The sequence below is a fragment of the Rothia sp. HMSC072B04 genome (assembly GCF_001813725.1).
Taxonomy (GTDB): Bacteria; Actinomycetota; Actinomycetes; order Actinomycetales; family Micrococcaceae; genus Rothia; species Rothia mucilaginosa.
Window position 1 is genome coordinate 97011 of sequence record NZ_KV813815.1, and the last position, 47458, is coordinate 144468.

Consider the following 47458-nt stretch of genomic DNA (forward strand, 5'->3'; position numbering starts at 1 on the left):
CCCCCCCCCTGAGTTCGATTGATTCGACGCTCAGGGGGAGCTTTCGTTTCCCCCGCATTCTTTTCCCACGCACCATTGCAGGATGCGCGGGGCTACAAGCTAGAGCAGCGCTACAGGTGAGCCTCGTAAAAGCGCATGCGGAGAAGGCAAAAGGGCAAAAAGAAACACGCGACACCTCCGACATCGCATACCTTCGTATGCAGCGAATGTATCGCGCGTTCATTTCTACCCTGGACTAGTTTAGCGCCATAAACGGTTTCCCGTGTGGATTGAAGAAGGTTTAATCTGCAACCACTCCGGCGCAAGCAGGCGAACAGCCTTCGCACACCCCGACAAAGCAGTAATAATCGACTCGCAACGCTGATTAAACTCGCTCTGATGACGCTTATCCACAATCTGCCCCGGAAAATGGCGATGCATCTTCGACACAGAGTCGCTACTCTCCTGCAAACCGTGGCCCGTATGGCCCGGAACATGCTTCACCAGCACACGCTTCTCGCGGATAGCCTCCGTCAAAGCACGCATCTGAGACACCACACGCTCATCCTGAATACCCTCAGAAACCCACGCCTCAAAAGCCCAACGGCTATGCGCCAAACGCAACACAAACGTCAACGCACCCAAAGAATCCGTATGAATAATCAGGCGGCGCGAACCGCTATGGAACACCGTATAAGCCGCCAACATTGCAGACAGCTCACCGGTCATAATGTTCACGCCATCATAGTGGGCATGAAAATAGAAGCCGTCCTCACTCACGCCGGCGATACCCATACGGCCGCCACGCTGATACTTCTTATTGTGAGTCGAACGGAACGAACAATCCGTGAAAACGCTATAGTCCTGCAGCTGATCCAGCGGACGAGGGGTCAGTGCCTCCTCCACCATCTCATCCACAGCGGTACGTGCCGCACACACCTCAGCCTGCATCCGCTCATACGCGGGCGTGCCAGCAAGCTTCACATGCACTTCACCCAAAGAATGGTTATCGTACGGGTCCAGCACCTTCTCAAAGGCGCGGTACTCCATAATCCCCTTCAACTGGTCGCAATCACGGAAAAGATGCTTCAAATTCTTACGGTCAGCAGCAATCGTCACCAGGTTCTGACGGTACTGCTCAGGAACCACATCCCACGCAGAAAGCACGGCACGACCCAGCAGACGCGGATGCACCTCATCACAACAATCCATGAGGGAATGAACGTGAGTGAAAAGCATCGGCTCCTCATTCACCACAGTGCGGGTGCCGTCCTGCTTAGAAATAAAAACCACCGTCGACAACGCCGAATAACAAAAACCTTGCGCCTTACGATGCTCCTGAGCCACCGCAATCACAGCAACGCCCTGATCCGTGTACCCGGCAGGGTACGAGGCGCTATAGTCGGGCGCCTCCCAGGTCAGGGTGCATCGTTTGATATGCGCCGGTGAAAATCCCATGAGTGTCACCCCCCATGTGTGCCATACCGCGTCTCCTTCCATTCATGCGGTGTATCGTCCTCATTCTTTTATAGGTCGAAAAGAAAGGGGCACGCAAATATAAAACACCTTTTTTACAGTTAGCGAATGGATCACCCGCAACTCCTCTCTCACACCGGCACAGCACAAAACACAGCGTGAGAACACAGCGCGAGAAACCCCCGCGCATACCTCACCGAGGCGCGGGGAAAGGTGTACGGTAAAAGAGTCATATACGACGCGGCAACCGCCGCACCACCCCACAAGGAGAGCCCCATGATTGGTGTCTACGCCGGAGTATCCGTCAAGCCCGAGCACGTCGAAGAATTTCTCAAGACCATCGAACCGCTCGTGACCGCAAGCCGCCAGGACGAAGGCAACGTCAGCTACGACTTCGGTGCCGTCTCCGACACCGACTTCGCATTCATCGAGCGTTGGGAATCCCAGGAACTGCTCGAAAAGCACATGGGCACCGAACACTTCCAGAAGGCTGTCGCCGCATGGGAGCCGCTGCTCTCCTCCGAGCTGGACGTTCGCATCGTCAACTTCCGCTAAGCAACGTTAAAGACCGAGGTGCCCGGCACCCCCTACGTGAGGGGTGCCGGGCACCTTCGTATGTCAGTTATGGAGGCGAGCGCGGCAACTCGTAGCACGCCTCGCCTTCATTCTCGGTTTAGCAGCGCTCTCGGTTTAACGGCGTTCTACGCCAACCTCCATCGAATCAAGTGTGAAACCATTCGTCGCGCTCACGCAATGCACCTTACCGCTATTCACCGACTTGCAGGTGTAACCATACGCGGTCACCACCTGACCGGTCGGCAGTGCAGTAATACCCTCGGTATTCACCGGCTCCGGGGTGGCGGTCTGACCGACCAGGCTCACCGCAGGAGCCTGGCCCTGCCCCATGTGCACGCGCTGCTGCGCCTTACCGGAGGCGGCATCCCACCCCTCCAGGGTCACGCCCACCAGCGCCTGGCAATCCACGCCCGACGGGGTCACCGAGCACGCAACCTTAGAGTCCGGGCTGGTGAAACGCAGCGCCTCAACAGTCTTCACCGAATCGCCCTGACCGAAAGTACCGCCGCCGTACGCTTCAGCGAAAGTCAGCGTACCCGACAGCATGCGGGTCTGCGCCGGAATCAACGCCAGGCGAGGCTTCTCAACGCTACCGCCCTGCGTGAAGCAGGCACCCGTAATGTAGTCGCGGCCCTGCACCTTCGTAGCGCACTGGTACCACTCAACACTCGCCGCGCCGTCCTGGTTCTTGCGGCTGTTGAAGAGGCGCACCGCCTCCTGAGCCTTCGCGCAATCCGAACCGTCATACACGTAAATACCGGCGGAACCACCCAGCTGGCTGGTCATGCCGCAGCGGGTGCCCGCATCGATAGTGTTCGCGGAGCCGCTCGCCGTGGCGTATGCAGCCTCGAACTCGGCATCGGTGCTCGGCTCATCCGTGGGGGTCGCTACCGAGTCGTAGGTTGCCGGGGAGTCCAGGCCGGCAGAAATCTGGACAGTATTCGGCTTCCAGGAGCCATCCGCCGCGTGGAACAGGGTCTTTGCATCAACGGGCGCGGAAGAAGTCGCCACCATCATCGGGGCGGTTTCAGAATCATCAGCCTGCGGCTGAGCGGAGCAAGAGCTCAAAGCGAGCGCACCGATGCAGGCAAGAGCCGTCAGGGCACGACGAGTAAAAGCACGCTGTGCGCGCGCGGGCAGGGTAACCATGAATGCGTCCTCGTGAGGGTTGCGAATTGCGTTGTGTCGAGTGGTTGTGCTGAGTCGGTGAATCGGGTACCTAAAATACCTTCTTACACCCTACTGCAACACCACTGACAAGGCAATACGCCGCACCGGGTATCCCACGACGGTGGACAAAGATACGAACAAAGACGCGGACAAAGAACAGCGCCCCGCCCGCAGAAAAACCGCGGAACGGGGCGCCAGCCCATAGGGCAAGTATTAAATTCTCACACGATGCGTGAAGGGCTTATGCGTCCTCGGGCAGGATGCGCACGCCGCCCTTATCAGCCGAAGCAGCCAGCATGCCGTACACCTTCAGGGCGTTCGATACGTGACGCTCACGCGGCTTGGTCGGACGCCACGGTGCAGCGCCCTTCGCCTCACGGCGAGCAGCAAGCTCCTCATCCGAAACGTTCACACGCAGGATACGGTTGTTCACGTCAATCTCAATCTCGTCGCCGGTCTGTACCAGGCCGATCGCGCCGCCAGCAGCCGCCTCCGGGGAGACGTGACCGATAGAAATACCCGAGGTACCACCGGAGAAACGACCGTCAGTAATCAGCGCACACTTCTTGCCAAGGCCCAGACCCTTCAGGTAGGAGGTCGGGTACAGCATTTCCTGCATGCCGGGGCCACCCTTCGGACCCTCGTACTGGATGACAACAATGTCGCCTTCCTTCACGTTCTTCGACAGAATCTCGTGCACAGCCTCGTCCTGCGACTCGACCACGAAGGCGCGGCCCTTGAAGTGGAACAGCTCCTCATCAATACCAGCAGACTTGATGATCGCGCCGTTCTGGGCAATGTTGCCGTACAGGACCGCCAGACCGCCGTCCTTGGTGTACGCGTGCTCCACGGCGCGGATGCAACCGTTCTCGGCGTCGGTCTCGTGGGATTCGTACTTGTTCGCGGTGGAGAACGCCTGAGTGGTGCGCACGCCGCCGGGAGCAGCGAGGAACAGTTCCTTCGCCTTCTCGCTCGCCTTGCCGCTGCGGATATCCCACTCGTCCAGCCACTCGTCCAGCGAGTCAGCGTGAACAGAATGAACGTTCTTGTGCAGCAGGCCGGCACGGTTCAACTCACCCAGCAGGGCAGGAATACCGCCGGCACGGTGCACGTGCTCAATGTGGTACTTAGTGGAGTTCGGGGCAACCTTCGCCAGGCAGGGAACCTGACGCGAAATACGGTCAATATCCTTCAGGGTGAAGTCAGCACCCGCCTCATGAGCAATCGCCAGGGTGTGCAGCACAGTGTTGGTCGAACCGCCCATCGCCACATCCAGCGCCATAGCGTTCTCGAACGCCTCCTTGGTCGCAATGGAGCGCGGCAGAACCGACTCGTCATCCTGCTCGTAGTAGCGCTTGGACAGTTCAACGATGCGGCGGCCAGCATCCAGGAACAGCTCCTTACGAGCAACCTGAGTAGCCAGGGTGGTGCCGTTACCGGGCAGCGCCAGGCCAATCGCCTCATTCAGGCAGTTCATGGAGTTCGCGGTGAACATACCCGCGCACGAACCGCAGGTCGGGCACGCATTCTTCTCAATCTGGGCGAGCGCAGCGTCGCTGACGCTGTCATCAACAGCCATCACCATGGCGTCCACCAGGTCAAGGCGGTGCTCAACAATACCCTCAATGCCCTCACCGGACTCCATGGGGCCGCCGGACACAAAGATGGTGGGGATGTTCAGGCGCATAGCCGCCAGAAGCATACCGGGGGTGATCTTGTCACAGTTAGAGATGCAGACCAGCGCGTCGGCACGGTGCGCGTTGACCATGTACTCGACCGAGTCAGCAATCAGATCGCGGGAAGGCAGCGAGTAGAGCATACCGTCGTGACCCATCGCAATACCGTCATCAACAGCGATGGTGTTAAATTCCTTGGCGACGCCGCCAGCCTCACGGATAGCGCCGGCGACCAGTTCACCCATGTTCTTCAGGTGCACGTGGCCGGGTACGAACTGGGTGAAAGAGTTCGCGATAGCAATAATGGGCTTGCCGAAATCGTCATCGCCCATGCCGGTGGCACGCCACAGGGCGCGGGCACCAGCCATGTTACGGCCGTGAGTTGAAGTACGTGAACGCAGTTCTGGCATTGTTTTACCTTCCGTAGTGATGCAAGTACTGATTTTACGCGCGGCGTCCAACGCTCTTCAGCTCAGGGTCACTTTGGTTTCATGCATCGAAACGCGCACGAGCCTGCAACCGCCTATCGGTGGGAGGGTTGAGGCCACGGGGGTTGTGCCGGATCTGCGGCAGAATTGCCCCCTTTGGGGTAGATGGGGACATCACCCCATTATGCCCCCTAATCTGGAATGAGCCCAGGTTGCGGGCGTCGATATTCAGTCGGCGAACGCACCGGGAGGCGGCGGGCTGCCGTGCCTGCCGCGTACGGGCCTCGCTGCGCATACGTAGCACCACACGTAGCACCGGTGCGGTTCGTTTCCAACACACTGATTTATACACGCTGAACCCTGCTTACATTTCAGAAGGTTTCCATGACACAGGCACCCACCGCATCGCTCACCCTCACCCCGGCAACCAGCCCTGCAACCACCCCGGCAGGTGGCAAGGATTTCGCGTCCTCCGTCATCTACCAGGTGTACCCCAAGTCCTTCTACTCCTCGGCGGGTGGCGCCTACGGCGACCTGCGCGGCGTCATCGAGAAGGTGCCCTACATTGCTTCCCTGGGCGTGGACATGGTGTGGTTCAACCCGTTCTTCGCCTCCCCGCAGAACGACAACGGCTACGACATCTCCGACTACTACGCCATCAACCCCGACCTGGGCACCATGAAGGACGTCGAAGAGATGATTGCCGCCCTCGCCGAGCACGGTGTGGGCGTCATGTTCGACATGGTGCTCAACCATGTTTCGACCGAGCACGAGTGGTTCCAGCGTGCGCTCGCCGGTGAGCGCGAGTACTGGGATTATTTCTATATTCGCCCCGGCAAATACACCGAGGACGGTCAGCTGCGCGAACCGACCAACTGGGAGTCGAAGTTCGGCGGCTCCTGCTGGTCCCGCTTTGGCGAGTACACGGATGAGCACGGCACTCCCCTGTTCTATATGCACCTGTACGACCGCACCCAGGCGGACGTGAACTGGTACAACCCGACTGTGCGCGACGAACTGTTTAAGGTCGTGAATTTCTGGTACGAGAAGGGTGTGCGCGGTTTCCGTTTTGACGTCATTAACGTCATCGGTAAGGACGAAGAGCTGCTCGACGCCCCCGAAGGCACCGTGGACAAGGCACAATACACCGACACCCCGATTGTGCACACCCGCATTCAGCAGCTGAACCGCGCCTCGTTCGGTCAGTATGATGGCACCGTGACCGTGGGCGAAATGTCCTCGACCAGCATCGAAAACTGCGTGGGCTACTCCAACCCGGCAAACCACGAGCTAGACATGGTGTTCAGCTTCCACCATCTGAAGGTGGACTACGAGAACGGCGAGAAGTGGTCGAAGGTGCCGTTCCGTTTTGCCGAGTTGAAGCAGATTCTGAACGATTGGGCACTGGGTATGCAGGCCGGCGGCGGCTGGAACGCGCTGTTCTGGAATAACCACGACCAGCCGCGCGCGCTGAACCGTTTTGGTGACGTTGAGCGTTACCGTGCCGAGTCGGCGACCATGCTGGCGACCGTGATTCACCTGCTGCGCGGCACCCCGTACGTGTACCAGGGCGAGGAAATCGGCATGGTTGACCCGGTCTACTCCTCGATCGAGCAGTACGCGGATGTGGAGGCGCACAACGCCTACGCGATGCTGCGTGAGCGCGGTCTGAGCGAGCAGCAGGCGCTGGAGATTGTGGCGTCGAAGGCTCGCGATAATTCGCGTGTGCCGATGCAGTGGACCGCGGATCCGGCGACTGCCGGTTTCGGTTCGGAGTCGCTGTGGCTGGCTCCCGCCCCGGTGCGTGATGCGGCGACCGGTGCCGGTATTTCGGTGGAGGATGAGGAACGCGACGGCGTGATTCTGCCCTACTACCGCAACCTGATTGCCCTGCGTAAGCAGTACCCGGTCATTTCTGTGGGTTCGTATGCGCCCTACGCGCTGGATCACGAGCGGGTGTTTGCGTACCTGCGTGAGCTGCCCGCTGAGACTAGTGCTGAGAACGGTAGCCCGGCGCAGCGCCTGCTGGTGCTGACGAACTTCTACGGTGAGCCGACCGAGGTTGAGGTTCCGGCTGAGTTTGTTCGTTCCGGTCGCGTGCTGGTGTGTAATTACAAGAATTCTGCGGTCGATTCTGCTGTATCTGATTCGGCTGAGACGGTGACGCTGAGTCTGCGTCCCTACGAGGCTCTGGCGCTGCTGATTGAGGGCTAAAAGCGGTTCCGCGCCTCTCCCCTAGCCTGTGGGGCAGGATGATATAAACCGACCTGGCAATATTCTATTTCTAGAATATTCCCAGGTCGGTCTTGTTTATACCCATTCCTGTAGAGGAATTTATACGGAATTGCAGGCGGATTCTTAGAAGCCGTGCTCGTTCAGCCAGGTAGCAGCCACCTGCGCGGGCTCCTGCTTAGAGGTACCCGAAACACGGTCATTGAGAGTGCGCAAATCAGCGGTAGTGAGCTTCGCCGAGACACGGTTCAGAACCTCCGCCGCAGAGTCGGGAACTCGCGACGTATTGATAATGGGCAGCACCTGCTGAGCCAGAATCATGTTCTTTGGATCCTCCAGCACCACCAGCTGATTCTGCTCAATTGCAGGGGTGGTCGAGTAGAGGTCAACCACCTGCACGGTGTCATCCAGCAGGGCCTTGACGGTCAGCGCGCCACCACCATCCGAGAGGGGCACAAACTCGGCGGGGACGCATCCGTACTTCTCTTTCAGACCCGGGATGCCGTAGGCACGCTCGGCGAACTCCGGGGCGGCACCGAGCTTCAGGTTCGTACAGCGGGAGGCGAGGTCTTCAAGGCTTCGCAGGCCGTACTTCTGGGCGGTCTGGGCGGTAACGACGAGCGAGTCCTTATCCTCCGCCTCGGAGGCGTTCAGGGCGCGGATTTCAGCCCCGGAGCCACCCGTGGTGAGGGTGCCGAGGGCGGCGGGTAGCGCCTGCAGAATCTCCTGCGCAGTGTTAGCTGTAGCCTTCGGGTCCAGGTAGAGCAGTAGGTTTCCGGAGTAGTCCGGGATAACGTCCACCGCACCGGAGGCGAGTGCCCCCAGGTACGCCTCGCGGGCGCCGATGCTCAGCTGGGTGCGGGCATTGAATCCCGCCCGGGCGAGGGCTCCGGCGTAGATTTCGGCGAGGATTTGGGATTCGGCGAAGGCTGCTGAGCCGACGATGATTCCTTCGTGTTCGCCGCTGAAGACTTTGTCGCCGCTGAGCCCGCAGGCGCTGAGAATACCCGCCATGCCGAACGCTCCGGCGGCGGTGAGGGCAGTGCGACGAGATACGGTACGGCGTGCGAAGGTTTGAGGCGTCTGATTCATCGGGTTCATGCCTTCTTCCGGTTGATGGTGAGCCCCGCGGGGGTGAGCGTACGCTGCACGAGGCCCATGAGCGCGTCCACGGCGAAGGCGAGAAGCGCCACGAGCAGGGTTGCGACGAGCATGCGCGGGTAGTCGCGCACGGCGAGCCCGTCGAAGAGGTACCTGCCGAGGGTTCCGCCGCTCAGGTAGGCGACGATGGTCGCGGTTGCGATGACCTGCACGAGTGCGGAGCGGAGCCCGCCGAGCATCATGTTTGCGGCGAGCGGGATTTCGAGGCGGGTCAGAATCTGCCATTCGGTCAGGCCTTGGGCGCGGGCTGCGTCCACGAGGTCTTCCGGCACGGCGGCGAGGCCTTCAAGAACTCCGGCGAGCAGGGGCGCCGCCGCAATAATAATGAGCACGATGAGGGAGGGCAGGGTCGAGACGCCCAGCCAGAGTGCCAGGATAGTGAGCAGACCGAGTGCGGGCAGCGCACGGGTGGCAGCAACGGTGCTCATGAGCAGGTTGCTACGGCCGCGGTTGGTGCCGTAACCCGGGCGGTGGTGCCCAGCCCAGAGGCCGAGGGGCACGACGATGAGTGCCGCGCAGGCGGTGGCGAGGGCGGTGACGCTCAGATGTTCGAGCAGGCGCACGAGGATTCCGCCGTTTCCCTGCCAGTTGGCGCCGTCCATGAAGTAGGCGAAGGTTCGTTCTATGACGTTCACGGGTTATGCCTTCCTTTCGGGACTGCGGCGGTTCGCAATCGTAGCCGCTTGCCAGGGCGTAAATGCCCTCGTCAGAAGGATAAGGAACAGGTCGAGGACCAACGCGAGCAGCAGGCTAAGGATTACGCCAGCCAGGATTTCCGAAGGGATATTGCGCGCGAGTCCGTCGGTGAAGAGCGTGCCGAGCGAGGGCACACCGATAAGGGCACCCACGGATACCATCGCAATATTTGCCACGGTTGCCACGCGGATTCCCGCCATAATGACGGGCGTAGCGAGGGGCAGGTAGAGCTCCATCAGTGCCTGTCGAGGCGTGTATCCGAGGGCGCGTGCAGATTCATGCACGCTATCGGGTACGGAGTCGAAGGCATCCACACCGGAGCGCACCATGAGCGAGAAGGAGTAGACACTCAAGGCGACGAGCACGTTCAGCGGGGAAATAATGGAGGTGCCCAGAATGAGCGGCATCAGTACGAACAGCGCGATCGATGGGATGGTGTACAGCAGCGAGGAGAGGTGGATGAGGGTTCGCGCACCGATGCGGCGTTCGGAACCGCGGTCACGGCGACGGCTCGCGTAGTAGGCGACCGGCAGCGCGACGAGAGCGCCAATCGCGACGGGTACGACGCCCTGGTAGAGGTGGCTGAGGGTCAGCTCGAGGATGCGCTGGCTGTTGGTGGCGACCCATTCCCAGTGCATGTCGCTTGCGGCGAGGGGTGATGCCACTAGGGGATGCGCGGTGAGAGGTGGTGCCGCGAGCACACCATTTCCTAGAAGACTCATTCGCTTTTCTCGCCTTCTGCCGCACCATTCTGCGCTTCTCGGGAGGCGGCAAGTCGGCGTGCACGCGCCTGGCGCACCGTCTGCTCATCCAGCAGGCCGGCAACGGAGCGACTCACGAAGGAGCGCACAAAATCATCGGCGGGGCTGTAGAGAATCTCTTCGGGAGTACCGAACTGTGCGAGGCGACCACCCTCCGCGAAGACGGCAATTGTATCGCCGAGCAGAAGCGCCTCGTCAATGTCGTGGGTGACGAACACAATCGTCTTGGCGAGTTGCCCCTGTAGGCGCAGCAGCTCTTTCTGCAGGTCGGTGCGCACTACCGGATCCACTGCGGAGAACGGCTCGTCCATCAGCAGGACGGGCGCATCGGCGGCGAGAGCACGCGCCACACCAACGCGCTGCACCTGACCGCCCGAAAGCTGGGAGGGGTACCGCTTGGCGTACGAAGAATCCAGACCGACCACGTCGAGCAGTTCGAGGGCGCGCGCCTGTGCCTCCTTGCGGGAGGCGCCGAGCAGGCGCGGTACGGTGGCAATATTCTGCGCGACGGTGCGGTGCGGCATGAGCCCGCCCTGCTGCATCACGTAGCCAATGCCGCGGCGCAGCTCGTAGGGGTTCTTCTCGTGCACGTTCACGCCGTCAATGGTGATGGTGCCGCTATTGGGCTCCACCATGCGGTTAATCATGCGTAGACTAGTGGTTTTACCGCAGCCGGAGGGGCCGACGAACACGGTAATCTGCCCGGCGGGAATATGCAGGTTCAGGTTCTGCAGCACCGTGGTGGGTTCACCGGTACGGCTCGGGTAGCTCTTGGTGATGTTCTCGAAGCGAATTCCGCCCGCCTGCACGCTACCAGTGGCAGCATTTTTTGCCCACGGAATTTGAGGTGAGTCCTCTAGGCGTTGGTGGGTTGAATTTTGGGCGGCTGAATTTTGGGCAGTCATGGGTGCGTTGGTGCTTTCTGCAGTGGCTATAGGGCAGGTGCCTCTGTATACAATCTATATACAAAAAGGCGGCATCTGAGGGTTTTATTCCCAAGATGCCGCCTTTTCGACGGTTTTTCAGTATCTGCAACCGCAAAGTTTTTTAAAAACAAAACCCGCCCCACTGTAGAAGCCTGGAGGCGGATTTCGTGGCTCCGACCGGCGTCGATCCGGTGACCTTACGATTTTCAGTCGTACGCTCTACCAACTGAGCTACAGAGCCTTGCGTATTTACTTTTAGATACGCAATGACCGCGTCTTCGGATGAATAATCATCTGAAATTACGCGGCCAGAGCGACCCCGACGGGACTTGAACCCGCGACCTCCGCCGTGACAGGGCGGCGCGCTAACCAACTGCGCTACGGGGCCTTGTTGGAATCAACAGAAGTAAATTCTATATCATCTAACTTGGCTTTGCAAATCGTGAGATTTGCAAGTACCCCCAACGGGATTTGAACCCGTGCTACCGCCGTGAAAGGGCGGCGTCCTAGGCCGCTAGACGATGGGGGCCTAGTCGATCGAACAGGTTCCGTTTTCTTCATCCCGTCGTTCGAACCTCCACTAGTCTATGACAGGTTTGCGGAGGCGCGCAAACCGTTTTGTTCGATTTTGCCCGATTTTGACCCCCATTTTCGACCATTTATAGCCTGGCACATATGTATTTAAGCTAGTCAATGACGATTCAGAAAAACTTCAAAAAATTTTAAAATTTCTTCACAACACCCCATATCAGGAGCTTTTGGAGGGATTTTAGCGACTTTTGGGCGCCTACAGAGGCCTCAAAGAAGCCCTATTTCCCGCTCTGATTTCTACAGATTTTCTTCAGAATCTTCCAAAATTTTGTTCCGAAGATGCCGGCATCAGTCCCGCAAGAATTCCAAAAACCCACCTTCACATCTCTTATACACCCCTCTTATGCGCATCGCAGCGGCCAAAAAACTCCACAATATCTCCAAAAAATTTTCGACAACTTTCTACGCGCTTATATAGGACATGCAGGCAAGACGCTACCCTGGGCGCAAATATCTGCAAGAGAGTGCACAGCAACACCTCTCTAGAGGGTTCACCCCAGCACCCCCCGGAACCCTCAAAAATGTGCCGCGCAAAGCAACTACAGGCCAGAATGCACGTAGATGCAAATATTCACTCTTGGGAATACAATAAACCGGCTTGTCAGACGCTTATTTTTCTCTCAGTGCAGATATCTATGCAATTATGACGACGCAGAAATATAAAGATTTGATAAACCTCTAGCGATTGACAAGGAGAGATGAAAGCCAGCTGAAAATACCCCCTGAAATAGCTTGAAGCCCCCTCTTTGAGCACCGTACTATAGAGGGCGTGAGGTCACTTCCGGACCTTGCACGGGGCCACTTCCGGAGCCCCAGACGTAAAGTCACCGCACATTACAGCACCGATAAACCGCATAGAGATCCAAAGGGGGATCCAGTGTCCGCAACGATGAATCGCCGCACGGCATTCCGTGCACTCGGCGTAGGCACCGCAACCATCGCTCTCGGCTGTGCAGCTGCACCCGCAGCGCAGGCACAGCAGATGGCGCACCCGCAGAAGGCAATGACTGCCGACCAGCAGCTCAAGCTGATTCTGCGCCGCCTAGAGCAGGTACCCGCCCGTTTGAAGTATGCGAAGCCTGGATCCTCCAACCGCGTTAATAGCGGCATTGAGAGCGCACTGGGCAACCTGACCACCGTCCAGGGCACTGACGCAGGCCGTCAGATTGCAAGCGCTAAGGCCGCTGTTCGTAAGTCTGATGGACGCGCCCACGCAGCGCTCTCCCCCGTTGGTGTTATTGCCTGCGTTGTCAGTATTGCAAAGTTTGTCATTCAGCTGGGCATCGCCATTTACAAGCTTATTAAGGCACTCGTTAACGCCTTCAAGCAGTGGAAGACCTTCAAGAACATCGTGAAGGCCGTCATTTCTGGTGAAACCCGCAAGAAGCTGGGTACTTAAACTGAAACCGTACTCAAGGCCATTTTGGGCATTGAAGACGTCCTCAAAAAGTGTGCATAGTCTACACACCGTACGGCTATGCGCTTGTTTAGAGAGCTAATCTTGGTGTTTCTTTAGCTTTCTAGACCCCGTTAAGGGATGCGCCGCACGTGGAGTCACTGCATGGGCTCGCTGCGCGTCCGGGTAGCCGGAGGGTATGTCCTCGAGTGTCTTCGGCACCTACCCAGCCCACCCCGCATGACCTCATGGTGCGGGGTGGGTTTCTTTAACCGCTCTTTCGATAACTCTTCCGGGCGAGCACTTTCCGAGAGCCCCCTACTCCCCCGCTTCCTTATATATAGACAAAAATCGACCCCGCACCGGTTCACGGTACGGGGTCGATTTCTATGCTCTACGTGCTAGAGGTAAGGATTACTCGCCGCGGGAGATGTTGACCATCTCGTCGCGGTCCACAACCTTCACGCGGGCGCGAGGCTCACCGGCTGCATCCTTGGATGCGGCGCCCAGTGCCTTCTCGTGGTCGTCCAGGCGGTGCCAGCCTTCCCAGGTGGTGTACTTGATGCCCTTGGAGTCCAGGTAGGCGCTGAATGCCTCTGCCTCCGGCTCGGGTGCGGTGTAGAGGTTCTCGCGGTCCTCGAGCAGGTGGGTGATGGTTTCGAGCGCGTCAGACTTGGTGGAGCCGATCAGGCCGACAGGGCCGCGCTTAATCCAACCGGATGCGTACAGGCCGGGAACGACCTCGCCGTTCTCGTCCACGACGCGACCCTCAACGTTGGTGATGACGCCGCGCTTGTCGTCGTAACCGATTTCGGGCAGTTCGGAACCGAAGTAGCCGATTGCGCGGTAGACAGCCTGTACGGGGTAGTCCACGTACTCGCCGGTGCCGATGATGCCGCCGTTGCCGTCGAGCTTGTTGCGTTCCATGCGCAGGCCCACGACCTTGCCGTCTTCGCCGAGAATCTCGTGCGGGGACTGCAGGAAGTGTAGGTGCAGGCGGCGGGATGCGGTCTGCTCGTTGGTCTTCTGGTCTTCCAGCCAGCCGCGCAGGGTCTTCATCATGACCTTGGTCTGTGCGTTCTTCTCCATTGCTTCTTCGGAAGCAGCGTCGAACTGGAAGTCCTCTTCGTACAGGACGATGTCCACGTCGCGGGAGTGTGCGAGTTCGCGCAGCTCGAGCGGGGTGAACTTCATCTGTGCGGGGCCGCGGCGACCGAAGACGTGCACGTCGGTCACGGGGGAAGCCTTCAGACCCTCGTAGACGTTGTCGGGGATTTCGGTGACGAGCAGGTCGTCAGCGTGCTTGGAGAGGATGCGGGAGACGTCCAGAGCGACGTTGCCGTTACCGAGCACTGCAACCTGCTCAGCTTCGAGCGGCCAGGTGCGGGGGTAGTCGGGGTGGCCGTCGTACCAGGAGACGAAGTCTGCTGCGCCGTAGGAGCCGTCCAGGTCGATGCCCTTAATGTTCAGGGGTGCATCAAAAATCGCGCCGGTTGCGAAGATGATGGCGTCGTAGTGTTCGCGCAGGTCGGCGAGGGTCAGGTCCTTGCCGTATTCAACGTTGCCGAAGAAACGGATGTCGCCGCGGTCCAGGACCTTGTGCAGTGCGGTGATGATGCCCTTGATGCGGGGGTGATCCGGTGCCACACCGTAGCGGATCAGGCCGAAGGGGGCGGGGTAGCGGTCGAAGATGTCGATGGCGACCTCGACGGCGCCGGTGCGGACCTCTTCAGACTTGGTGAGGATGTCGGCGGTGTAAATACCGGCGGGACCTGCACCAATAACGGCGACGCGCAGGGGGCGTGCTGCTTCAGACACGAAAATCTTCCTTTCGAAGTTCACCGTCCGGCGCCCGGTGCGGCGCGAACAGGCGGTGAGCTTAGTGTTCACTTCTTGCCTATTTTACCGGGGATTGACGGGTGTTCGGTGGCTTATATGTCTTCGCCCACTAAATAGGATAATTTTCTGTCACCTAATCCGGGCGGGGTCACCTAATTCAGGAGGGGTCGCCTAATCCGGGCAGGGCGGCGCATCCGACCCCGGGCACCTCCGCACGCAGCGGGCATAGAACTGCCCCACCCTCCGAGGTGCAGGAGGGCGGGGCAGGGTAACGAAGACTAGAAAGCAGGGGCTAGGAGGTGGGTACCGCCTCGAAGGTTACGACCAGTTCGTCACGCTCACCGAAGCGGACCAGGTGGCGGTCCAGCACATCCGCCAGACCAGCAGCCAACTCGTCGCTTTCGGCGCGCACCTCCATGACGAGGGCACCCTCGATTTCGCGCAGGTCACCGTAGCCACGGAAAATACCGTCGCGGTTGAAGGTGAGGCGCAGACCGTCGGGCAGTTCTGCGGTGCCGAGCTTGCGGCCCATGTGCGAGCCGAGCTGCTTGATGTATCGGGCGGGGCGGTCGGTTGCTACGACGGCGCGCTGGCGTACCGGCAGGGATTCTGCGGCGGGGTAATTCTCAGCGGTGTTTTCCTGGGGAGTTTCAGTCACGGTGGGTTCCTTCTCATCTATGCCGAATTCTCATCTATGCCGGAAAAGGCTCACCACACAGAACCTGGCATCCGGCGACGCATGTTTCACCTCGAATATAGCAGGAACTTAGGGTTCGCTAACCTAGTATGTCATCATTGTTCGCGCAGGGGCGATAAACAACCGTTCTTTACACACCTACCTCTTGAGCTTAATCTCAGCAGCAGCACCCAAATGTGCCGAAGTCACCGCATCATTCAAACGCTTAAAATCCGACCGGTCAGTATACGTAATCGTCAAAACAGCCTTCTGCCCATCACACAGAAGAGTCTGGGAGAATTCAACATTCTTCGCAGCCGAACGAATAGCGTTAAGCTCTTCGGTCCGCGCAAGAGCTTGCTGCACATCCTCCGGTGAAGAAGCTGTTGCACAAGCTGGTGTACTGGTCGAATACTCATTCAGCCATGGCTCAAAAGCTCCGCCCCAGTACAGGCCCAGAAGAGCGCCAACAAACACCACGCAAGATACTAGAACGCCCACCACTTTTCGCGGCAGGTGCCGCAATCCATTCTTTTGAGGGGCATCGCTTCCTGAATTTTCCGGCGCACGATCATACTCATCACGAGCTAGAGGGCTCCTTGTCGTCATGATCCGTTCTCCTTCCGATGAGAATTTACATTTACATCCACTAATCCCGAATCGGGAATTCTGGTAGGGGCTTCAAGACGGCATACCCTATCGCAGGCGGTCATCATATCTGCATCATGAGTCGCCACGATAACTGTGGCTCCACGCCGAGCAGCAGAGCTCAACAGCTCAACAACCAATGCCCGGTTCTCAGCATCAAGACTTGCCGTCGGCTCATCCGCAAAAATGTAGCGCACACCCTTATGGATTGCCCGAGCGATACCCACCCTCTGCTTCTCACCACCACTCAGCAGGGCAGCCGAAGTACGTTCCTTCCCTTCAAGACCAATGACGTTCAAAAGCTCGCGGCTCTCATCCGTAATACGAGCACGACCAAAGGTCTTACGATCAAGCAGAATATTCTCGATAACGCTCCATTCCTCAATAATTCCGTAATCCTGAAAAACGAAGGAAGCTTCATCAGCCCAGAACGCAAGACGCTCCTTCTCACGAGCACGTTCCATATGCCGACCCCCGATAACCACCTCACCCTCATGAGGCGGCATCAGCAGACCCAACACATTCAAAAGCGTCGTTTTACCGCATCCGCTCGGACCCACAATGCCAGTTACTTCCCCCGCATATGCCTCAAAGTGAGGACTCTGGAGAATGGGCTGCCCCTGCGCATACACCACAATGTCGCGGGAGGCGATAGTTACCTCAGGATGTTCCACGTTGCCAGAGGGATAAACAGTATTCCTCATCATTCACTCCTATACGTGACGACGGTGAACCGTCGCGGTGAAGATACGGCTAAAACTCAGTCTCAGCACCAGCGCCAGAATAGTGCCGTACAACAGCGGTGCTGCCAACGCTGAAAAAGCGTACTCTGCTCCCTGCACCAGAAGAAGTACCAACCCAGCAGCAGAGCAAAGGCCCACAATGCAGGCTTCCTTCAGAAGGTACCCACTAAAAATTGTTCTGAGAGGCAGACCAGCAGTACGTAAAACAAAATCATTACGAGCACGAGCCGCAAGGGTAATGTACGTGTTAATTGCTGTGCCAATAATGAGTGCCGCACAGAGAATTGCTAGGCCCACTAGATGCGCAACATACCGGTTACGTTCCAGCTGCGCGATGTAAAGGTGTTCCTCTCCCGCGCGGTCCACAGAAAGTAGGGTCTGCCCAATTTCCTCAGCGTTGTAGGCAGCCCGTACAGACGCAGGCTGAGAGACCATGACGTTACCGGTAGTCAAGGCCGCAGAAATAAAGGAAGGTTGTAGATTCTGCGTCGCCGATTCGGTTACCACAAGAACGGGCTTTTTATAGTTCAGAAGCCGTGAATCCTGAGAGCTCAAAGCAGGTACCTTTACCCCCGACGAGTTGGTTTTATCCTCCACAGTGAGCAGAGTAAATCCGCGATCTTCCCGGTCTTTCTGGTGGAAAGAATACTCTGCACGCAAAGACTGAGATCCAGGGAAGTTGCTATCCTCAACATTCTTGAACGACAATCCAAGACGTTGCTGAAGAAGATCCACATAGGCGCGGTTCACCATAAGGGCACCATCGTATCCGCTGCCCTCCAAACCCTTAACGTTTTCCAACGCATAGGACAGGAGGACACCGTTCCGTGATTCAAGAGAACCTAAAGCACGCACTGTGGCCTGGTCGTAGGAGGCGAGCGCTTGTTCATCCCGGATCGTCGCTTCAGGCACGTTCACCCGTAAGGTGTACTGGTCAGAAAGAAGAGACCAGCCAGCCGCCGAATCGCTCCTACCCAAACTCACTTGAGCGCTTGAGACCAGACCCGGAATAGTGCACGCCACTAAAACCACCACAGCATACTTAGCGATTGCACTCGGAACTGTAAAACGTCGATACGCCGGTTCCCTACGTCCCACAGCAGTAATACTCGGCCAAGTCATGAGGTTGATCAGCAGTAGAGCAACCAGCATGAGAACGGTAAACACGGCAAAAATCAGCGCTGTAACCCCCAACAGTTGAGGAAGATGCGCCACACCGTACACGAACCCCTCTACGCATCCCATGCACAATGCTGTTACCGCTGCAGGAGGTAGCGCCAGGAGCAGGAGGTCTTGTGCATCCCTTAGCTGCAGGCGCTGCGGGGAGTATCCGTTCAGAAGCAGAATATTCTGAGTTCGCGAACGGACCGACAACCACCCCATGATTGCGGTACAGAAGAGCACAGCCAGGCAGATAAGGCTCGTCAGAGAGCCCGAAGAAGTAACTGCCCCGTAGACAACACGCACCGGGTTAACGGAGGTAACTTTAACATCCATGCCTTGTTCACGGGCAAGGTTTTCAAAAGCACGCACAAATTCTTGGCTACCCGCTAGCGCGTATTGGCCGTCAAGCGAAGAATCCCCAAGTGCTCGTGACGGATATTTTTTCCCGTGCTTATCCGGGTCGAACCAATCAATAGTTTCACCGTCAGAGCTCAGTGAATTTGCCCCAAAAACGTAGATGGATTTTCCGTGCCAGAAATCTTCGGGGTCGGCGACCACCTTGAGTAGCTGGGCACCATCGGCAGCGTAGCGATCCACCAGAGTATCAAAGTTCTGAATCAGCTCAGACTTAGACTGTTGCGAAGCACGCAGAGAAAGCTGTGCCTGCGCATTGGTACCCATAGGAGTCTGCGTCTCCAGGACAGAGATGAGGGCGCTACCCAGCAGAAAGGTCAGAACTGTGCACAATACTGCGCACACTCTCAGAGCATTTTTCATCGTTGAATCCCCGTCTGTAGCGGGCGGGTATAAAACTTCACCGCCCCAGGCCTGGTGCTAGAAGACTACCACCTTCATAACCTAAATGGTATAGATTTTCGAATTATTTAGATTCATGACATATATTTTTTTACTAGTCAGCGGATTTTAAGAATTTTTACCCTGCCTTATCAGGGTTCCTGAACGAAAGCTGGGAATTTCCTGGATTAACGCTTAGAGAAACTTTAACCGTAGAATATTTCGGTACAACAGTGTCACCTCCCCAACACACCGGGAAGTGGCACTTTTTTATGCGGGCTCGGAACCCCGAGTCACGCCCCGACTATGAGTATCTACGGATTTTCACGAATGTCTTCTGAGAACACCGCGGCTCCCCAGAACCCCAAGGCAGAAGCCAAGGGCGCACTGGACCGTTACTTCAAGATCACTGAGCGAGGCTCCACCATCGCCGCCGAATTCCGCGGCGGCCTCGCCACCTTCTTCGCGATGAGCTACATCGTCGTGCTGAACCCCCTCATCATCGGCCTCGGCAAGGACGCATCCGGCAACGCGCTCGGCGTACCGCAGGTCGCAGCAATGACCGCACTGGTCGCAGGCGTCATGACCATCCTCATGGGCGTCGTCGCCAAGCAGCCCTTCGCCATGGCGGCAGGCCTCGGCGTGAACGCACTGCTGGCAACCACCATCGCCTCCACCCCCGGACTGACCTGGCCCGCCATCATGGGCCTCGTCGTATGGGCTGGTGTGCTGATGACCATCCTCGTGCTGACCGGCTTCCGCACCGCAGTGTTCAACGCGGTCCCCGAATCGCTTAAGGTCGCAATCGTCGTCGGTATCGGCTTCTTCATCGCCTTCATCGGCCTCGTCAACGCAGGTATCATCCGCCGCATGCCCGACGCAGCAGGCACCACCGTGCCCGTCTCCTTCGGCGTCAGCGGTCACCTGCTCGGCTGGCCCACCCTCGTCTTCCTCTTCGGCCTGTTCCTCACCATTGCGCTGTTCATCCGCAACGTGAAGGGTGCAATCCTCTACGGCGTGCTCGCCTCCACCGCCCTCTCCATCATCCTGGAGAAGGTCGTGCCCTCCGGCAGCTCGGTTAAGTCCCCCACCGGCTGGTCCCTGAACGTCCCCGTCTGGGACTCCAACACCAGCAAGCTGCCCAACTTCTCCCTGTTCGGCTCCGCTGACCTGTTCGGTGCCTTCGGCACCCTCGGCGGCATGGCAGCTGTTCTGCTGATCTTCACCATCCTCATCTCCGCGTTCTTCGACGCAATGGGCACCTCCGTCGGTCTCGCAACCGAAGCAGGCACCATCAAGGACGGCCAGATCGAGAACGTCGACAAGGTCCTGCTCGTGGACGCCCTCGGCTCCGTAGCCGGCGGTGGCACCTCCTCCTCCGCAAGCCAGATCTTCGTGGAGTCCGCAACCGGTATCGGCGCGGGCGCACGCACCGGCTTCGCGAACGTCGTCACCGGCGCACTGTTCCTCGTCGCGATCTTCCTGTCCCCGCTGGTCACCATCGTGCCCTTCGAAGCTGTTGCACCCGCAATGGTGTTCGTTGGCTTCCTGATGATCCGCCAGGCAGTGAACATCGACTGGAACGACTGGGGTCTGGGTATCCCCGCGTTCATGACCATCATCTTCATGCCGCTGGCATACTCCATCGCGGACGGTATCGGCGCAGGCTTCCTGTCCTACGTCTTCATCCGCCTGGTGCAGGGTCGCGGCAAGGAAGTTCACTGGCTCATGTACGTGGTTTCCGCAGTGTTCCTCATCTTCTTCGCTAACGGCCTGATTACCGGCTGGATGCACTAAATACATCGGGTGCTTCACCCTCCCACGTGGAGGCGCGGGCGCCATCAGGGCGGGGTATCGGCACCTTTGGGGTGCCGGTACCCCGCCCTGCGCTATTCTTCCCTCTACCCTAGCTACCCAATTCTGGTTGCAGGGGTCGGGGAAACACCACATCGCCGATTGAACCGCCGCACACAACGCGTTTCAACGGCACAAGCTAAGCGGCGGCGCCTACAATGGTTGAACCATTGTGGCGCCCAACCCGGGACTTACCCGCGAGCTTCACCCGTGAAACCGGCGGCGCAACACAGTACACACCGAACAACATCAACGGATCCTCACATGTCTGAACCCCAGAAGGCGGCAGCGCCCACCAGCGCACTCGACCGCTACTTCAAGATTTCCGAACGCGGCTCCTCCATCGCCGCAGAATTCCGCGGCGGCCTCGCCGCATTCTTCGCCATGAGCTACATCGTGGTGCTGAACCCCCTCGTCATCGGTACCGGTGCTGACGCATCCGAACGCACCCTCGGTATCGCACCCGTCGCGGCTGTGACCGCGCTGGTTGCCGGCGTGATGACCATCCTCATGGGTGTTATCGCTAAGCAGCCCTTCGCCATGGCGGCTGGCCTGGGCGTGAACGCGCTGCTCGCCTCCACCATTGCCACCACCCCGAACCTGACCTGGGCAGACATCATGGGTCTGGTCGTTCTTGCCGGTCTGATCATGACCGTTCTGGTGCTCACCGGCTTCCGTACCGCGGTGTTTGAGGCGGTCCCCGAGTCGCTCAAGACCGCGATTGTGGTCGGTATCGGCTTCTTCATTTCTTTTATCGGTCTGGTCGACTCCGGCATTATCCGCCGCATGCCTGACGCAGCCGGCACCACCGTTCCGGTGAGCCTCGGCGCGGGCGGTCACCTGCTCGGCTGGCCCACCCTCGTCTTCCTCTTCGGCCTGTTCTTCACCATCGCCCTGTTCATCCGTAACGTGAAGGGTGCGATCCTGTGGGGCGTGCTTGCCTCCACTGCGCTGTCCCTGATTCTGGAGGCGGTTGTCCCCTCCGGTTCCGTGAAGGAGGCGGCGACCGGCTGGTCCCTGAACGTGCCTTCCCTGGCGGACATGAAGTTCACCACCCCGAACTTCTCCCTCATCGGTTCCGCTGACCTGTTCGGCGCATTCACCCACATCGGTCCGCTGGCTGCTTCGCTGCTGGTGTTCACCATTCTGCTGTCCGTGTTCTTCGACGCGATGGGCGTTTCGGTTGGTCTTGCCGCCGAGGCTGGCACCATGAAGGACGGCAAGGTTGAGGACATCGACAAGGTCCTGCTCGTGGACGCTTTCGGTTCCGTTGTCGGTGGTGGCGCATCCGGTTCCGCCAACCAGATTTTCGTTGAGTCCGCTACCGGTATTGGTGCGGGCGCACGCACCGGTTTCGCAAACATTGTGACCGGTGTGCTGTTCCTGCTGGCGATTTTCATCTCGCCGCTGGTCACCATCGTTCCTTTCGAGGCGGTTGCTCCGGCGCTGGTCGTGGTCGGCTTCCTGATGATTCGCCAGGCCGTGAATATTGACTGGACCGACTGGGGTCTGGGTATTCCGGCGTTCTTGACCATTATTTTCATGCCGCTGTCGTACTCGATTGCGAACGGTATTGGTGCCGGCTTCGTGGCGTACACTTTCATTCGCTTGGTGCAGGGCCGCGGTAAGGACGTGCACTGGCTGATGTACCTGGTGTCCGCGGTGTTCGTGATCTACTTCGGTATGGGCATCATTAACGGCTGGACTAGCTAAGTCCAACAGTCTACATATTTGCTGAAGGCAGGTTCCTGATGCGGCTGAGAATGTAAGTTTTCAAGCTGCCGAAGGGCCTGCCTTTGGCGTATCTGGTTCGCTCTTGCATGTTCCTTATCGCTTCCGGGTGCGAGAAAATCATGGCAGAATCATTCCGTTTTCGGTATGATTCTGCCATGATGTCCGTTCAAGAGTATGCTCAAAAAGCTAAGGTTTCAGAGCGAAGCGTGCGCGCCCGCTTAGAACGTGGAATGCTTCAAGGTCGTAAATTGGGAAGCCGCTGGGTTGTCGACGCTCTTCCCGCTGCGCACCGCAGTAATGCTGGCCGTCCTATTTCCTTCGATGCATTCAACGCTTTGGCGCGTTACTGCGATGGTCAGTCATCTGTTCTATCTGCTGAGGAACGCCGCAGGGCAAAAGAACGCGCCTCAGCAATTCAGGTGCAAGGACCTGCGTCTGTTGAGCGATACCGAGCTCGCCGCGGTCTGAAAGTGCATCATCTGCAGGCTCCTCCCGCTGAAATTCCTGCAATTTTGGAAGACTCTGCATTGTCGCTTACCGGCATTAGTAGCGATATTTCTCAGGTGTACGGCTCAATGGTTGATGCATATATCTCGCATCAGGATTTAGAGAACATTATTTTTCTGTACAATCTGGTTCCGGCGTCCGCAGGTTCAGCGAATGTTATCTTGCGTGAATGCGATGAGCCGCCCCATATTCTGCCCCTGCATGTGGCGGTAGATCTTCTAGATTTGGGGGATCCGCGAAGTTCTGCTGAGGCAGAGCGCATTCTTCAAAATTCTGTTTTCAAGAAAGCGTCTTAGTCATGACCGCATCCCCTATTTTGATTCCTGCTATTGGGGCAGAGCGTGCCTCTTGGCTTGGTCTGGCTGATATCTCAGACTGACTTTAAAAATCTTCTAAAAGACAGAAGCTAACTAAAACAAAGAATGGCAGAATCGTTCCGGTTTCGGAATGATTCTGCCATTTCTTTATCTGCCCACCCGCACTCAGCATGTACGAGAGGCAAGGAAAGTGACGAGACTTAGCGGACGTCTCCATCCACGTAGAACCAGGCGCCGCCCACCTTCTCAAAGCGCGACAGCTCATGCATGCTGCCCTTCACCCGCTCCTCCGCAGGGACACCCGGCACCGAACGGTAATACGCAACGAACTCCACCGTACCGGACGCATCAAACGGGCCACCCGAAGCACCCAGAATATCCAGGCGATACCAGCGGATATCATCCTCCAACTCCAAGGCGGGCGGGCGAGTACTCGGATGCCAGCTCGCCAGCAGATACGCCGCATCCCCAGTCGCAAACGCGGTAAAACGCGAGCGCATCAGCTGCTCCGGCGCGGGAGCAGTCAACGTGCCGGAGGCGGCAAACTCGCCCAGGAACCTGCCGCAGCAGGCGCCGTACACCTCGCCGCTCGAGCAGGGGCAGCGGTCATCATGGTTCAGTTCAGTCATGCCACCCAGTATAAAGAACGCGCCGCATCAAAAAAGCACCGCATGAAGAAACGCCCGCTCTGCCGAGGATACAAATCCTCCAGCAGAACGGGCGTTCTTGTTTTCAATCGTTAAGTTTGAGCGAACCTACACGGTACGCATCAGCGGCAACGCTTATTCAGCGATTGCGCGAGCCGGGGTGTCAGCAGCCGAAGGCTTGCCCACGTATGCGCCGCGGTACTTAGCAGCCGGGTGGGAGTCAGCAACCTTGGTGTGGCCCTTACCGAAGATGTTCTCACGCAGGGTGTTGCCTTCGTACTCGGTGCGGTAGCGGCCGCGCTTCTGCAGCTCGGGAACAACGTACTCGATGAAGTCCTCGAACGAACCCGGGGAGACGTGGTAAGCCAGGTTGATGCCGTCCAGGCCACCCTCGTCGATCCAACGCTCCAGCTCGTCAGCAACCTGAACCGGGTCACCAACAATGACCTCGCCCATGCCGCCGAGGGTGGTGTGCTCAGCGATGTCCTTGCGGGTCCACTTCTTGTCCTTCGCCTGCAGGGTGAAGGGGGTCAGGAAGGACTGAATCGACTCGGTCTGCACGTAGTTCAGGACCTCGTCCTCGTCGAACTGGGACAGGTCAACACCGGACCATCCGCCGACAATAGCCTGTGCAGAGTCGAGGTTCACGTACTTCTTGTACTCCTCGTACTTTGCCTTTGCCTTCTCCTCGGTCTCATCCACGATGACGGAGAGCATTGCGAGGATCTTGACGTCGTCGCGGCTACGGCCCTGCTCCTCGGCAGCGGCGCGAATACGGTCGGTCACAACGCGGGTCAGGTCCGGGCGCAGGGCGCTGATGAACACAGCCTCAGCGTGCTTACCGGAGAACTTCTGACCGCGGCTGGATGCGCCAGCCTGGAAGATCACGGGGGTGCGCTGCGGGCTCGGCTCGGTCAGGGAGATGCCGGGCACGGAGAAGTACTTGCCCTTGTGGCCAATCGGGTGGACCTTGGAGGGGTCGGCGTAGATGCCGCGCTCGCGGTCCTTGACGACTGCGCCGTCTTCCCAGGAGCCTTCCCACAGCTTGTAGCAGACATCCAGGAACTCGTCAGCGATCTCGTAGCGCTCGTCGTGCGGGATCTGGGTGGGCAGACCCTGGTTCTCAGCAGCCGAAGGCAGGTAAGAGGTCACAACGTTGAAGCCGACGCGGCCCTCAGTGAGGTGGTCGAGGGAGGCGTAGCGGCGAGCCAGAGTGTAGGGCTGCTCGAAAGTAGCGGCAGCAGTCACACCGAAGCCGAGGTGCTCGGTCACTGCAGCCATTGCAGAAATCTGGGTTGCGGGGTCATTCACGGGAACCTGAGCGGCACCCTCAATGGCGGGAGCGGCAGAGTTCTTGTACACGTCGTAGATGCCGACAACATCAGCGATGAACACGGCGTCGAACAGGCCGCGCTCAAGGGTCTTAGCCAGGTCAGTCCAGTACTTGATGGTGTTGTACTCGGTTGCGCGGGAGCGCGGGTGACGCCAGAGGTCGAAGCTCTGGTGACCGATGCAGGTCATTTCGAATGCGTTAACTACGATGCGCTTCTTCTGCTCAGCCATCGATTTTCCTTTCGCGAATGATCGGGGACGATCGGGTTTGTACCCTGCACCCCGCGCGCCGCCTCCTTCTTGCCTTCTGCGTTCGGTGGTGGCCTTCGTGCAGGTGGCGCGTTCGCGCCGTACTTGCCTCTTTTCGTTGAGGCCAGATCATCATCTGGGGCACCCCGCTACGGGAGAGGGTTGCCGCCCGGCTAGCCAGAGCTTAGCGCCGGGACTCATGATCTCGTGGTTTGAGTGTACGGGGCGCGCGGGAGGGAGGTCACGTTTGTGACGAAAAAATCTTTTTGTGACGTGGAACCGAAATATTTCGTGATAAATGCGAAATATACGGTCATAGAAATTCATACGCGCCCGCCGGGTTGATTGAGGCACGCCACAGCCCATAGGGTGGGAGAAGCAAACCATCCAGAGCGACTGAGAGACCTGGCTCCACGACGTCGCAGCAACCGACACGGATTCTTCCGCCCCCGGTGCTAACGCCAGGAACGATGGAAGTGACATGACACTCAACAGTGCAGTAACTGACGTACCCACCAGTGAAAAGAACGGCCGCCGTGCCGTATCCACCGCCGCCGTCCCCTTGAGCTTTGAAGACGTCGGACAGTCTTTCCCCGTGCCCGGCGGAACCCACGAAGTTCTTCGCGGAGTCTCCTTCACCGCAGCCCCCGGCGAGATTATCTCCGTCATCGGATCCTCCGGATGCGGCAAATCCACCCTCCTGCGTGCAGCAGCAGGCCTGAACCGCATCACCGCAGGTACCGTACGTATCGGCGAGAAGGCAGTGACCGGCCTCGACCCCCGCGTAGCTATCGGCTTTCAGGAACCGCGTCTGCTCCCCTGGCGCACCGTCGCCGACAACGTGGCGCTCGGACTGCCGCAGGGCACCAAAAAATCTGAAGGCACAGCATCCGTAGCGCGCCTGCTCGACCTGGTCGGCCTGGGCGAATACGCAACCCACCGTCCTAAGGAAATTTCAGGCGGTATGGCTCAGCGCGTGTCCCTGGCGCGAGCGCTCGCACGCAACCCCGGCGTGCTGCTGCTCGACGAGCCCTTCGGTGCTCTGGACGCGCTGACCCGCATCAACATGCAGGATTTGCTGTTGGACGTGCACCGTCAGGACCCGACCACGATTCTGCTGGTCACCCACGATGTGGAAGAGGCGCTGTACCTCTCTGACCGGGTTATTGTTCTCGGTAAGGACACCCCGGAGGCGCCCGCCACCATCCAGCGCATTGTGACCGTTGACCGTTCTCACCCGCGTGACCGCGCCGATGCAGAGATCACGGCGCTGCGTAGCGAACTGCTGGCTGAGCTCGGCGTGGAAGATAACGCCTAAATCTGCAGGCAACACCAACGCCGCCGCATTTCATCTCATCACCACACATCATCATCTTCAGAAGCGAAAAGATTTCATCATGACTTACTCCCCGTCTCGCCGTACCGCCCTCAAGTCCCTTGCCGCAGCCGCCGCTTTTGCTACTCTGCTCAGCGCCTGCGCCGGTGAAGGTTCCGGTTCCGCTAACGCCTCCGGTGCTGCCGGTGGTGGCAATCAGAACACCGTGACCATTGACTACGCGACCTACAACCCGCTGTCCCTGATTATCCGCAAGAAGGGTTGGCTTGAGACCGCCCTCGCCGCGGAGGGTAAGAAGGTTGAGTGGGTCAAGTCGGCTGGTTCGAACAAGGCGAATGAGGCGCTGCGTAGCGGCAATATTGATGTTGGCTCGACCGCCGGTTCGGCGGCGCTGCTGGCACGCGCTAATGGCTCCCCCATCAAGGTCATTAGCCTCTACTCGCAGCCGGAGTGGTCGGCGCTGGTGACCCGCAAGGATTCGGGCATCACCAAGGTTGCGGACCTGAAGGGTAAGACCGTTGCCGTGACCAAGGGTACCGACCCGTACTTCCTGCTCCTGCAGGCACTCAAGCAGGAGGGTATTTCCGCTTCGGACCTGACCATTCAGAACCTGCAGCACGCCGACGGCCGCACCGCCCTGGATAACGGTCAGGTCAACGCGTGGAGCGGTCTGGACCCGATCATGGCTGCCGCCGAGGTGGAAAGCGGCGACGTGCTCTTCTACCGCAACCTGAACTTCAACACCTACGGATTCCTGAACGCGACCGAGAAGTTCATTCAGTCCAACCCGACCGCCGCACAGACCATCGTGGACGTGTACGAGTACGCTCGCGCCTGGGCTAAGAAGAACCCCGAAGAGGCAGTGAAGATTGTCGAGGAGGAGTCCGGCATTAAGCACGAGACCGCCCAGGTCGTCATGGAGCGCACCCACCTGGATATCGACCCGGTTCCGGGCGCTAAGCAGGTTGAGGTTCTCAAGGGTGTCGGCCCGATTCTGGTCGAGTCCGGCGACGTTCCCTCCCAGTCCGACGTGGACAAGGCACTGAACAGCATCGTGGACGACCAGTTCGCAAAGAAGGCTGACAGCGCAGCCGTCGAGAAGATCGCAAAGGTGGTTGAGAAGTAATGACCGCCGCAACGGTTACCGCCGCCTCCAGCGCTCGCGCTGAGCGTGCCGAGAAGCGTGTCTCTTCCGTGAAGCTGCCGTCGAACCCGTTCGCCGGTAAGCAGTACCTGGGTTTGATTCTTCCCCTGGCACTGATTGCTCTCTGGTACATTCTGAGCACCAACGGCGTGTTCACCCAGGTTCAGCTGCCCTCCCCCGACCGTGTGGTCAGCGCCGGTGTTGAGCTGGCGCAGCGCGGCGAGTTGGGCCGCCACGTGGCGATTTCTACTCAGCGTGTGCTGATTGGTTTCGGTATTGGTGCCGTGCTCGGCCTGGTGCTGGGTGCGCTGATTGGCTTGTCTGCGCCGGTGCGTCTGATTGCCGCACCGACCATTGGTGCGCTGCGTGCCGTGCCGTCCCTGGCGTGGGTTCCGCTGCTTCTGCTGTGGATCGGTATCGGCGAGAATTCCAAGGTGACCCTGGTTGCTATTGGTGCATTCTTCCCGGTGTACACCACGGTTTCTGCGGCTCTGGCACACGTTGACCCCAAGCTTGTGGAGGCGGCACGCGCCTTCGGTCTGAAGGGTCTGCGCCTGTTCACCACGGTTCAACTTCCCGCGGTTCTGCCGTCGGTGGTCTCGGGTCTGCGTCTGGCGCTGGCTCAGGCGTGGCTATTCCTGGTCGCCGCCGAGCTGCTGGGTGCATCCATGGGCCTGGGTTACCTGCTGACCGACTCGCAGAACAACGGCCGCACCGACCGCCTGCTGCTCGCCATCGTGGCGCTGGCGGTGCTCGGTAAGATTACCGACGCCCTGGTGGGTGTTTTCGAGCGCTGGGTGAAGGCGAAGTACCCCAGCAACTAACGCCACCAGCAATTAGCACCACCGCTAAACGCAACACTCAGCACGCGCTGAGTTTTAGGAGAGATGTCCGCCGCGTGGTTGCTCCCCAAAGGTGAGCAAATCATCACTACGCGCCGGAGAAAGAAGTCGGCGGGGAAACCTGTCGCCTACTGAATGATGATGATGAATCCCGCCCCGCGCCCCACAGCAGTGAGCGCGGGGCGGGGTCTTTAAATATGTCGTTATATTACGAACTGGTACTCACCATTCCGAATATGACGGTCCCCTTTGCGTCCACCCCCTCGAGCGCGCTTTACTAAGAAGGCAAACCATCCAGAGCGACCGAGAGACCTGGCTCCGTGACGTCGCAGCAACCCCCTCGCCAACGCACACACAGACCCCACGGTCACACAGACAGCGGCGCGGCGAGCAAGGGTGCTAATGCCAGCAACCGATGGGAGAATAATGGGACTGCCCACCCCCTACTCGTTCACCGACCCGCTGAACCCCACTCCGAACCCCGCGCTCGAATCTGACGAGGCACGCGTCGAGTTCTGGGAGAAGCAGGCGCAGCGCCTCACCTGGGCTGAGCCCTGGCACACCGCGCACCGCTTCGAGAAGCCGAAGTCCCTCGGCTTCGATGAGGACGGCATCGAACAGTTCACGATTCCCGAAATTAAGTGGTTCGAGGGCGGTAAGCTCAACGTCGCCTACAACTGCGTAGACCGCCACGTGGAGGCGGGCCGCGGCGACAAGGTCGCCCTCTACTTTGAAGGTGAACCCGGCGACCGCGAAGCCATCACCTATGCCGAGCTGCAGCGCCGCATCGCGAAGGCAGCGAACGGCCTGCTGTCCCTGGGCGTGCGCAAGGGTGACCGCGTGGTCATCTACCTGCCCGTCATCCCCGAAACCATTATCTTCACCCTCGCCTGCGCGCGTATTGGTGCGATTCACTCGCTCGTGTTCGGTGGTTTCTCCGCCGAGGCGCTGAAGTTCCGTGTGGAAGACACCGGCGCGAAGGTTCTCATCACCACCGACGGCCAGAACCGCCGCGGCAAGGTCGTTCCCGTGAAGGTCAACGCCGACGAAGCATGCTCCGGTGAGAACAACATCGAGCACGTTATCGTGGTGGACCGCACCAGCGCCTCCGACCCGGTGGCGCACGCCGCTGTGCCGTGGACTGAGGGCCGCGACGTCTGGTACCACGACCTGGTGGACGACCAGCCGGATACTCACGCCTACGAACTGCACGACGCCGAGGATCCGCTGTTCATTATTTACACCTCCGGCACGACCGGTAAGCCCAAGGGTCTGGTGCACACCATGGCTGGATACCTGGTGCAGACCGCGTACACTCACGCGCTGCTGTACGATCTGCTGCCGGATTACGTGGACGAGAACGGCGTGCTGCGCCCCGACGAGCTGTCGGCTGTTAATGACCCGGAAAAGGTTGAGTCCACCGTTCACTGGTGCACCGCCGACCTGGCGTGGGTGACCGCGCACACCTACGAAATCTACGGTCCGCTGGTCAACGGCGTGTCCGAGGTGATTTACGAGGGTACCCCGAACACCCCGCACTACGGTCGCCACTTCGAGGTCATCGAACGCTACGGCGTGACCAACTACTACACCGCGCCGACCCTGATTCGCTCCCTCATGGGTGCGTTCCCGAACGGCCCGGAGCCCGGCAAGTACGACTTCTCGACCGTGCGTCTGCTCGGTTCGGTGGGTGAATCCATTAACCCGGAGGCGTGGCGTTGGCTGCGTCAGCACGTGGGCGGCGGCACCGCGGCGTTCATCGACACCTGGTGGCAGTCGGAGACCGGTTCGACCGTGTGCTCCCCGCGCCCGCACGACCCCGCATTCGCACCCGAGGGCACCTACCCGGAGGGTACCCCGCACTGCACTCCCCTGCCCGGTTGCGCTACCCGCGCCGTTCCCGGCGTGTCCACCCGCGTGGTGGATGAGCACGGCGACCCGGTCGAACCCGGCAAGCAGGGCTTCATCGTGGTCGATAAGATTGGCCCCTCGATGGCTCGTACTGTGTGGCAGAACCCGCAGCGTTTCCTGGATTCTTACTGGCGTCACTATGGCGAGCACGGCTGGTTCCTGGCCGGCGACGGCGCGAAGGAAGACGAAGAGGGTAACGTGTACATCCTCGGCCGTATTGACGATGTGATTAACATTTCGGGTCACCGCCTGTCCACGATTGAGATTGAGTCAGCACTGGTGACTCACCCGGCTGTGGTTGAGGCTGGTGTCTGCCCCGTGGAGGATGAGCTGACCGGTCACCAGGCGGTCGCCTACGTGACGCTCACCGATGAGGGTAAGGACCTGACTGAGGATGAGCTGAAGGCAGCGCTGACCGCACACGTGCGTGAGCACATCGGCCCGATTGCTAAGCCGAAGGATGTTGTGGCGGTTGCCGATATCCCGAAGACCCGTTCGGGTAAGATTACTCGCCGTCTGCTCGGTGAGCTGTACCAGGGCCGTTCTTTGGGCGATGTTTCTTCGCTGCAGAATGAGGAGGCGCTGGGCCACATCGCGCAGGTGCTGGTGGATACCGGCCGCGTGAGCTAGGCCCTCTAGGCTCCGCTGCTGGGCTGAACGCTGAGCTGAAAAGCTGCATAGAGTAAAGGTGCGGATACCGAATGATGATTCGGTATCCGCACCTTGCTATTTTATTGAGCTGACAAGGCTCTTTATCGGCGGTGTGCCGACCAGTCAGCCTACTTAATCAGGCCCAGCGAACGAGCGTGTTCAGCGGTAATGCCGCTCGGCTCAATGTGCTCGGGGCCCTTGTCCTTCTCGGGGTGCTCGGTCGCCTGGAAGCGGATCATCTTCATATCGTTTGCGGCACCCAGGTTCGTGATCATGCCGTCACCGTTCAGGTCCACGGACACCGGCTCGGTGTCGATTTTGCCGTTGCCGTTGAAGTCAATCGGCTGGTTGGCGGGCTTGCCCTTGTACAGGAAGCCAGCCGCGCGGGGACCGAAGCCACGCGCCTCGTACAGCTTCGCCTCGTTGAGCATGCGGTATTCGGCGGTGGAGTAGCCGAAGTAGCGGCTACCGTCAGCCATGGGCACGCCGGTGAGGGTGTACTGGTAGTTCATGACGCTGTAGTAGTTGGGCTTGTAGTTGATTTCGTCCCAGCCGCCGTGGCTCAGTGCGAGGTTGTGGCCGAGCTCGTGCACGAACACTGCCACGCGGATGTTGCTGCTTGCCTCGCCCCAGAAGGTCGGGCCGACGGTGACCATAAAGTTACGACCGCCAAAGTTAGCGATACCGGAGGAGTAGCTGTTGTCGTAGTAGTCGCCCCAGATCATGTAGTGGAAGGTGCCTTCGCGGGCGGGGTTGAACTTACCTTCGGTTGCCTTGATTCGGTGGAGCGCCTTGAATTCGCTGTCGAGTGCCTGGTAGCTGATTTCGTTGCCGCCGCCCAGGTTGTACTTGGCGCTGCGGGCGCTACCGGCGTCCAGGTGGATGTTCACGCCGGTAGTGCCGTCGGGGTTGCGCAGGGGCAGGTCGGCATAAATCTTGGTGATGCGGTCCAGTTCGTCTTCGCTGGGCAGCAGGCCTGCCATGTAGTCCATCTCTACGAAGATGTCCTTGTGCTTGGGGTCGGCGCCCAGTGCGGGGAAGTCGACGTCGATTTTGCCGTCGCCGTCAGCGTCGTAGCCCTTCATCTCCCAGGTGTTGGGGATGCCGTCGCCGTCGATGTCGGGGCTGTAGGCGTTTGCCGCGGGGGCTGCGATAGTGCCCAGGCAGAGCACTGCGAGGGAGGCAAGCGTGACGCGTGCGCTCTTCAGAAATGCCATGTTGTGTTCCTTAGTGTGTGGTGACCGGTGGTGTTTCGGTGGAGCTTGCCGGGAGGACGTTCTCCACGGTTTCCATGATGCTCCCGTTTCACGCGCTAGGTGAGCTGGGTGCCGTAATGTTCATACATTGAGGTAATAGTTGAGATAATTTTGAAGATGAGCTGAATTACATTAGAGTATCAGTAATTCAAATCACACGCATCACCACATTCTTCACAACAAGAGAGATTCTATGACTTCTTCCTCGAACACCACTAACGGTCTGAACCGCCGCGCACTCATCAAGGGTGCCGCATGGAGCACCCCCGTCATCGCAACCGCAGCGGCGGTACCCGCCTACGCGGCGTCCACCGATGCGCAGGAGACCCCGACCATGAGGTTCGGTGTCTTCACTCAGGCGTTCAACTCGAACCCCGCCAACGACTTTGATACCCGCTACGGCCTGGATTCCTACACCGTGCAGGTACCCAACATCACCGCAACCTCCACCACCCCGCAGAGCCGCGGCGGCGGCACTTTCACCCCCGGCGGTAGCGTCGGTGCAGGCCTGTACGGTGGTGCGGGCCTGTGGATTTCTGCACCCATCAACTCCAAGGGCGAGTTCCAGGGTAGCTCCTGGCTGTACCCTCATGCGCACCTGCAGGTGACCTTCGAGTTCACTTTCCCCACCGCCGCGGATGTCACCGACCCGCTGCTGTGGGACGTCGATAACGACGTTGAAATCCCGGCACTCGCTAAGAGCGAGGGCGGCGTGAAGACCAACAACCCCGCCGTGGCGGCGTTCAACGGCATCGCATACACTGCGAAGTTCTACGAGCCGACCATCGAGGACAACGTCTGGACCGGCGTACTGGATATCCGCACCTCCGACTACCTGGAAGCCACCGCGAAGGACGGCGTGAGCTACGCACAGGTGCTGGCTTCGCTGGTTCCGGTGTACTTCACCGAGGTGACTTCCAGCTACACCCTGACCACCACCGCTCAGATCACCAGCGGTAACGTCGCAATGCAGCTGACCGAGGGTGGCGAGTACACCTTCCAGGATCTGGCTGGTTTGCGCGCTTCGGCAACCATCACCCGCTAAAGTACCGAGCATAAACAAGGGGGCCCGGCATCCATAACGGATGCCGGGCCCCTCGCCGTGTTTAAGGCTTATCCTACTGGGCACCGCCGGTAGCTACTAGAGGCTAGTCCTTCGCGGGAACCAGACCCTCAGCTGGTAGCAATAGTTCATGACGCTCAGGTAGTTCGGCTTGTCGTTCACGTCATCGGTGCCGCCGGGCAATAAAAACCTAGCACTTCATCATAACGCCGTCTTGAGCCCCGCACGAGAATTCTCATCATGCGGTGCTGTTTGAGCGCATCAGCACAGGGAATGCGGGTATCTGTCGTTCTCGGGAAGCATAAGAAAAACCATAGACGTTGCGGCACAGCAAGCCTATTCTGGATATACAAGTATTTTTCAACATACAGGAGGATACGATGGCTAACGTTACGATCATTGGCGGGCACGGCAAGGTTGCTCTTCTGGCCGAGCCGCTGCTGGTGGAGCGCGGGCATGCGGTCAATGCGCTTATTCGCAGGCCGGAGCAGTCAGAGGATATTGTCACGCGCGGGGCGAACCCTGTGGTCGCTGACATTACCGCGTTGAGCACCGAGGAGATGGCGAAGCTCTTCAAGGATTTACATACAGAAGTGCTGGTGTGGTCCGCGGGTGCGGGCGGTGTAGGTGGCCCCGAACGCACCTATGCGATTGACCGTGACGCTGCGATCCGGTCGATGGATGCGGCGCGGCTGGCCGGTATTAAACGGTACGTGATGGTATCGTACCTGGGCGCGGGTTCCGGGCACGGCATCGACCCTGATGACAGTTTTTACGCCTACGCCGAGTCGAAGACGATCGCCGATGAGCACCTGCGCGGCTCGGGGCTGGATTACACGATTCTGGGGCCGGGGACGCTCACCCTTGAGGAGGCAGGCGGCATTACTCTGGGGATTGAGCCCGCCCACACGCCCGGCGCCGAATCTAATACTCCGCGGGCCACCGTTGCCCAGGTGCTGGCGGCGGTTCTTGAGGACCCGTCCACGGTTGGGAAGGCGCTCCCGTTTATTGGCGGGCCCACCCCGATAGCTCAGGCTCTCGCATCGGCGCCTAACAGCAATAAGCTGCGCTAGGGTTTGCCGGATGCACCCGCCCCGGCTGAGTGCGGACGCGTCCCGAGCCTCTTCACGGGTTTGGGGCGTGTTTTTCTCTCACGCAAGGTTGGTGCCGCATCGCTCAGTATCCTAAAGTACCATGTATTTTTAGAGCAACTGCAAGAGGTTCCCGTGGGATTCTTCGATCTCTTCGCCGACAAAACCCCGGACGAGCCCGCCGAGGCGTAGCTTACCAGGACATTTCTGGTCTGACTGCTTCGGCGACCATTACCCGCTAAGGGGCATGAGCCGCTAAGACAGCGAATTTAAAACACCAGGGGCCCGGCATCCATATTGGATGCCGGGCCCCTTTGCTTTCGGGCTCAGCCTATCGGCTGCCGCCGAGGTAAATTGTCGCAAAAAGTAGTTCCCAAAAAAAGAGAACTGTATTACAATGTATATATAGTCTTTAGGAACGAGGTACCAACTATGGAAAACCTAGTAATTTCAGTCTTTAACACCGAAAGCGAAGCTTATCAGTCCTTTGCGGATTTGAAGGCTTTCCGCCAAACTCAGACGACCAAGGTTGCTCAAATCGCCCTGGTCAAAAATGAAAACGGTCATATCGTTGAAAAAGAACGCTATGATTTTGAAGATTCAACGACGGATGCAACCCTAAAAGGTGGCTTGCTCGGTGCAGTTATCGGGCTTTTGGGTGGTCCTATCGGCGTCTTGTTTGGTTATGGTATTGGTAGCCTCAATGGTTTGGTTGCTGGTGCTACCGTTGATACGGCAGAAGCTGGCCTGATTGACGTTGTTTCTCAAAAATTGACTAACGGTGAAACAGCCGTTGTTGCCTTGGTGCAAGAAGACAACGAAGCAGTCATCGATGCTTACTTCACCAAGTACGACACCCAAATCGTGCGTTGGGATGTAGCAACCGTCGTAGCCGAAATCGAAGCAGCTCTGCAAGTCCAAGAAGACCTCTACAACCAGGCGCGTGCACAGATGAAGGCTGAACGTAAAGCCGAACGCAAGGCTAAGCTTGAAGAATTCAAGGCGAATGTCAAAGCAAAGTTTGACAAATTGAAAGCGTAAGCACCCAAGCATCTCATAAAAAATAGGCTATCTACTTCTGGTAGATAGCCTATTTTTTTAAAAACTAGATTTTAGAAAGAGGAAGTGAGGATTTTGGCTCAAGATCTTGAACAAATCAAGGAAGACAATGGCAAAAATACCAAACTCAAGGTGGGGATTTTAGCCATCTCTCTTTCTCCAGGTGGATGTTGATGCCGGTGGTGCCGTTCGGGTTGCGGAGGGGAAGCTGGGCGAAGGATTCGGTGATGCGGTCGAGCTCTTCCTCGCTGGCGAGCAGGCCGGGCATGTAATCCATCTCCACGAAGATGTCCTTCTACAGCGGGTTATTGCGCTCTCACGAGGTTTCAACACCTCAGGGCAACAATAACCCGCTTCATCATACACAGAGTGCATATAGATTTTCTCCGGTATAGCACCATATCTCAGGTTATGCACCGCTTATGCCGTAAAAGCGCTCTGATAAGCCTCTATTTAGTGTTTTCTGCCTCAGACTCTGCCCCAGCGTTCTGCGCGGCACCCTTCGCCTCGGAGGCCTTCTTGGAGGCGTAGAACAGGCACACGACTGCGCCCACTGCCGCAGCAACCAGCGGAAGCATCATGGAATCCGCCATTGCCGCCGCGTAGGGTTCACGCAGAATCTGCGGAAGTACGCCGCCTCCAGCACCGCCGTGAGAGCTACCGCCCGCTGCAACGGCCGGGCCCAACGCGGACAGGTGCGAGGTAATTGCAGAAGCCATAATCGTGGTAATCGCAGCCGAACCGAGCACCGACGCCATCTGGCGGGTCTCGTTGTACACGCCCGAACCGGCACCGGCACGCTGCGGCGGCAGGTTACGGGTCGCCGACACCGACAGCGGACCCCAAATGCAGGCATTCGCCGCACCCAGAATAATCATCGGGCCAACCATCAGCCACAGGTTGCCGTCCGCAACCATCGTTGGGCGGAGCAGAGCAAAACCAACAACCATCAGCGTAAAACCAATTACCGCAATCCACTTCGGGTCGTTACGGTTCAGACGCGCACCCACCACCGGCGCCAACACGCCCGAGAACAACGCCATCGGCGCAGTCATCAGCGCAGCCTGGGTCGGGTCCAGGCCCTCAACCTGCTGCAGGTACAGGGTCAGCGGGAACGCCATGCTGATAGCGACCACACCCATAGCGGAAATAGCCACATTCGACACGGAGAAGTTACGGTCACTGAACAGGCTCAGCGGAACCAACGGCTCACGCGGGTTAATAGCCTGCCACCCGATGAACAGCGCCAGCACCAGAATGCCGGCAATAATCAGGCCCCACACGCTCACCGCAATACCGGTGCCCATAAACGAGTCAGTGATGGTGCCCCAGTCGTAGGTGGCGCCTTCCTGAATGCCGAAAACCAGCAGGAACAGACCGACCGCCGAAAGCACCACGCCCAACCAGTCGAAGCTGTGCTTCTTCTGCTCGAACACCGGCACATTACGCCACGCCAGGAACAGGCCGGCCAGGCCAACCGGAATGTTGATGAAGAAAATCCAGCCCCAGCTGAGGGTATCCACCAGCACGCCGCCCAGAATCGGGCCAACCAGCGAGGCAATACCCGCAGTCGCACCCCAAATGCTCATGGCGACACCGCGCGCATTCGGCGGGAACATCAGCGTAATCAGAGACATGGTCTGCGGGGTCATCAGCGACGCACCCAAACCCTGCACCACGCGGGCGGTAATCAGCGACTCAACATTCGGCGCCAGACCACACCACAGGGAGGCGAGCGTAAAAATACCCATACCAATCATGTACAGGTTCTTCTGACCGAAGCGGTCACCCATACGACCGGTAATGAGCAGCGGCACCGCATACGCCAGCAGGTAGGCGCTCGTCACCCACATACCCGCCGACAGGGATGCATCCAGATCCTGCAGCATGTGCGGCAGGGCGATGGTGACGATATTGCCATCCACCAGGATCATGAAGAATCCAACAACCAGGGACCAGAGAGCAGGCCAGGGCTTGTAGGGTGTCTTCGCCGGGTTACCGACGAGAGGCGCTTTCTTGGGGCGGGAACTCATGATCCTCCAGTGGATGAGCGTTGCGGGTAGATGTCTGTGTGTTCGGCGTTGCCGCTAAGTGAATGCCCCTAATGTTACTCCTTTTCAGGGCGCGGCTTCGGTTGCTCTACCCTAATTCAGCTGTTCACGACGCGTGCGCGAGGCAACCAGGCAACAGGCGCCCTGATGCCACCCCGAAGCACTCTGAACCCACTAGACTGAAGCTATAAAGCTAATCCGGGCGCCGCAACCGGCGCTCACCCCCATCAAACCACCCTCAACGAGACGACCACGGGAGGACCCATGGGTTTCTTTGATTTCTTCACCGACCGCACCCCGGCAGAACCCGCCGAAATCCGCCTCGTCGCCCTCGTCAGCGGCAAAGTGCAGGGCGTGGGCTTCCGCTGGTGGTGCGCCGGAACCGCCAAGCCCATGGGGCTGACCGGCTACGCCGAAAACCTCGACGACGGGCGCGTGAAAGTCGTTGCGGAAGGTACCGCCGTCTCCTGCGCTCGCCTGGTAGATATTCTGCGCGGCGGCGACACCGCGGGCCGCGTGGATGAGGTTCTCGTCGAGTGGGAGGAGCCGAGCGGCTCGTTCCGCGGCTTCGGCATTCGGTAATAGTCCCCCGTTCTTTATGTAGGGCGCGCCGGGCGTCATCCTTGCTGTGAGGAGACGCCCGACGCGCCCTTTGCTATGCGCGGGTTAGTTTCTCGGTTCTCCACAGAACACTGCGCCAGTTTGCCCTAAAGCCTTAGTTAGCCCCAGAGCCTAGTGAGCCCAGAGCGCCGCAAATTGCGCGCGGGTCATATCGGCGCGGCGCACCCGATGCTGCACCGGGTGACCGTTCTCGTCGGGGCGGCCGGAGTTCGGGTCAATATCGTCGTAGATGCCGGTGAAACCCGCTTTAACCGCCACACGTTCGGAGGCCTCGTTACCCGCCAGGGTGGTCCAGCGGACAGTCTCGAGACCCAGCCCGAGCGGGTCGAAAGCGTAGCCGAGGACGGCTCGTAGCGCCTCGGTCATATAGCCCCTGCCGCGCGCCTTCGGGGCGGTGTAATAGCCCAGTTCGGCGCGGGTTCCGGGGCTTTCGGGGGTGCCGTCAGGTAGGCGCAGCTCGATACTCCCCGCGAACACACCGGAGGCGTCAATCGCCCAGCGCTGGATTTGCCCGGCAGCAATCTGGCGGGCAGTGGTGAGTAGGGAGTCCTCGGCGTCAGCGCGCGTGTAGTTTAGCGGTACGCGGGTGAAGCGGACCATCTGCGGGTCGCGGCAGGCTTCCACGATGTCGGGGATATCCGCCTCGCGCAGGTGGCGCAGGGTGAGGCGTTCGGTAATGAGTTCGGGCTGGCTGGGCTCTGCATGTTCGCTGTGTTCTGAGAAGTCGCTGTGTTCTGAGAAGGCACTGTGTTCGGGGGTCATGATTCGAGCTTAAACCCTCAGGTTTTTGCGCCGGAAAAGCTTTTGTGGGCACCCCAGGATACTCGGTGATGCAAATCATAGTTAAACACTTCTGTTTTAATGCGTCATCACTTGATTATTATGAATTATTCATAATAAAATAGTTATCGAGCCCGCCCACTGGGCAGTAAGAATAAGCGCCGCGCAACGAATCCGCGCGGCACGAAGCAGAAAGAAGAACACTATGGCAGTTCTGACCATCGGCGACCAGTTCCCCGCATACGAGCTCACCGGCGTTGTCCCCGGTAAGCTGGCTGACATCGAAGCAACCAAGCCCGAAGACTACTTCACCACCGTCTCCTCCGAGGGTCTGGACGAAGACACCTGGCGCGTCGTCTTCTTCTGGCCGAAGGACTTCACCTTCGTTTGCCCCACCGAGATTGCAGCATTCGGCAAGCTCGCTGACGAGTTCGAGGCACGCGACACCCAGGTGATCGGTGTTTCCGTTGACAACGAGTACACCCACTACGCATGGCGCCGCTCCCACGAAGAGCTCGTGGACCTGCCCATCGTCATGGCATCCGACCTCAAGCGCGAACTGACCGCAGCACTGGGCATCCTGAACAAGGACGGCGTTGCAGACCGCGCAACCTTCATCATCGACCCCCACAACACCATCCAGTCGGTCTCCATTACCGCTGACTCCGTCGGCCGTAACACCGACGAGGTGCTCCGCCAGCTGGACGCACTGCAGTCCGACGAGCTGTGCGCATGCAACTGGAAGAAGGGTGCAGCAACCATCGACGCATTCAAGGAGATGAAGTAATCCATGAGCATCGATAACCTGCGTTCGGCTCTGCCTTCCTACGCGAAGGACATGAACCTCAACCTGTCCTCCCTGCCCCGCATTAGCTCTCTCACCGAGCAGCAGCTCTGGGGCGCAATCCTCGCAACCGCAGCAGCAACCAAGGTTGACTCTGTTGTTGTTGAGATTGCTGCAGAGGCTAAGGAGCACCTGAGCGACACCGCTTACGAGGCTGCTCTGGGTGCTGCATCCATCATGGGCATGAACAACATCTTCTACCGCACCCGTGGCTTCCTGAACGGTGCATACGATGACCAGCGCGCAAACCTGCGTATGCAGATCATCGGCAAGAACGGTGGCATTGAGAAGCTGGACTTCGAGATGTTCGCTCTGGCAGTGTCCGCAGTCAACGGCTGCTCCCACTGCGTTGAGGCTCACGAGCACACCCTGCGCGAAGAGGGCGCAACCAAGGAGCAGGTCAACGACCTGATCCGTATTGCTGCAACCCTCGGTGGCGTGGCACAGGGCATTCAGCTGGCTGAGGCACTGGGCTAAACCCACTAAGCGTTAGAGCTTACACAGAAGCGGCGCATCCACCCCTTTACGGGTCGGATGTGCCGCTTCCTCTATGTCCTCAAGCCCAGCAGCGTGTTGGGCAGAAGTTTCTAAACTCCCCCGATTTGGCGCTATACAATGCCTGTATGCGGTACTGTATTTTGGACTCCACCAGCCCCCTTCCCAGCGTGGAAGAACTTACTGAGCTTTACGATTCTGTGGGATGGAGTGCCTATACCAAAACACCCGAACGTCTCGTCCCGATGGTGGAAGGATCGCGGTATCTCTACACCGCACGAGAGGCAACCACGGACGGAACGGGACGGCTCGTCGGGCTAGTCCGCGCCGTCGGGGACGGACACTCTATCGCCTACATTCAGGACCTCCTAGTGCATCCGCACGCCCAACGACAGGGCATTGGTTCTGCGCTTCTAAAGCGTGTCATTGAGGACTTTGACCGAGAAGACATTCGACAGCGACTCATTACTACCGACGTCGGTACTGAACACGCCGTTGCGCTCTACAAACGCTACGGTTACGCCCCCGTAGAGGCAGCAGGATGCATCACCCTTGCATGCTATCGATAAGGCAATATCGCATGCGGCTTGATACGGCTCGACTCGTTCAAGCTGGCTGAGGCACTGGGCTAAACCCACTAAGCGTTAGAGCTTGAAACAAGCGGCGCGTCCACCCCTTTGCGGGTCGGATGCGCCGCTTTGTTTTATGTTTTAGCTGCCCGCCGAGCCCGTGCGCAGGGCGGCATCCCAGCTACTCGCCAGGCGCGTCGCCGCGGCCACCAGAGCCACCAGATCCTCGGCGTACACCGGGGTCGAGCGCACGCCCGCACACCAGTCAATCGTGCCCAAACCCAGCCAGGGCTTACCCGGAAAGAACTCGCGCCGCAGCGCCACACGGCGCTTACCCAGGGCGCGGCGACCCGGCACGTACCCGCCGCGGCTGATGAACAGCGCCTCGCAGCCCTTGGACTCCACCAGCACCTCCAGGGCCCTCAGCGCAGGAACCCAGCTCGGCTCCCCCACGCTCGCCAGGTCGGCCAGTTCGGGATACTCGCTCTCGTGCTCCGCCACGCTCACGCCCAGGATGTACTGGTAGCGCACCTGCCCGAGCTCCTGCGGCAGGCCGCGGTCGGCGGTCTGAATCGTGCCGCACAGGTGCCGAACGACCGGCTCACCTTCGGCGTTCACGCCGGTCAGGGGCTCGCCGTCCCGGTAGATTGCGGGGCCGTCCAGATAGAGCCCCACCGCGCCGGTACCCGTGATGTTGGGACGCACCGACCAGCCGGGAAGCGCCTCCTCCAGGCGGGGCACCACGCCCCGCAGGATTTCGAAAACTTCGTCACGCGATACCGTCACGGCGGCTCCTTTCACCTTACGCAGATAACGATTTGCGATGTGGCCCGGTCTATCAAACGACCGGGCCACATGCCTTCAGTATTCGTCTAGACCCAGCTTAGCGAGCGCTCAGCTTATGGGAGGGTAGCCACACCATGAGCGCCGACAGCGCCGCACCGGCAAACATCATGATCGCCATAGACTCCACCGCATTCAGGGGGCTCAATGCCAACAGTAGCGAAGAAATGATGCCACTACCGTCCTGGAAAGAACCCAGCGCAGAAACAATCATGACAGAGCATTGGGGGTGGAGATTCACTCATTCTACGCACATCTTTTAACGCGCCCACAAGCTTCTCCGTTACGTCTCAGAGCTCGTCATGAGCACCTTTCAACTAGGAGCAGAGGCGGCGGCGGGTCTACAATAAATCGGTGCCAGTTCAGGTACGCGCACAGGCAAACAGAGCCGGATGCGGTGATAACGTCGTCACCCGACCCCCCCGTTGCGCGCACTTCCCCTACCGGTACCCACAGCACACGCATCACGTACGCAGGAGAACGCCCATGCACGAGCTCTTTGACCCGGATCAGGTATTCCGCATCGTCGACATTGCCGCCGTTGTCGCTAACGGCCTGCTCGGCGGTGCTGTGGCGCGCGCCTTCCGATTCGACATTGTGGGCTTCCTACTGCTTGCGGTCGCCTGCGGCATGGGCGGCGGTATGATTCGCGACATCCTACTGAACTCCGGACTGCCCGTGGCACTCACTGACGGCGGCTACTGGGTGGGTGCTATCGTTTCTTCCATCCTTGCGTACAGCATCGATTTGAGTGCCCGCTGGGCGACCCGAACCATGCTCGTTGTCGACTTCGTGGGCATGGGATGCTGGGCTGCAACCGGCACCATTAAGTCCCTGAACTTGGGTCTGCACTGGCTGCCCGCTATCGCGTTGGGCATCACCACCGCGGTCGGTGGCGGCGTTATCCGTGACATTATGGTCAACCGCATCCCGGCAATCTTTGGTGGTAACTCCCTGTACGCAACGGTCGCGTTTATGGGTGCTTCTGAAACCGCTCTGGTAACCGGCTTGTTCCACCGCCCTAACCTGGCGATGGCGCTGTCTATCATCTTGTGCCTGGTGTTTGGTGTGCTCTCCCATATGAAGAATTGGCAGCTACCGACCACCCCGGGCGGCCTGCAGGTGCACCGCCCCCGCCTGCTCACCTTCTTCAACCGTGAAGAGAACTCGGTTCAGGATGAGGGCTGGTCGCCGGGTAATCCGCTCACCGACCAGCTACAGGTGGTCAGTCCTGAGCAGCTGGAGGAGTACCGCCGCTCGAAGAGGCCTTCAGAGTAGAACGAATATATGCTGAATATAGAATATGGGCTGGTTTCCGCACGTCAGATGATTATCTGACCGGCAGAAACCAGCCCATATTTACTATGTGCAATATGCCTAAATCGTGTACTCGGTGCTGTCGTACACGGTCAAGAACTTACGGATACGCTCATCATCCGAAGCAAAGAAACCGGCCGGCTCACCGTTATAACGCAGGGTACCGTTCTCCAGGAACACGATACGATCCGCAACCTTCTTCGCAAACGCCATATTGTGCGTCACGATGACCAGGGAGCGCCCCTCCTTCGCCAGCTGCATCAGCACGCGGATCACCTCCGCCTCCAGCTCGGGATCCAGCGCACTCGTCGGCTCATCAAAGAGCAGGTAGGAGGGTTCCAACGCCAAGGCGCGGGCAATCGCCACACGCTGCTGCTGGCCACCAGAGAGAGCGTCCGGGTAGGAATCAACCTTGTCGGCAAGACCCACCTTAGCCAGCAGCTCACGGGCACGCTCCTGCGCCTGCTGAGCATTCAGGGTGCCGTTGAGGGTCGGGGCGAGCGCCACGTTCTTCAACGCCGTGTAGTTCGGGAACAGGTTAAACTGCTGGAACACCATCGCCGAACGGGAACGAATATCACGCACCTGCGCGTCGGTGAGCTTCTGACTGTAGTCCACCTGCGCGTCGTCAATGGTGAGCGTGCCGGACTGCGGGGTTTCCAGCAGGTTCAGGCAACGCAACAGAGTCGACTTGCCGCTACCAGACGGGCCCAGAATCACCGTGGTCTCACCGTCGGGGATGTCCAGGCTGATGTTCTTGAGCACCTGCGTGTCGCCAAAGCTCTTCGACAGGGAATCAACGCTAAGCATTGTTGCTCCTTACGTAACGGTTACTGTACTTCTCCAGGGCCGACTGCGCGGCGGTCAGCAGAGTGAAAATCACCAGGTAAATGATGGCGACCTCGGAGTACATTGCCAGCGGCTCGAAAGTACGCGACGCGATCTGCTTACCGGTCTGGAACAGGTCAACCATCGAAATAACCGACACCAGCGAAGTGCCCTTAATCAGGTCGATAAAGTTGTTGCCCAGGTTCGGCAGAGCAATACGCACCGCCTGCGGAATGACCACGTGGCGCAGGGTCTGCATGCGGGTGAAGTTCAGGGTTGCCGCCGCCTCAAACTGGCCGCGCGGAATAGCCGCCACCGCGGAACGGAACGTCTCCGCCACGTACGCGCCGGTGTGCAGGCTCATCGTGATGATCGCGGCACTCCACACGTCCAGGGCAATACCGACCTTCGGCAGGCCGTAAAAGACGATGAACAGCTGCACCAGCAGCGGGGTGCCGCGGAAAACCCAGATATACAGCCAGGCCAGCCAGTTCACCGGGGCGAAGCGGCTCGTGCGCGCGCCGGCGGAGATGATGCCCACCAGCAGCGCCAGCGCGAAGGAGATGAGCGATAGCGGAATGGTCACTGCCACCGTCGAGGTCAGCAGCTGCGGCAGTGATTCTGCCCAGAGGTTGAGGTAGCGTTCCATGCGCGGAACTCAGCTCCTTATGAGAGTGTTAGTTCTTCGGGGAGAGGTCTTCGCCCACGTACTTCTCGTAAATCGCCTTGATGTCACCGTTGCCCAGGTGCTTCTTCAGCGACTCGTCGATAGCGTTACGCAGAGCATCCTGGCCCTTAGGCAGCAGGATGGAGGAGTTGCTGCCGGTGCCCAGGTCACCGGAGAGCAGGCGCAGGTTAGCGTCCGGGTGCTCCTTCAAGTACTCGGCGAAGGACACGGAGTCGTTCGCGGTCATCTCTGCACGGCCCGAGAGGACCTGCTCGATAGCCTCGTCGAAACCGGAAACAACCACGATCGAGGCGCCCTTCGCCTCCACCATCTTGCGGAAGTTCGAGGTCTCAGACTGCGCCGAGGAGTGACCGGAAATCTCGCTCACGTTCTGCAGGGAAGAATCCTTCTTCACGGCGACCTTCGGCTCGGAGTACAGGTAGGGTACGGAGAAGTCGTACTTCTGCTTACGCTCGTCGGTTGCAGAAACGTTGTTGATGACGATGTCGTAGCGGTCAGCGTCCACGCCGGCGATCAGCGAATCCCAGGGGGTTTCGGTGAACTCTGCAGTCACGCCCAGGTCCTTAGCGACCAGGTCGATGATTTCCTTCTCGAAACCGACCAGGGCGCCGTTCGAGTCGTGGAAGGAGAAGGGGCGGTAGGTGCCCTCCAAGCCCACACGGATCTTGCCGGCAGACTTGATAGCCTCCAGCTTGTTGGTGCTGGATGCGGTGCTGCTGCTGGACGAACCGCACGCTGCGAGCAGTGCAGCCAGGCCGGTGAAGGCGGTGCCTGCGAGGACTGTGCGGCGGTTAATCATTGCGGACATGTTTCTTCCTTTGCGTCGTAGTCGATGCTCTTGTAGGTGCGGGTTGTCACCTTGCGATAACCCGGGGGCATCATGCGGTGTGCCCCTCTCTGCGGGTGCAACGCTGGCTATCGTACAGCTATTCCCGATGGGAAAGAATTCAACGTAATATTCCGTCACAATCTGCAAGAGAGGAAAACCCGGCGGTCGGTACGCGTGTGTGCTGAGTACCGGCCGCCGGGCTCCACACTAGGATACCGGCTCAGCACCCCAGAACATAAGGGTAGGTTTACCTTAAAGCTGAACTGCCCTCCACTAGGGGCGATGCTGCGCCCTCAATCTCGCCCCAACACGCCGGATGCCCTGCCGGGCACTACACCGGGCATAGAAGGAGGGGCGCACCCGGGAATCACCCCGGGTACGCCCCTCTCTTAGCCCCGTGAGAACGCCAGCATCATAATGCGAGGCCAGCGGCAGGAATGGCCATCACGTTAAAAATCTTCCGTGATCCCACCCCGATACTGTAGCTTTCCTCCTGCTCCACTAAAGCTTTTATCGCTTTCCACGCCTCCCTCTGACGACGGGTGTTTCCCTGCAAAAGAGCAACGTTAGCGAAGCTGACCAACATACCTTTCGGGTCCGCCTCGCGGAGGTCCTTAGCAAAAATTTTGGGCTTTGCAGGGGTGTCGGTCGTCGGCATCATCCAGAGGCGAGAACCATGAGCTACGCGGTTTCTCAGAGTGGTCAGAGACCTAAGACGGCCCTCAAAGTGCTTATGGTTCACCCCCATACGCTCTGCTGTCTTTTTGTAGAGCAACATCTTTTCAGGATCTCCAGAGTCAGCGGAGGTTTCTGATGCATAACTTTGGACCACTGCATGAGAGAGAAGTCCCAAAGAAAACGAATCAACAACAGACCATAGGGGAAGCTCTTTTTGCATCATCTCTCGAAGCTCCCCAACATCCTCCCAGTCATCCAAGTTTTCAGAGGGGGTTTTAGAAGAACTTTTAGCACAGGATTTCCACCACTCCTCAATACGCTCACGAACATACGGCTCACGGTATCGCAGGATGTGCCGCATCATATCTTTGATGAGCGCATCTACTGGCCTGTCCTGGTCCATACAGAGATATGCATCCGGGTTGAGATACTCATGGGGACTACGGTAAGTGCAAAATACATCCACCCATGCAGCTCGAATCGCTTGTTCGCTCTGCCTCATGTACCCGTACAGGAGGGAAGAGACCTTCACATCCATACGCACAATATCTAAAACATCCGAGATGCCTGGGTTTTCGGGTAGAAGCCCTTCGCTCTTGTATTTGTTGTAATTACGAAAGTACCCCAGAAGGTAGTGGAAATTAGAGCATGCAAGCATGTCTCGGTCATCGTCGCTCAGGGTTATTCCCTGAGGAAAATACCTCTTAGCAACAAGGTATTCCTTCTGGTCCTCTATTGAAGGCAGAAATACGCACGATTCCTTGGGCACAACCACTGCTCTCCTTACTCGGTTCGCCGTAGAACCGAACATAAAAAAGGACCCCCTCGAGATGCGCTTGAATCAGAGGCGGAGGGGGGACTGTTACTACAACAATAACATTGGAGCTACATGCTCTCAAGGAATCTGGGTGTTTTCCCTGGTCATCTTATGGTTGCTTATATCACTGCGTCAGCATCAAAGAAGGAGGGGCGCACCCGGGAATCACCCC

42 protein-coding genes, 3 tRNA genes, 1 pseudogene and 2 riboswitches are annotated in these 47458 nt (G+C 58.9%); of the genes and pseudogenes, 19 read left to right on the forward strand and 27 right to left on the reverse strand.

The annotated features are described in order from the left end of the window. A partial coding sequence (locus tag HMPREF2928_RS09195) for a hypothetical protein (protein WP_210399886.1) occupies nt 1–239 on the forward strand: 239 nt, incomplete at its 5' end. A gap of 1 nt (nt 240) precedes the next feature. Here HMPREF2928_RS09195 and HMPREF2928_RS08690 read toward each other — a convergent pair. Beyond that, a complete protein-coding gene (locus tag HMPREF2928_RS08690) occupies nt 241–1437 on the reverse strand; it encodes an RNase H family protein (RefSeq protein ID WP_070688282.1) in 1197 nt (398 codons plus the stop codon). 294 nt (nt 1438–1731) lie between these two features. On the opposite strand from HMPREF2928_RS08690, the gene HMPREF2928_RS08695 reads away from it, so the two are divergent. Next, complete coding sequence (locus HMPREF2928_RS08695; RefSeq protein ID WP_044150828.1) at nt 1732–2010, forward strand: putative quinol monooxygenase; 279 nt, start codon at nt 1732–1734, stop codon at nt 2008–2010. A gap of 135 nt (nt 2011–2145) precedes the next feature. Here the strand turns inward: HMPREF2928_RS08695 and HMPREF2928_RS08700 are convergent, their stop codons facing one another. Continuing rightward, the gene (locus tag HMPREF2928_RS08700) at nt 2146–3180 is read right to left on the reverse strand and encodes a 2-oxoglutarate dehydrogenase (RefSeq protein ID WP_070688283.1); all 1035 of its coding nucleotides are present in this window, start codon (nt 3178–3180) and stop codon (nt 2146–2148) included. Nucleotides 3181–3442: 262 nt separating this feature from the next. Further along, a complete protein-coding gene (gene ilvD, locus HMPREF2928_RS08705; RefSeq protein WP_070688286.1) occupies nt 3443–5287 on the reverse strand; it encodes a dihydroxy-acid dehydratase in 1845 nt (614 codons plus the stop codon). Between the two features lie 402 nt (nt 5288–5689). Between ilvD and HMPREF2928_RS08710 the strand changes: the two genes are divergently transcribed. Then, entirely contained in the window at nt 5690–7519 is a 1830-nt protein-coding gene (locus HMPREF2928_RS08710) for an alpha,alpha-phosphotrehalase (RefSeq protein ID WP_070615526.1), read from the forward strand. A 144-nt stretch (nt 7520–7663) separates the two neighbouring features. Here the strand turns inward: HMPREF2928_RS08710 and HMPREF2928_RS08715 are convergent, their stop codons facing one another. The 7 genes from HMPREF2928_RS08715 to HMPREF2928_RS08745 form a co-directional block, all read right to left on the reverse strand. Continuing rightward, nucleotides 7664–8629, reverse strand: a complete 966-nt coding sequence (locus HMPREF2928_RS08715; RefSeq protein ID WP_070615678.1) for an ABC transporter substrate-binding protein — start codon at nt 8627–8629, stop codon at nt 7664–7666. A 5-nt stretch (nt 8630–8634) separates the two neighbouring features. Next, complete coding sequence (locus tag HMPREF2928_RS08720; protein WP_070634562.1) at nt 8635–9333, reverse strand: ABC transporter permease; 699 nt, start codon at nt 9331–9333, stop codon at nt 8635–8637. A 3-nt stretch (nt 9334–9336) separates the two neighbouring features. Beyond that, nucleotides 9337–10116 (reverse strand): ABC transporter permease, encoded by a 780-nt coding sequence (locus HMPREF2928_RS08725; RefSeq protein WP_070688287.1) that lies wholly within the window; start codon nt 10114–10116, stop codon nt 9337–9339. Next, complete coding sequence (locus HMPREF2928_RS08730) at nt 10113–11060, reverse strand: ABC transporter ATP-binding protein (RefSeq protein ID WP_070688289.1); 948 nt, start codon at nt 11058–11060, stop codon at nt 10113–10115. Before HMPREF2928_RS08730 ends, HMPREF2928_RS08725 begins: the two co-directional genes overlap by 4 nt. Before the next feature lie 189 nt (nt 11061–11249). Beyond that, nucleotides 11250–11322: transfer RNA gene (locus tag HMPREF2928_RS08735), tRNA-Phe, on the reverse strand. A gap of 73 nt (nt 11323–11395) precedes the next feature. Then, nucleotides 11396–11469 (reverse strand) — tRNA-Asp (locus HMPREF2928_RS08740). 68 nt (nt 11470–11537) lie between these two features. Then, nucleotides 11538–11610, reverse strand: a tRNA-Glu gene (locus HMPREF2928_RS08745). Nucleotides 11611–12549: 939 nt separating this feature from the next. Between HMPREF2928_RS08745 and HMPREF2928_RS08750 the strand changes: the two genes are divergently transcribed. Further along, a complete protein-coding gene (locus HMPREF2928_RS08750; protein WP_070688290.1) occupies nt 12550–13071 on the forward strand; it encodes a hypothetical protein in 522 nt (173 codons plus the stop codon). A gap of 411 nt (nt 13072–13482) precedes the next feature. Here HMPREF2928_RS08750 and HMPREF2928_RS08755 read toward each other — a convergent pair whose 3' ends face one another. The 5 genes from HMPREF2928_RS08755 to HMPREF2928_RS08775 all read right to left on the reverse strand — a co-directional run bounded on the left by HMPREF2928_RS08755 (nt 13483) and on the right by HMPREF2928_RS08775 (nt 18819). Then, complete coding sequence (locus tag HMPREF2928_RS08755; RefSeq protein WP_044150832.1) at nt 13483–14886, reverse strand: FAD-dependent oxidoreductase; 1404 nt, start codon at nt 14884–14886, stop codon at nt 13483–13485. Nucleotides 14887–15199: 313 nt separating this feature from the next. Next, on the reverse strand, nt 15200–15565 hold the full coding sequence (locus HMPREF2928_RS08760; protein ID WP_070688292.1) for a DUF2218 domain-containing protein: 366 nt from the start codon (nt 15563–15565) through the stop codon (nt 15200–15202). A gap of 177 nt (nt 15566–15742) precedes the next feature. Continuing rightward, the gene (locus tag HMPREF2928_RS08765) at nt 15743–16192 is read right to left on the reverse strand and encodes a hypothetical protein (protein WP_070688295.1); all 450 of its coding nucleotides are present in this window, start codon (nt 16190–16192) and stop codon (nt 15743–15745) included. After that, a complete protein-coding gene (locus tag HMPREF2928_RS08770; protein WP_005509218.1) occupies nt 16189–16938 on the reverse strand; it encodes an ABC transporter ATP-binding protein in 750 nt (249 codons plus the stop codon). The genes HMPREF2928_RS08765 and HMPREF2928_RS08770 overlap by 4 nt, the downstream gene beginning before the upstream one ends. A 6-nt stretch (nt 16939–16944) precedes the next feature. Beyond that, complete coding sequence (locus HMPREF2928_RS08775; protein WP_246823598.1) at nt 16945–18819, reverse strand: hypothetical protein; 1875 nt, start codon at nt 18817–18819, stop codon at nt 16945–16947. A 444-nt stretch (nt 18820–19263) separates the two neighbouring features. Here HMPREF2928_RS08775 and HMPREF2928_RS08780 point away from each other — a divergent pair, with 444 nt between their 5' ends. From HMPREF2928_RS08780 to HMPREF2928_RS08790, 3 genes are all read left to right on the forward strand, one after another. Then, nucleotides 19264–20730, forward strand: a complete 1467-nt coding sequence (locus tag HMPREF2928_RS08780) for an NCS2 family permease (RefSeq protein WP_070688299.1) — start codon at nt 19264–19266, stop codon at nt 20728–20730. A gap of 321 nt (nt 20731–21051) precedes the next feature. After that, entirely contained in the window at nt 21052–22500 is a 1449-nt protein-coding gene (locus HMPREF2928_RS08785; protein WP_005507245.1) for an NCS2 family permease, read from the forward strand. 140 nt (nt 22501–22640) lie between these two features. Further along, a complete protein-coding gene (locus HMPREF2928_RS08790; RefSeq protein ID WP_070688301.1) occupies nt 22641–23324 on the forward strand; it encodes a hypothetical protein in 684 nt (227 codons plus the stop codon). Nucleotides 23325–23545: 221 nt separating this feature from the next. On the opposite strand, the gene HMPREF2928_RS08795 is transcribed toward HMPREF2928_RS08790, so the two are convergent. After that, complete coding sequence (locus tag HMPREF2928_RS08795; RefSeq protein WP_070688302.1) at nt 23546–23974, reverse strand: YchJ family protein; 429 nt, start codon at nt 23972–23974, stop codon at nt 23546–23548. 153 nt (nt 23975–24127) lie between these two features. Then, nucleotides 24128–25555: an LLM class flavin-dependent oxidoreductase gene (locus tag HMPREF2928_RS08800; RefSeq protein ID WP_070688304.1), complete on the reverse strand. Its 1428-nt coding sequence runs from the start codon at nt 25553–25555 to the stop codon at nt 24128–24130. Between the two features lie 114 nt (nt 25556–25669). After that, nucleotides 25670–25778: riboswitch (SAM riboswitch) on the reverse strand. Between the two features lie 175 nt (nt 25779–25953). Next, nucleotides 25954–26050, forward strand: a riboswitch (SAM riboswitch). A 4-nt stretch (nt 26051–26054) separates the two neighbouring features. Here HMPREF2928_RS08800 and HMPREF2928_RS08805 point away from each other — a divergent pair. From HMPREF2928_RS08805 to HMPREF2928_RS08820, 4 genes are all read left to right on the forward strand, one after another. Further along, complete coding sequence (locus tag HMPREF2928_RS08805; protein WP_070688306.1) at nt 26055–26891, forward strand: ABC transporter ATP-binding protein; 837 nt, start codon at nt 26055–26057, stop codon at nt 26889–26891. Nucleotides 26892–26970: 79 nt separating this feature from the next. Further along, complete coding sequence (locus tag HMPREF2928_RS08810) at nt 26971–28035, forward strand: aliphatic sulfonate ABC transporter substrate-binding protein (RefSeq protein WP_044150835.1); 1065 nt, start codon at nt 26971–26973, stop codon at nt 28033–28035. Further along, the gene (locus HMPREF2928_RS08815) at nt 28035–28877 is read left to right on the forward strand and encodes an ABC transporter permease (RefSeq protein ID WP_049340216.1); all 843 of its coding nucleotides are present in this window, start codon (nt 28035–28037) and stop codon (nt 28875–28877) included. The genes HMPREF2928_RS08810 and HMPREF2928_RS08815 overlap by 1 nt, the downstream gene beginning before the upstream one ends. A 444-nt stretch (nt 28878–29321) precedes the next feature. Continuing rightward, nucleotides 29322–31436, forward strand: coding sequence for an AMP-binding protein (locus HMPREF2928_RS08820; RefSeq protein ID WP_070688308.1), 2115 nt, complete (start codon nt 29322–29324; stop codon nt 31434–31436). A 149-nt stretch (nt 31437–31585) separates the two neighbouring features. Here HMPREF2928_RS08820 and HMPREF2928_RS08825 read toward each other — a convergent pair whose 3' ends face one another. Then, the gene (locus HMPREF2928_RS08825; RefSeq protein ID WP_070688310.1) at nt 31586–32674 is read right to left on the reverse strand and encodes a C4-dicarboxylate ABC transporter substrate-binding protein; all 1089 of its coding nucleotides are present in this window, start codon (nt 32672–32674) and stop codon (nt 31586–31588) included. 232 nt (nt 32675–32906) lie between these two features. On the opposite strand from HMPREF2928_RS08825, the gene HMPREF2928_RS08830 reads away from it, so the two are divergent. The 3 genes from HMPREF2928_RS08830 (at nt 32907) to HMPREF2928_RS08840 (ending at nt 35908) form a co-directional block, all read left to right on the forward strand. Further along, entirely contained in the window at nt 32907–33758 is an 852-nt protein-coding gene (locus tag HMPREF2928_RS08830) for a transcriptional initiation protein Tat (protein WP_070688312.1), read from the forward strand. A gap of 398 nt (nt 33759–34156) precedes the next feature. Next, nucleotides 34157–34849, forward strand: coding sequence for an SDR family oxidoreductase (locus tag HMPREF2928_RS08835; protein ID WP_044151027.1), 693 nt, complete (start codon nt 34157–34159; stop codon nt 34847–34849). Between the two features lie 450 nt (nt 34850–35299). Continuing rightward, the gene (locus tag HMPREF2928_RS08840; protein ID WP_044150839.1) at nt 35300–35908 is read left to right on the forward strand and encodes a DUF1269 domain-containing protein; all 609 of its coding nucleotides are present in this window, start codon (nt 35300–35302) and stop codon (nt 35906–35908) included. Between the two features lie 175 nt (nt 35909–36083). Here HMPREF2928_RS08840 and HMPREF2928_RS08845 read toward each other — a convergent pair. Continuing rightward, nucleotides 36084–36221 (reverse strand): annotated as a pseudogene (locus HMPREF2928_RS08845) (C4-dicarboxylate ABC transporter substrate-binding protein); the annotation flags it as partial. A gap of 154 nt (nt 36222–36375) precedes the next feature. After that, nucleotides 36376–37959: a DHA2 family efflux MFS transporter permease subunit gene (locus HMPREF2928_RS08850; RefSeq protein ID WP_070688314.1), complete on the reverse strand. Its 1584-nt coding sequence runs from the start codon at nt 37957–37959 to the stop codon at nt 36376–36378. A gap of 282 nt (nt 37960–38241) precedes the next feature. On the opposite strand from HMPREF2928_RS08850, the gene HMPREF2928_RS08855 reads away from it, so the two are divergent. Continuing rightward, the gene (locus HMPREF2928_RS08855; RefSeq protein WP_070688316.1) at nt 38242–38559 is read left to right on the forward strand and encodes an acylphosphatase; all 318 of its coding nucleotides are present in this window, start codon (nt 38242–38244) and stop codon (nt 38557–38559) included. A 150-nt stretch (nt 38560–38709) separates the two neighbouring features. On the opposite strand, the gene HMPREF2928_RS08860 is transcribed toward HMPREF2928_RS08855, so the two are convergent. Beyond that, nucleotides 38710–39360, reverse strand: a complete 651-nt coding sequence (locus HMPREF2928_RS08860; RefSeq protein ID WP_070688318.1) for a GNAT family N-acetyltransferase — start codon at nt 39358–39360, stop codon at nt 38710–38712. A gap of 223 nt (nt 39361–39583) precedes the next feature. On the opposite strand from HMPREF2928_RS08860, the gene HMPREF2928_RS08865 reads away from it, so the two are divergent. The 3 genes from HMPREF2928_RS08865 (at nt 39584) to HMPREF2928_RS08875 (ending at nt 41286) form a co-directional block, all read left to right on the forward strand. Further along, entirely contained in the window at nt 39584–40165 is a 582-nt protein-coding gene (locus HMPREF2928_RS08865; protein WP_005509190.1) for a peroxiredoxin, read from the forward strand. Nucleotides 40166–40168: 3 nt separating this feature from the next. Further along, on the forward strand, nt 40169–40699 hold the full coding sequence (locus HMPREF2928_RS08870; RefSeq protein ID WP_005507263.1) for an alkylhydroperoxidase, AhpD family: 531 nt from the start codon (nt 40169–40171) through the stop codon (nt 40697–40699). A gap of 263 nt (nt 40700–40962) precedes the next feature. Then, complete coding sequence (locus HMPREF2928_RS08875) at nt 40963–41286, forward strand: GNAT family N-acetyltransferase (RefSeq protein ID WP_246823060.1); 324 nt, start codon at nt 40963–40965, stop codon at nt 41284–41286. A 141-nt stretch (nt 41287–41427) separates the two neighbouring features. Here the strand turns inward: HMPREF2928_RS08875 and HMPREF2928_RS08880 are convergent, their stop codons facing one another. Beyond that, nucleotides 41428–42072: an L-alanine-DL-glutamate epimerase gene (locus tag HMPREF2928_RS08880; protein WP_070688320.1), complete on the reverse strand. Its 645-nt coding sequence runs from the start codon at nt 42070–42072 to the stop codon at nt 41428–41430. Between the two features lie 97 nt (nt 42073–42169). Continuing rightward, nucleotides 42170–42343, reverse strand: coding sequence for a hypothetical protein (locus HMPREF2928_RS09170; protein WP_162837467.1), 174 nt, complete (start codon nt 42341–42343; stop codon nt 42170–42172). Between the two features lie 272 nt (nt 42344–42615). Between HMPREF2928_RS09170 and HMPREF2928_RS08885 the strand changes: the two genes are divergently transcribed. Next, nucleotides 42616–43407 carry a trimeric intracellular cation channel family protein gene (locus HMPREF2928_RS08885; protein ID WP_070688066.1) on the forward strand — a complete coding sequence of 264 codons (792 nt, stop codon included), beginning with the start codon at nt 42616–42618 and terminating at the stop codon, nt 43405–43407. 99 nt (nt 43408–43506) lie between these two features. On the opposite strand, the gene HMPREF2928_RS08890 is transcribed toward HMPREF2928_RS08885, so the two are convergent. The 4 genes from HMPREF2928_RS08890 to HMPREF2928_RS08905 form a co-directional block, all read right to left on the reverse strand. Further along, a complete protein-coding gene (locus HMPREF2928_RS08890; protein WP_005509186.1) occupies nt 43507–44256 on the reverse strand; it encodes an amino acid ABC transporter ATP-binding protein in 750 nt (249 codons plus the stop codon). After that, complete coding sequence (locus HMPREF2928_RS08895; RefSeq protein WP_049346553.1) at nt 44249–44923, reverse strand: amino acid ABC transporter permease; 675 nt, start codon at nt 44921–44923, stop codon at nt 44249–44251. The genes HMPREF2928_RS08890 and HMPREF2928_RS08895 overlap by 8 nt, the downstream gene beginning before the upstream one ends. Nucleotides 44924–44951: 28 nt before the next feature. Continuing rightward, nucleotides 44952–45770, reverse strand: coding sequence for a transporter substrate-binding domain-containing protein (locus tag HMPREF2928_RS08900; protein WP_049346550.1), 819 nt, complete (start codon nt 45768–45770; stop codon nt 44952–44954). A gap of 433 nt (nt 45771–46203) precedes the next feature. Beyond that, nucleotides 46204–47238, reverse strand: coding sequence for an Abi family protein (locus HMPREF2928_RS08905; protein WP_168165539.1), 1035 nt, complete (start codon nt 47236–47238; stop codon nt 46204–46206). Between the last annotated feature and the right edge of the window lie 220 nt (nt 47239–47458).

Coding starts and splice junctions, on each gene's coding strand:
- HMPREF2928_RS08690 (WP_070688282.1), bottom strand. CDS start 1,437: ATGGGATTTTCACCGGCGCATATCAAACGATGCACCCTGACCTGGGAG.
- HMPREF2928_RS08695 (WP_044150828.1), top strand. CDS start 1,732: ATGATTGGTGTCTACGCCGGAGTATCCGTCAAGCCCGAGCACGTCGAA.
- HMPREF2928_RS08700 (WP_070688283.1), bottom strand. CDS start 3,180: ATGGTTACCCTGCCCGCGCGCGCACAGCGTGCTTTTACTCGTCGTGCC.
- ilvD (WP_070688286.1), bottom strand. CDS start 5,287: ATGCCAGAACTGCGTTCACGTACTTCAACTCACGGCCGTAACATGGCT.
- HMPREF2928_RS08710 (WP_070615526.1), top strand. CDS start 5,690: ATGACACAGGCACCCACCGCATCGCTCACCCTCACCCCGGCAACCAGC.
- HMPREF2928_RS08715 (WP_070615678.1), bottom strand. CDS start 8,629: ATGAATCAGACGCCTCAAACCTTCGCACGCCGTACCGTATCTCGTCGC.
- HMPREF2928_RS08725 (WP_070688287.1), bottom strand. CDS start 10,116: ATGAGTCTTCTAGGAAATGGTGTGCTCGCGGCACCACCTCTCACCGCG.
- HMPREF2928_RS08730 (WP_070688289.1), bottom strand. CDS start 11,060: ATGACTGCCCAAAATTCAGCCGCCCAAAATTCAACCCACCAACGCCTA.
- HMPREF2928_RS08765 (WP_070688295.1), bottom strand. CDS start 16,192: ATGACGACAAGGAGCCCTCTAGCTCGTGATGAGTATGATCGTGCGCCG.
- HMPREF2928_RS08770 (WP_005509218.1), bottom strand. CDS start 16,938: ATGATGAGGAATACTGTTTATCCCTCTGGCAACGTGGAACATCCTGAG.
- HMPREF2928_RS08775 (WP_246823598.1), bottom strand. CDS start 18,819: ATGGGTACCAATGCGCAGGCACAGCTTTCTCTGCGTGCTTCGCAACAG.
- HMPREF2928_RS08780 (WP_070688299.1), top strand. CDS start 19,264: ATGTCTTCTGAGAACACCGCGGCTCCCCAGAACCCCAAGGCAGAAGCC.
- HMPREF2928_RS08785 (WP_005507245.1), top strand. CDS start 21,052: ATGTCTGAACCCCAGAAGGCGGCAGCGCCCACCAGCGCACTCGACCGC.
- HMPREF2928_RS08790 (WP_070688301.1), top strand. CDS start 22,641: ATGGCAGAATCATTCCGTTTTCGGTATGATTCTGCCATGATGTCCGTT.
- HMPREF2928_RS08795 (WP_070688302.1), bottom strand. CDS start 23,974: ATGACTGAACTGAACCATGATGACCGCTGCCCCTGCTCGAGCGGCGAG.
- HMPREF2928_RS08800 (WP_070688304.1), bottom strand. CDS start 25,555: ATGGCTGAGCAGAAGAAGCGCATCGTAGTTAACGCATTCGAAATGACC.
- HMPREF2928_RS08805 (WP_070688306.1), top strand. CDS start 26,055: ATGACACTCAACAGTGCAGTAACTGACGTACCCACCAGTGAAAAGAAC.
- HMPREF2928_RS08810 (WP_044150835.1), top strand. CDS start 26,971: ATGACTTACTCCCCGTCTCGCCGTACCGCCCTCAAGTCCCTTGCCGCA.
- HMPREF2928_RS08815 (WP_049340216.1), top strand. CDS start 28,035: ATGACCGCCGCAACGGTTACCGCCGCCTCCAGCGCTCGCGCTGAGCGT.
- HMPREF2928_RS08820 (WP_070688308.1), top strand. CDS start 29,322: ATGGGACTGCCCACCCCCTACTCGTTCACCGACCCGCTGAACCCCACT.
- HMPREF2928_RS08825 (WP_070688310.1), bottom strand. CDS start 32,674: ATGGCATTTCTGAAGAGCGCACGCGTCACGCTTGCCTCCCTCGCAGTG.
- HMPREF2928_RS08830 (WP_070688312.1), top strand. CDS start 32,907: ATGACTTCTTCCTCGAACACCACTAACGGTCTGAACCGCCGCGCACTC.
- HMPREF2928_RS08835 (WP_044151027.1), top strand. CDS start 34,157: ATGGCTAACGTTACGATCATTGGCGGGCACGGCAAGGTTGCTCTTCTG.
- HMPREF2928_RS08840 (WP_044150839.1), top strand. CDS start 35,300: ATGGAAAACCTAGTAATTTCAGTCTTTAACACCGAAAGCGAAGCTTAT.
- HMPREF2928_RS08850 (WP_070688314.1), bottom strand. CDS start 37,959: ATGAGTTCCCGCCCCAAGAAAGCGCCTCTCGTCGGTAACCCGGCGAAG.
- HMPREF2928_RS08855 (WP_070688316.1), top strand. CDS start 38,242: ATGGGTTTCTTTGATTTCTTCACCGACCGCACCCCGGCAGAACCCGCC.
- HMPREF2928_RS08860 (WP_070688318.1), bottom strand. CDS start 39,360: ATGACCCCCGAACACAGTGCCTTCTCAGAACACAGCGACTTCTCAGAA.
- HMPREF2928_RS08865 (WP_005509190.1), top strand. CDS start 39,584: ATGGCAGTTCTGACCATCGGCGACCAGTTCCCCGCATACGAGCTCACC.
- HMPREF2928_RS08870 (WP_005507263.1), top strand. CDS start 40,169: ATGAGCATCGATAACCTGCGTTCGGCTCTGCCTTCCTACGCGAAGGAC.
- HMPREF2928_RS08875 (WP_246823060.1), top strand. CDS start 40,963: ATGGTGGAAGGATCGCGGTATCTCTACACCGCACGAGAGGCAACCACG.
- HMPREF2928_RS09170 (WP_162837467.1), bottom strand. CDS start 42,343: ATGATTGTTTCTGCGCTGGGTTCTTTCCAGGACGGTAGTGGCATCATT.
- HMPREF2928_RS08885 (WP_070688066.1), top strand. CDS start 42,616: ATGCACGAGCTCTTTGACCCGGATCAGGTATTCCGCATCGTCGACATT.
- HMPREF2928_RS08890 (WP_005509186.1), bottom strand. CDS start 44,256: ATGCTTAGCGTTGATTCCCTGTCGAAGAGCTTTGGCGACACGCAGGTG.
- HMPREF2928_RS08895 (WP_049346553.1), bottom strand. CDS start 44,923: ATGGAACGCTACCTCAACCTCTGGGCAGAATCACTGCCGCAGCTGCTG.
- HMPREF2928_RS08900 (WP_049346550.1), bottom strand. CDS start 45,770: ATGTCCGCAATGATTAACCGCCGCACAGTCCTCGCAGGCACCGCCTTC.